Here is a 57312-nt window from a genome sequence, read left to right on the forward strand (position 1 = left end):
CCCACCGTCAGCAAGCTGCTGAAGCAGTTCGCCCGGGCAGGCCTGGTCAGTTCCCAGCGCGGTGCCAAGGGTGGCTACAGCCTGGCACGCCCGGCCGAGCAGATCACGGCGGTCCACATCATCGACGCCATCGAGGGGCCGGTCGCCATCACCCAATGCAGCATGACCCACAGCCGCTGCGGCATCGAGGCGGTGTGCGGCATCGGCCACAACTGGCAGCGCATCAGCCTCGCGATCCGTGACGCCCTGAAGGGCGTGACCCTGGCGCAGCTCGCCCGGCCCGTGGCGCTGCCGCCGCGGCTCGACTTCAGCGGCGTGCTCGACGCGCCGCGCCGCCGGGAGCAGTGAGCGTGGCCACCGACAACAAGGACGTGGACAACCTGCTGCGCGGTGAGTACCGCCATGGCTTCGTCACCGACATCGAATCCGACACCGTCCCGCCGGGCCTCGACGAGGACGTGATCCGGCTCATCTCCCGCAAGAAGCAGGAGCCGGCCTTCATGCTGGAGTGGCGCCTCAAGGCCTACCGCCACTGGCTCACCATGAAGGAACCCCGCTGGGCTCACGTGAAGCATCCGCCCATCGACTTCCAGGACATCTCCTACTACTCCGCGCCCAAGTCGAAGAAGGACGGCCCCAAGAGCCTGGCGGACGTGGACCCGAAGCTGCTGGAGACCTACGAGAAGCTGGGCGTGCCGCTGCACGAGCGCGCCGCGCTCGCCGGGGTCGCCGTGGACGCGGTGTTCGACTCGGTGTCCGTGGCCACCACCTTCCGGGAGAAGCTGGCCGAGGCCGGCGTGATCTTCTGCTCCTTCTCCGAGGCGGTGCAGAAGCATCCGGCGCTGGTGGAGCAGTATCTGGGTTCAGTGGTGCCCTACTCCGACAACTTCTACGCCACCCTGAACTCCGCGGTGTTCTCCGACGGCTCCTTCGTGTACGTGCCCAAGGGCGTGCGCAGCCCCATGGAGCTCAGCACCTACTTCCGCATCAATGCCTCCAAGACCGGCCAGTTCGAGCGCACCCTCATCGTCGCCGACGAGGGCGCCTACGTGAGCTACCTGGAAGGCTGCACCGCGCCCATGCGCGACGAGAACCAGCTGCATGCGGCGGTGGTGGAACTGGTGGCGCTCAAGGATGCCCAGATCAAGTACTCCACGGTGCAGAACTGGTACCCCGGTGACGCCGAGGGCAAGGGCGGCATCTACAACTTCGTGACCAAGCGCGGCGAGTGCCGTGGGGAACGCTCACGCATCTCCTGGACCCAGGTGGAGACAGGTTCCGCCATCACCTGGAAGTATCCGAGCTGCGTGCTCAAGGGTGACGGCTCGGTGGGTGAGTTCTATTCGGTGGCGGTGGCGAACCACTACCAGCAGGCGGACACCGGCACCAAGATGCTGCACATCGGCAAGGGCACCCGCAGCACCATCGTGTCGAAGGGCATCTCAGCCGGCCACGGCCAGAACAGCTACCGGGGCCTGGTGAAGGTCGCCGCCGGCGCCGAGGACGCGCGCAACCACACCCAGTGCGACTCGCTGCTGATGGGCGACCAGTGCGGCGCCCACACCTTCCCCTACATGGAGGCCAAGAACCCCACCGCCCAGGTGGAGCACGAGGCCACCACATCCAAGATCAGCGACGACCAGCTTTTCTACTGCCGCAGCCGCGGCATCTCGGCGGAAGACGCGGTCAACATGATCGTGAACGGCTTCTGCAAGGACGTGTTCAAGGAACTGCCCATGGAGTTCGCGGTGGAGGCCCAGCGCCTGCTCGCGGTCACTCTCGAAGGTGCAGTCGGCTAAAAAGGCGAAAAAGAGATGCTTGAGATCAAGAACCTGCACGCACGCGTTGACGGCAAGGACATCCTCAAGGGCCTCAGCCTCGAGGTGAAGGCTGGCGAGGTCTGCGCGATCATGGGTCCCAACGGCTCCGGCAAGAGCACCCTCGCCCACATCCTGGCGGGCCGGGAAGGCTACGAAGTCACCTCAGGCAGCGTGAGCTTCGAGGGCAAGGACCTCCTGGCACTGGCGCCTGAGGAACGCGCCCGTGAAGGCGTGTTCCTGGCCTTCCAGTACCCGGTGGAAGTCCCCGGGGTGAACAACGTGTACCTGCTCAAGGCCGCCTTCAACGCCATCCGCAAGCAGCGCGGCGAGGAAGAGCTGGATGCCATGGATTTCCTGGCGCTGGTGAAGGCCAAGATGCAGTTCATGGAGATGGACCCGGCCTTCCTCAACCGCGCGGTGAACGAAGGCTTCTCCGGCGGCGAGAAGAAGCGCAACGAGATCCTGCAGATGCTGGTGCTGGAGCCGAAGCTCGCGCTGCTGGATGAGACCGACTCCGGCCTCGACATCGACGCCCTCAAGGTCGTCGCCAAGGGCGTCAACAAGCTGCGCGACCCCAAGCGCGCCATCGTCATGGTCACCCACTACCAGCGCCTCCTGGACCACGTGGTGCCGGACAAGGTGCACGTGCTGGCCAGTGGCCGGGTGGTGAAGTCCGGCGGCAAGGAGCTCGCGCTGGAACTCGAGAAGCGCGGCTACGACTGGCTGAAGGACGCGGCGGCCTGAATATGAGTGCTCTCGCCCCCTACCTCGAAGGCTACGCGGCTTATCCCAAGACCCGGCCCTGGCTGCAGGCGCTCAAGCAGCAGGCGCTGCAGCGGGCCGAAGCCCGCGGCTTCCCGCAAGCGCGGGACGAGGCGTGGAAATACACGTCCCTCGCCACGCTGGAGCAACGCGGCTTCAGGCCCGCATCCAGCACCGTGACGCTCGACGCCGGCGCGCTCGCGCCGCTGCTGGTGCCGGGACTGGACTGCCCACGGGCGGTGTTCGTGAACGGCCGCTATGCCGCCGGCCTCTCGCATCTGCCCAAGGGCGTACGCGTGGTCGCAGCGCGTGATGCAGACGAGTCTCTTGCAGCCCTGTTGGCGGTCCCGCCGGACTGGGAGGACGACACCTTCCTGAACCTGAACACGGCCCTGTTCCAGGAGGCGCTGCTGGTAGACGTCTCCGGTGAGCTCACCGAGCCGCTGGAGTTCCTGCATGTGAGCGCGCCGGAGACGGCTGCGGCCTCCCACCACTCCCGCTGTACGGTGAAGCTCGGCGCCAACGCCCACGCCATGCTCATCGAGCGCTACACGGGACTGGACGGGGCCAAAAACCTCACCAACAGCGTGGTGCAGATCGAGCTGGGGTCCGGCGCGAAGCTCACACATCTACGCCTGCAGGAAGAGACCTTCCAGGGTTTCCATCTGGGGCGCGTGCTGGTGAGCCAGGCGGCGGATAGCTGCTATGTATCCCACAACCTCCAGCACGGTGCCGCCTGGGCACGCCTCGACCTGGCGGTGGCGCTCAAGGCGGCCGGGGCCAGCGCCGAGCTCAACGGCCTCTATGCGACGGGCGGCCGCCGCCACCTGGACAACCACACCCGGGTGGATCACCTCGCGCCCCACACCGCGAGCCGCGAACTCTACCGCGGCATCCTGGACGGCCAGGGCCGCGCGGTGTTCAACGGCAAGGTGGTGGTGGCGCCGCATGCCGCCAAGACCGATGCGAGCCAGGCGAATCACAACCTTCTGCTGTCGCGCGGCGCGGAGATCGACACCAAGCCTGAACTCGAGATCTATGCCGACGACGTGAAGTGCAGCCATGGCGCGACCATCGGCCAGCTGGACGAGCAGCAGCTCTTCTACCTGCGCTCCCGCGGCCTGGACGCCGAGACCGCGCGCAGCCTGCTCATCGGCGCCTTCGCCGAGCGGCTGCTCACCCTCTTGCCCTTGCCCGCCCTCGCTGCCCACGCGCGCCGCCGATTGGGTGCCGCCGTGAGCCGCATCAACCTGCCGGAGCCCGCATGAGCACCTTGCGCAAAGCCCTGGATACCGCCGCCGGCTTCGATCCGCTGCGCTGGCGCAGAGACTTCCCGATCCTGGGCGAGAAGGTGCACAGCAAGCCGCTGGTGTACCTCGACAACGCCGCCACCTCGCAGAAACCGCAGGCGGTCATCGACGCGATATCGCGTTATTACGAGCACCACAACGCCAACGTGCACCGCGGCGTGCATACCCTGAGCGAGCTCGCCACAGCAGATTACGAGGGCGCCCGCGAGAAAGTACGCGCATTCATCAACGCTCGCTCCGTGAAGGAAGTGGTCTACACACGCGGCACCACCGAGGCCATCAACCTGGTGGCCCAAAGCTTCCTCCGGCCCAGGCTCAAGCCGGGCGACGAGATACTTCTCACCCAGATGGAGCACCACTCCAACATCGTGCCCTGGCAGCTGCTGGCCGGGCAGACCGGCGCAGTGCTGAAGGTGGTGCCGATCACCGATGCCGGCGAGCTGGAGCCCGGCATGTTCCAGGAGCTCCTCGGCGAGCGCACCCGCATCGCCGTGTTCGGCCACGTGTCCAACGCTTTGGGCACTGTCAACCCCGTGAAGGAGATGACCGCCCAGGCCCATGCCCATGGCGTGCCCGTGCTGGTGGACGGCGCCCAGGCGGTGCCGCACATGGCAGTGGACGTGCGGGACCTGGACTGCGACTTCTATGCCTTCTCCGGCCACAAGATGTTCGCCCCCACGGGCATCGGCATCCTCTACGGCAAGGAGGCGCTACTGGAGGCCATGCCGCCGTGGCAGGGCGGCGGCGAGATGATCCGCATCGTGCGCTTCGGCCAGACCACCTATAACGACCTGCCCCACAAGTTCGAGGCAGGCACCCCGGACATCGGCGGTGCCGTGGGCTTGGGCGCCGCAGTGGACTACCTGAACCAGGCGGGCATGGGCGCCATCCAGGACTACGAGCGGGGCCTGCTCGCCTACGCCACCGACCGCATCGGTTCCGTGCAGGGCGTCAGACTCGTGGGCACCGCGCGGCACAAGGCCGGCGTGGTGTCGTTCGTGATGCAGGGAGTGCATCCTCATGACCTCGGCACCATCGTGGACCAGGAAGGCGTCGCCATCCGCACCGGGCACCATTGCGCCATGCCGGTGATGGAGCGCTTCGGCCTGCCGGCCACGGCCCGCGCCTCCCTCGCCTTCTACAACACCCGCGAGGACATCGACACGCTGGCGGCGGCCCTGGACAAGGCGCGGGGGATACTCGGCTGATGGACGCGGGCCTCAAGGACCTCTACCGCGACGTGATCGTGGACCACAACCGGTCCCCCCGGAACTTCCGCAAGATCCCGGACGCGGACCGCGCGCTGGAGGGTTTCAATCCCCTCTGCGGCGACAAGCTCACGCTCTACCTCAAGCTGGACGGCGGGACCATCAAAGACCTCAGCTTCGAGGGCAGCGGCTGCGCCATCTCCGTGGCCTCCGCCTCGCTCATGACCGAGCGCCTCAAGGGCAAGACCCGCGCCGAGGCGGAGAGTCTGTTCGGCACCATGCACGAGCTCCTGACCAAAGCCGATGCCCCGGCGGACGAATCCCTGGGCAAGCTCGCCGCGCTCTCGGGCGTGCGCGAGTTCCCGTCCCGCGTGAAGTGCGCGAGCCTGTGCTGGCACACGCTCATGGCCGCCTTGAAGGGCGATGCCGGCAACTCGATATCGACGGAATGACCATGTACGACCGCGAACCCATCAAGCTCCTGCGTTCCTGTGAGGCGGTGATGATCCCCGCCGGCACCCGCGTGGTGGTGCCCGAGGGCACCGAGGTGAACGTGGCCCAGTCCCTGGGCGGCAGCTTCACCGTATACGTGGACGGCAACCTGCTGCGCATCGCCGGCAAGGACGCGGACGCCCTCGGCCTCGAGGTCCAGGAAGCACCCAGGCTGCCGGAGAATCCCAGCGACGCGGACGTGGAGAAGCTGGTCTGGGACCAGCTCAAGACCTGCTACGACCCGGAGATCCCCATCAACATCGTGGACCTGGGCCTGGTCTACGAGTGCAAGCTGCAGCCCGCCGATGAGGGCAAGAAGAAAGTGGGCGTGAAGATGACGCTCACCGCCCCCGGCTGCGGCATGGGCGGCATCCTGGTGCAGGACGTGAAGGACAAGCTGGAGCAGGTGCCTACCGTGCAGGCGGCGGACGTTGAGCTCGTATTCGACCCGCCCTGGAGCCGCGAGATGATGTCCGAGGAAGCCAAGTTGCAGACGGGGATGTATTACTGATGGCCGAGTGGATCGACGTCGCGCCCATGGACAGCTTCCCGGCGGGCACCCACAAGATCGCGGACGCGGACGGGGTGCGCATCGCGGTGTTCAACATCGAGGGGAAGCTCTACGCCATCGAGGACGTCTGCACCCACGACGGCGGCATCCTCACGGGCGGCCCGGTGCAGGGCTGCATCATCACCTGCCCGCGCCACGGCGCCACCTTCGACATCCGCAGCGGCGAAGCCCTCACCGCTCCCGCCTACGAGCCCACTTCCACCTTCCCGGTGCGAATCCAGGATGGGATGGTGCAAGTCAAAGACGAACGCTGGGACTAGCCTGCCGCATATAACCTGCTGCGCTCGGCATGACGTCGTTGGGCTCGGCTCGCAATCCTCACGTACTTAAGAGTACGCTCCGGTGTGCTCGCCTTCGCCCGGCTAGTCCTGCCTTCGCTCGCGACGGTTATCTGCGGCAGGTCTGACAATCAAATATCAGTGGGAAGGTCGGATTCGCCGAAGTGATCGAGGTAGTCGGCATGCGCCGCCTTGATCACCTCATAGGCTTTGTCGTGCTTATACACCGCCTGGATGTCCACCTTGTGGGCCTGGCCCGGCACCCACTTGTAGGTGCTGAAGTAGTGCACCAGCCGCTCCACCATCACATGGGGCAGGTCCTCCAGCTCCCGGGCATGGCCCCAGAGGTTGTCGCTGGCCAGCACGGCGATGATCTTGTCGTCCGCCTCACCGCCGTCGATCATGCGCAGGCCGCCGATGACGCGGGCGTGCATCAGCACCTCAGACCGGGCGATGGGCCGCTCGGAGAACACGCAGATGTCCAGGGGATCCTTGTCGCCCGGGATGCCCTCGCCCGCCAGCCGCCCCACCCGCTCGCCGCAGTAGGTACGCGGCACGAACCCGTACAGCGCCGGCATGTGCGCGGAACTGCGTTGGGGGCGGTCCACCCGCAGGTAGCCCGTGGCCTTGTCCACCTCGTACTTCACCACGTCGAAGGGCGTGATCTCGATGTAGGCGTTGACCACGGCGGGGGCGTCTTCACCCAGCTCCAGGCCGTGCCAGGGGTGGGGACGCCACTGGTTATAGGGCTTCATAGGAAAGACCGACGTTCGGAAACCGGGGGCGCGCATTGTAGCGGCTGGACCCCTGCCATTCCAGGCTTCAGCGGCGGCCCGGATCGTCCTTGCGGGTGTATTCCCCTTCCAGGGTCACACCGCGCCGGCCCTCCGGGCGGTCCTGCGCAGGCGCCTCACGCACCCAGCGCCGGCGCAGCCACCAGAAGCGCAGGGACAGCCCGATGCCCAGCAGCACCGCCGCGCCGAGCACCACCAGGAACAGCACCGTGCCCAGGAAGAACGCGACGGTGAACGCGGCCAGGAGCGCCAGCGCCGCCAGGAGGCGCGCGAAGGGACCGCGGCTTCGCGGCAGCTGTTGCATCACAGGAGTTCCTTGGCGATGCGCGCGGCGGCCTGCGCCACGTCGATACTGCCCATGTCACTCTCCTCCGCGCCCTCCGGGGGCATGAACGCCAGGCGCTTGCTTTCGCCGTTGACGGTCTGCCAACGCAGCGCGGTGGAGGAACGCCGGCGCGGATAGAACGCAGCGGTGGGCCGGCCCAGCGCCGCCGCGAGGTGCAGCGGCCCGGTGGAACCGCTCACGAACAGGTCCGCGAAGGCGAGGTGCTTGGCGAAGGGCAGCAGACCGTCCTTCGACACCAGCAGCGTGTGCGGCGCATCCAGGAGGCTCGAGAGACGCCGCGCCTGTGCCTCCTCCGCGGGGCCCGCGGTGAGCACCAGGTGGCGCTTGCGGCCGGCCAGGTCCCGCGCCAGGTGGCCGTACTGCCCGAGGGAGAGGTTGTCGGCGGAGCCGCCGTGCCCCGCGTGCAGGAACACGAGCTGCTTGCCGGCGGCGATCTTGTGCTTCTTCAGGAAGTCACGTTTGAGCTTCTGCACCTCGGCGGATTTGAACTCGAGATAAGGCGCTGTCACGGGCCTGGGCTTCGCGACACCCCGTTCCAGCAGGTATGCCGCCGCGAGGTCGAGGTTGTACTCATACTCGGGCTTCTCGGAACGGGAACGCCGCTGCCGGATGCGCCGGTTGTAGAAGATCTGGGCGAGCTTGGTGGCGGGCGCGTACCGCAGCGGGATGCCGGCGAGCCACACGCCGAAGCCGGTATCGAAGCGTGAGAACAAGGTCACCACTGCGTCGAATCGCATGGGCTTCAAGGCCCGTGCCAGGGCGAAGCCGTTGCGCCAGGCGCCCTTGAGCCGGGGGTCCCGCACCACCTCGTCCACATAGGGACAAGCTTCTGCCAGCGGCGCGGTATAGGCCGGTACCAGCACCGCGATGTGGGCCTTGGGCAGGTTCTTGCGCAGGAGCGCCAGGGCCGGCCAGGCCAGCATGAAGTCCCCCAGCTTGTCGTTGCGGATCACCAGGATGCGTGGGCCGGCGGATGCGGGCATGGAGGGCGGCCTTGAGAGCGCGGGCTGCGCCGCGGGAATCTTAACCAAGGGGGCGGCAGGGGTCTAATGCCTCCGTCTGCCCCTTGCCGCTCAGGACAAATCCAGGACCCATATGGGGTATTTACCTAATATAAAAAAAGTCGCCCCCGGTCCAGACTTTGCCTCGGGTCGTGCACCCCTCACGATCCAAACGGCTGATGTTCCCCGTCGGCCGCACAAGCCGGGATGCAACGTCACGGCTCGCAATTCGGGTGGTCCTCCCTACCGCCCGCGTTGACTGAAGCGCCTCGAAAGAGGCGCTTCTTTTTGGTGGGGACAATACCCGGATTCAGGTCGTTTCCCGCCGGTATTCAGGGGATCACCCGCTTCCCTGCAACGGCAGGGCTCAACTATTCTCGACCCTGGACGCCATGGATGGTGTCCGCCTTCCAGGATGTCCAGCCTGACCCAGGCGGACCCGGAAAAAAGAAAGTGGACCTGCGCATCTCATCGACTCCGACGCGAGCCCCGTTCAAGGCCCTCATCGCCACCGATGATGCAGCCCTCACCACGGTCGAGCACTCCGCCCTCAAGCAGTTGCATTTCGACGCCGTCACCGTGCATGACGACGGCGAGATGCTGCACAGCATCCACGCCGAGCGCCCCGACCTCGTGATCCTGGACGCGGACCTGCCCGCAGGCGGAGGCCTGGAGGCCTGCCGCCGCCTAAGGGAGGATCCCAGCACCGCCTCCATCCCCATCATCATGGTGACCGGCGAGGACGACAGCTCCGAGAGGATCGAGGCGCTGGAGACCGGCGCCGACGACTGCGTGACCAAGCCCCTGCAGGTGGACATGCTGGTGGCCCACATCAAGGCATTGGCGCGGCGCGCACTGCAGGCGGTGACCCCCGGCCACCGGTTGCGGGCCGGCCCCATCGACATGGACCTGGACCGCTGGACGGTGCAGGTCTCCGGTGCGCCCATCGAGCTCACCAAGAAGGAATTCCGGCTGCTGCAGGTGCTCCTGGAGGCCAAGGGGCGGGCCCTGACCCGTGACTTCCTGCTGCAGGAGGCCTGGTCCCACGGCACCATCCACGGCCTCGACACCCGCACCGTGGACGTGCATATCGGCCGCCTGCGACGCAAGCTTGGCAAAGCCGGCCACTACATCATCACCGTGCGCAACGTCGGCTTCCGCTTCGACATCCTTCCGGAGTGGTTCACCACCCGCTCCTGAGCCGCCACCCGTGGGGTCTTTACATGTATACAAATAGGGTGATTACCCTATTCGTTTCAGGTCCCCTCCCCGCTAAGGTTTAACCTAATTCCAGGGACAGGCGCGGGCGGAGCGCCTAACTAAATCCGAAGAAGAAACAGTGAGCTGCGGACAGAATCCACTGCGATGGATCAGGCCCGCGGATCCTGCCGCCTCACGCAGGCTGCTTTTACATATGCACGCGCGGGGCCTCAGCTTTGATATTTAGTACCATGAAACCCGCCATCAAGGCCGGCCGCACCCCAAGGTGGCCAGTCAGCGCCATGCGGCAGTCACGCGGCCTTACCAGCTTCGGGCTTTCGCCTGCGGACCTGTCCCAGGGAACTATGAACGGCATGAGCCGTCCCGACAGATCTCCCCCGTTACAGAGGGAAGAACGAGGAGCGAACCATGACTGATAAAGGCAAGAGCCGCGACCGGAGCCTGCAGACGGACCCTGGCGCCGGCGGCGACGAATCCCACGCCGAAGTACTGCGAGAGCTGGTGGCGCATCTGCGCCAGAACCGCACCCAGCTGCGCGAGGTATGGGCTAGCCGCATCATGAGCGCCCGCTTCCTCACCGCCATGACCAATGAGGAAATCATGGCGGAGGCGAGCTCGGTGTACGACAACTACCTGGGCGCCCTGGAGACCGGCTCGATCGAGGCCCTCGAAGCCTACGCCCGCGACCTGTCGGAACGAATCATCCCTCGAGGCGTGGAGACGCACGAAGTGGTGGGTATCGTGCTCCTGCTGCGCGACGTGCTGGCCCGCTCCCTCTTCTCCAAATACGGCCAGAACCAGCAGCTGTTGACACGGGTGCTGGACGCCTACGAGCCTGCGGCGAACCGCATCGCCACCACGGTGGCGGTGGGCTTCGTGCAGGAGCGCGAGCGCATCATCCGCCAGCAACAGGAAGCCATCCGTGAGCTGTCCACCCCCGTGCTGGCGGTGCGTGAACGGCTGCTGATTCTCCCCATCATCGGCATCCTCGACCCGCAACGCGCCCGCCAGCTGACGGAACAGCTGCTGCGCGGCATCCGCGTGAACCGCGCACGAGTGGTCGTGATGGACCTGACCGGTGTGCCGGCGGTGGACGCCGCGGTGGCAAACCACCTGGTGCAGACCGTGGAAGCGGCCCGACTGGTCGGCGCCGATGTGATCGTCACCGGCCTCGCGCCGGAACTGGCCCAGACGCTGGTCACCATCGGCGTGGACCTCGGCAAGATGGCCACGGTGGGCGACCTGCAGGGCGGCATCGAAGAGGCCGAGAAGCTGCTGGGCTACAAGGTGGTGCCGATCCTCGACAAGAGCCCGGAATAAGGACACGCCCAAGTGGAAGTCCCTATCCTAAAACAGCGCAATTACCTGATTGCGTCAGTGCAAGCGGTGCTGACCGACCAGGACCTGGTCAACCTGCGCGACCGCCTGGTGGCACAGGTGGGCCGTTACCGCTCCGTCGGCGTGATCCTCGACGTGACTGGACTCGACGTGATGGACTCGTTCTCCGTGCGCACGCTGCGGGACATGGCCCACATGATCCGCCTGCGCGGCGCCGACACGGTCATCGTCGGCATCCAGCCGGAAGTCGCCTTCTCGATGGTGCAGTTGGGACTCAGCCTGGAAGGCGTGCCCACTGCGCTCGACCTCGAAGAAGGCCTCGCCTATCTGGACGCGCGGCCCAAGCGCACCAGCGTGGGCAGCACCCCGCCCGGACCTAGATGAATAAGGTCGGGCCTTCTCCTCAGAACGGAAGCAGCGAGGCGACAGGGTCTTTGGAAGACAGGGTAGTCATTCCCATCAGGACGGTGATGGATATCGTCACCGCCCGCCAGCATGGGCGCGAACTCGCGTTGCAATCCGGCTTCTCGGAGACGGAGTCGACGCTGATCGCGACCATCATCTCCGAGCTCGCGCGCAACATCGTGCTGTACGCGCAGACCGGCGAGATCGTGCTGCAGAAGAGCGGCGGCACCGACAAGCCGCGCGGCGTGGTGATCGTCAGCCGCGACAACGGACCGGGCATCCCCGACGTGCAGCGCGCCCTCGTAGGCGGCTACTCCACCTCCGGCGGCCTCGGCATGGGCCTCTCCGGCGTGCGCCGCATGGTGGACGAGTTCTACATAGACACCGGCGTCGGCAAGGGCACCACCGTCACCGCCAAGAAATGGCTCCAATGAACCGGAGCATCATAGAGTCGGGCGCAGCCTCCTTCACCCTGCCCGGGCAGGCGGAATCGGGCGACCGCCACGCGGTGGTCGAGGTCAAGAGCGGCGCGGTCGCGACGGTGGTTGACGGTCTGGGCCACGGCAGCGAAGCCGCGGCGGCCGCCGAGCTCGCCATCGAGAGCGTGCAGCGGCACGCCGACGGCGAGCCGCTCACCGCCCTGCTCAAGCACTGCCACACCGCGCTCAAGGGCAGCCGCGGCGCGGTCATGAACGTGGCGGCCTTCGATGCACGCGAAGGCACGCTCACCTGGCTCGGCATCGGCAACGTGGAGGGCCGGCTCCTGCTCAAGAGCGCACACAACGGCTACGTGCGCCAGAACCTCCTGCTGCGCCCGGGCGTGGTCGGGCAACGCCTGCCCTCGCTGCAGGCCGCAGTCACGAGGGTGCAGCCGGGTGACATGGTGATCTTCGCCACCGACGGCATCGCTCCTGACTTCGCAGAGCAGGTGCGATTGGATGCGCCGGTGGACGAGATCGCCGAGCGCATCATCACCCGCTATTGCAAGAAGACCGATGACGCCCTGGTACTGGTCGTCCGGTACCTGGGCTGACGCGCGATGCGCGCCTTCTCACCGGACCTGCATGAGATGTACCGCAAAGCCCTAGACCGATATCTGACCCAAGGCGGCGAAGCCCCGCTGCTGGAGGCCTACGAACTCGGCCGCCAGGCACTGGGCTCGGGGGTCGGCGTGCTCGGCCTCATCAACATCCACCATTCCGCACTCGCCGCGCTGCTGGACCACCCCGGCGGCGACGTGCGCCAGAAGCTCGATGACTCGCACCGCTTCCTGATGGAGAGCATGTCGCCCTTCGAGATGATGCAGATCGGCAACCAGGAATCCAACGCCGCGCTGCGCCGGCTCAACGGCATCCTCGAGGAGGAAGCCAAGCGCATCGCCCATACCCTGCACGACGAGGCGGCTCAGATGCTCGCCTCGGCTTACCTCGAATTGGCGGAGATCGAACGCCTGGCGCCGCCGCAGGCCGTGCGCGAGCACGTGGAGCACATCTCCGCCCATCTCGATGAGGTCTCGGACCAGCTCCGGCGCCTGTCGCATGAGCTTCGGCCGCCCATCCTCGACCAGCTCGGCCTGATGCCGGCGCTGACATTCCTCAGTGACGGCTTCCGCAAGCGCGCAGGCCTGGAGATAGACATCGAAAACGAGATCGCTGAACACGGCCGCCTGCCGCAACCGGTGGAGACCGCGCTGTACCGCACGGTACAGGAGGCGCTCAACAACGTGGTCAAGCACGCCCAAGCCCGCCGTGTCGGGATCCGGGTATGGATCGCGGATCATCTCGTCTATTGCAGCATCAAGGATGACGGCAAGGGCTTCGCGGCTCCCGCCAGCAGTGAGACCGGTTCGCACGGCCTCGGTCTGCTGGGGATCCGCGAGCGCATCAGTAGCCTGCACGGGGCCTTCGAAGTCGAGTCGAAGCCCGGCGCCGGCACGGAGCTAAGGATAGGCATACCACTAGGAAGCAACCTATGATGTCGAACATCGTATTGGCAGACGATCACCCCATGTTCCGGCAGGGCCTCAAGGCGCTGCTCGAACGGGAAGGCTACGACGTGGTGGCGGAGGCAGCCAACGGCCATGAGGCAGTGCGGCATGCACGGCAGCTGAATCCGCGCCTCGCGGTGCTGGACCTCGGCATGCCGCTGCTGAACGGCATCGATGCCGCCCGTGAGATCCACAAGCAGGCGCCCAAAACGGAAGTGGTGCTGCTCACCATGTACGAGGAGGATGCCTACGTGCTGGAAGCGCTGCGCGCCGGCATCCGCGGCTACGTGCTGAAGGCGCAGGCCGCCTCGGACCTGCTGAGCGCCATCAAGGAGGTGTTGCGCGGCGCGGTATACCTCTCCCCCGGCATCTCCAAGGCGGTCGTGGACGCCTACGTCGGCAAGTCAGAGCTGCCGGCTGACCCGCTCACAGACCGCGAACGGCAGGTGCTGCAGCTCGTGGCCGAAGGCAAGACCACCAAGCAGGTAGCGGAAGTGCTCGGCCTCAGCGTGAAGACCGCCGACTCGCACCGTACCCGCATCATGCAGAAGCTCGAGATCCACGAGACCGCGAGCCTGGTGCGTTACGCGATCCGCCGCGGCTTCATCAAGGCATGAGGGCGGCGCCGGCGTGTAGTCGCCGGCCTACGCGGGATTAAGGTGATTACCCCTCGAATTGGGGGTACTTACTTGATTTCGCCCTTAGAGGTTTCACTGCATAGTCTGCGCATCGTGGTTTTTGTAGGTCCTGCGCGGTGCGCAGCGGCCGAGAACCACAACGACCTAGAGAGCAGCCATGCAGCGGATATTGCTGGCAGATGACCATCCCATGTTCCGGCAGGGCCTCAAGGCGCTGCTGGAGCGTGAAGGCTTCGATGTGGTGGGCGAAGCGGCCGACGGCCATGAGGCGGTGCGCCTGGCGCGCCAGCTCGGCCCCTCCATCGCGGTGCTCGACCTCGGCATGCCGCTCCTCAACGGCATCGATGCCGCCCGCCAGATCCTCAAGCAGACCGCGGGCATCCAGGTGATCGTGCTAACCATGTACGAGGAAGAAGCGTACGTGCTGGAGGCGTTGCGCGCCGGCATCCGCGGCTACGTGCTCAAGGGCCAAGCGGCCGCCGACCTGGTGGGCGCCATCAAGGAAGTGCTGCGCGGCTCGGTCTACCTCTCCCCGGGCATCTCCAAGACCGTGGTGGATGCCTACGTCGGCAAATCCGAGCTGCCGGCCGATCCGCTCACGGACCGTGAGCGCCAAGTACTGCAGCTCGTGGCCGAGGGCAAGACCACCAAGGAAGTGGCGCAAGTCCTCGGCCTCAGCGTCAAGACCGCCGACTCGCACCGTACCCGCATCATGCAGAAGCTCGACATCCACGACACCGCGAGCCTGGTGCGTTACGCCGTGCGGCGGGGGTTCATCAAGGCCTGACGACCGCCGTGCACCCCCTGACTGGACCCGCACATACCCCCTTCCCCGCCTCCCGCCCCGAGGGCACCCCGGTGCGCGTGCTCCTGGCGGACGACCACAAGATCTTCCGGCAGAGCCTCAGCATGCTGCTGCAGCAGGAGGGCTTCGAGGTGGCGGGCGAGGCAGCGGATGGCCCCGAGGCCCTGGACCTCGCCGAGACGCGCCATCCGGACGTCGCGATCCTCGACTATGACATGCCCGCCATGGATGGCATCAGCGTGGCGCGCGAACTGCAGCGCGCGACCCCCGGCATCCAGACCGTGCTGCTCACCACCGACGAGGACAACGCCAGCGCCGTGGAGGCGCTGCGCGCCGGCATGCACGGCTATGTGTACAAGTCACAGACCGCGGCGGAGCTCATCAGCACCATCCGCGAGGTGGCGCGCGGCGCCATCCACTTCAATACCCGGCTCACTCCTGGCGCCCTGTCCTCGCTGGTCTCGCATGCCGAGACCCCGCCGGAACCGCTCACGGAGCGCGAGCGCGAAGTCCTGCTCCTGATCGCGCGTGGCAACACCACGCGCATGATCGCCAAGGAGCTGGGCTTGAGCGTGAAGACCGTGGAGTCCCACCGCAGCCGCATCATGCACAAGCTTCACGTGCACCGGGCGGCGGAACTCATCCGCTACGCCATCCGCCGGCAGCTCATTCCGCCCTGACCCGAACCCTGATTCCTCCATCCCCGGATTGATTCTGAAGCGCCGCCATGAAGCGGCCGCAAGTGCATGTGACATAGCTCACGTTTCCACTGCTGTTTACGCCCCGTTGCCACTCGCTTTAAGGCCCCGTTACTCCCCGCAGGTATATATCCCATACCGGTAAGGTAGGGACCTTAAGGGTTTAACCCCTGCATCCCCAGTGACTTATCGGTCCGTCTACCGATATGTACTGAGGTTATGCAGCATGTCCTGTCGCCGCTTACTGGCCTTCCTGTTCTTCTGTCTCATCTCCCGCCTTGCCTTCGCCGCCACAGCTCCCGGCGGCTTCCTGGAGAACGACGAGACCGCCACCCCCCGCGCCCTCATGACCCAGGCCCAGGCCAGCGCGATCCTGCCTGAGCGAGGCGCCTTCGATTTCCCGGCCCCCTACGGCACCCGTGGCGTGCGGGTGACCAATGCCTCCGACTGCGGCGGCCAGGACTGCGTGGACATGATCTATTCCTACTGGCGCAACATGAGCAACAGCGCCGGCAGCAACACTCTCTATGTATTCATCGGTCTGGACCGCAACCGCGGTGGTCAGGGTCCGACCCTGTTCAGCTACGACAAGACCAGCGAGGCGCTCACCCAGGTGGGCCCGTTGTTCCCCGCCTCCAGCCCCTACAGCTGGAACAGCGCCGAGGGCTGGTACTTCAGCTACGGCATGGCCACCAAGATTTACCTGCCGAGCGGCTCGAAGCTGCTGCGGTACGACGTGCTGAGCCACGCCATGGAGACGGTGTTCGACTCCACCACCCAGTATCCAAACACCGTCATCCGCCAGGCCAACTCCAGCAACGACGACGACGTCCACTCCGCCACCCTGCAGGATGCCTCCAGCCGCCAGACCTTGGGTTGCATCGCATACAAGTCCAGCACCCGCCAGTTCTTCTATTACCCGGCCCAGGGCAAGTTCGACGAGTGCCAGATCGACAAGAGTGGCCGCTACCTGCTGATCAAGGAGAAGCTGCCTACCGATACCTGCACGAGCTGCGATGAGGACAACGTGTTCGTGGACCTGCAGACCGGCGTGCAGCAGGTGCTGATGGACCAAAGCGGCGCCGGCGGCCACTCCGACATGGGTTACGGCACCTACCTCGCGGTGGACAACTGGAACAACTACGCCAACGCATGGCGGACCTGGAACCTGGGCCAGACCACCCTCGCGGGCGGCCTCACCTACCACGACAACGACTGGAGCGCATTCTCCCCGTCCCACGTGAGCTTCGAGAACGCAAGCCCGGATCTGCCCATCGCACAGCAATATGCCTGCGGCAGCGGTGCCAGCCGTTCCACGGCGTTGCGGGCCAACGAGGTGATCTGCTTCATGCTGGACAGCTCGGTACCCCATGCCTCCGCCCAGGTGTTGGTGGTGGCACCGGTGATGACGAGCCTGGACGCGACCGGCGGCAATGCCACCTGCCCGAGCTGCACCGACTATGGCAAGGACCCGAAGGGGAACATCGACCCCACGGGACAGTATTTCTTCTGGGTCAGCAACATGGGCGGCAGCCGCATGGATGCCTTCATGGTACGCATCCCATCCCAGCTCCTGACCGGTACGGGCAGCAGCGGCGACAGCACCGCTCCTAGCATCGGCCTCACCGCGCCCTACGCCGGCGCCGCCCTCTCCGGCAGCGTGAACGTATCCGCCAACGCGTCCGACAATGTCGCCGTGGCCGGCGTGCAGTTCAAGCTGGATGGCGCGAACCTGGGCGCAGAACTGACCCAGACCCCCTATACCCTGACCTGGGATACCACCAAGGTCGCTGCGGGCACCCATACCTTGAGCGCCGTGGCGCGGGATGCGGCTGGCAACGTCTCCACCGCCGGCAACGTGACCGTGACTACCTTCATCTACGTTCCGCCGCCGGTCATCTCCTCCGTGAGCGCCAGCGTCACCGGCAGCAGTTCCGTCACCCTGAGCTGGAGCACCGACCAGCCGGCGAACTCCCAGGTGGCCTACGGCACCACGACCGCCTACGGCAGCACGTCGGTCCTCGATACCGCTCTCGCCACCGCCCATGCCTTGGTCCTGACGGGCCTTGTCCCGGGCACGCTCTACCACTACCAGGTGATCTCGCGGGACTCCACCGGCCAGGCCAGCGTCTCCGCAGACCAGGTGTTCACTACCCAGGCGGGCGCGACGGTGACGCTGCCGGCCGTGCTCGCTGATTGGCGGCTGGACGCGGGCAACGGCTTGCAGGCCGTTGACAGCTCCGGCCACGGCTACAGCGCCACGCTCCACAACCAGCCCTCGTGGGGGCTCGGCGTGGCCGGCGACGGCCTGAGCTTCGACGGCATCGACCAGTACGCGAGCGTGACCAGTAGCAGCGCACTCAACGCCTACCCTCTGACCGTGTCCGCCTGGTTCAAGGCCGGCAGCGACACGGGCCAGCACGGCATCGTCAGCAAGTACGCCTATGGCTCCATGCGGGGCTACCAAGTGCTCATGAGCGGCGGCAAACTCTGCGCCTGGTATTACCGGGATAGCGCTGACCATGTCGGCAACACGGCCTGCAGCCTAAGGGCAGCGGGCTATGCCGATGGGACTTGGCATATGGTCACCTTCACGGTAAACGTCTACGGTGGCAAGCTCTACGTGGACGGCGCCCTGAAATCGAAGCTCGGCTGGACCGGACGGCCTGGTGCCGCCTCCACCAGCCAGGCCCTGAACTTCGCCCGCTACCCGGGCGCGAGCCGGCCCTATCTCGCCGCCACCCTGGATGAGGTGCGGCTCTATGCCAAGGCCCTGAGCGCCGCCCAGGTGGCTGCCCTCTACGCCTCGTTCCCGCGCGAGCAGCCCACCGCGTGGACAGATCTGCGCAACGTCACCACCGATGGCGGCTCGCTGCAGAAGACCGCGGGCTGCGACGGCTGCGAAGACGCCAGCGCCGCCTCGCAGCAGCAGCTCGCCCAGGGCAGCGATGGCCACCTGCAGTTCACGGTGGCCGAGACGAATACCCTTCGCAGCGTGGGCCTGGCAGCGGTAGGCTCTGGCCCGGGCGTGGCGAACATGGACTACGCGCTGCGCCTGCAGAACGGCATCGCGGAGGTACGCGAGAAGGGCCTATACCGCAAGGATGTGACCTTCGCTTCCGGCGACGTGTTCCGCCTGGAACTGCGCGCTGGAAGTGTGGATTACTACAAGAACGGCATCTTGTTCTACACGAGCACGGTCGCCGCCAGCCAGCCGCTGCAGGCGGCGGCCTCGGTGAACACCCTGGGGGGTACCATAAGCGACGCGCTGATCCAGGGCCAGTGAGATAAAAAAACGGCCGCCGGGGTGACCGGCGGCTGCAACACTGGTGTCGTATCGTCGTCGTTGTTGTCAGTTGTTCATGGCGCTGCCGTGCCGGCCTGGGCCGCGAGGCCCGGAAGGGTCTGCAGGTGCGGCGCGCGGGCCTGGTACTGCTCCAGCGCCAGCCACTTGCGGTACCAGTCCACCGTCTCCTTGAGGCCTTCCTTGAACGGCACTCCGGGCTCGTAGCCCAGGTACTGCTGCGCCTTGGCGATGTCCGCCTGGGAATGCTTCACGTCCCCCACCCGTTCCGGCTCGAACTGCGGAGCGATGCGGTCGCCCAGGAGGTCCTCCAGCATGTCGATTAGCTCGAGCAGGCTGCGGCGCTCGCCGCAAGCCACGTTGAACACTTGGCCTGCGGCCTCGGGAGCGCTGGCCGCCGCGATGGTGGCCTGTACCGCGTTGGTGACGTAGGTGAAGTCGCGGGACTGGGTGCCGTCCCCGTAGATGACCGGCGCCCCGCCGTTGAGGGCAGTGTCGATGAAACGCGGGATCACGGCGGCGTACTCGGAGTTCGGGTCCTGCCGCGGGCCGAACACGTTGAAGTAGCGCACGCAGGCGGTCTCCAGGCCATAAGCCTCCCAGTACACCCGGCAGTAATGTTCGCCGGTGAGCTTGGACACGGCATAGGGCGAAGCCGGCGCGGGCTTGGCATCCTCGCGCTTGGGCAGCGCCACGGCATTGCCATAGGCTGAGGACGACGCGGCGTACACCACGCGCTTCACCTTGGCCTTGCGGGCCGCATCCAGCACCGTGAGGGTGCCCGTCTCATTGACCGCGTGGGTAGCCAGGGGATCCTTCAGCGAGCGGCCCACGGAAGCCAGCGCCGCCAGGTGGAAGACGAAGTCCACGCCTTGCACCGCCTGGCGCACCTGCTCGGCGTCGCGCACGTCGCCCTCGATGAACTCGATGGGCAGGCTCTCGATGTTCTCGCGCTTGCCGGTGGACAGGTTGTCGAGCACCCAGACATCGTGTCCCTGGTGCAGCAAGCCGCGGGTCAGGTGCGAACCGATGAAGCCGGCGCCCCCGGTAACCAGACATTTCATGACAATCACCTCTTTATTGGATACGTGGAATAGGCTGCGCGGCAGCAAGGCCCGCGCGGCTTGGAATCGGTTCAGCGGCAGGGATGCCGCTCATGCGTCACGGGGATGGGCCCGGTTGTAGTCGTCCTCGAGGCGCACGATATCCTCCTCGCTGAGGAGGTCACCCTGCTGGACCTCGACGATGGACATGGGCTCGTCACCCGGGTTTCCCAGGCGGTGCACCGTTCCCACCGGGATGGTCACGGTGTCGCGCGGCGCGAGTTCTATCTCGCGCTCACCCACCACGGCGCTGGCGCGTCCCGAGACACAGATCCACAGCTCGCTGCGGTGGCGGTGGTATTGCAGGCTCAGGCGGTGGCCGGGGCTCACCTCGATGAGCTTCACCTTCATGCCCTCGCCCTCGTAGAGGACGCTCCAGCTGCCCCAGGGCCGCTGCTCTGCCTTCACGACGGGGCCGGCGAAGGCCGAGGGGAGCCGGCGGATGCCGGGCACTGAGGTCAGGTACTTGTCCATGTACGACTTGCTCTCCTGTTGCAGTGTCATTCGACGGTCACCGACTTGGCGAGATTGCGGGGCTTGTCCACGTCGGTGCCGCGCTTCAGGGCCGTGTGGTAGGCCAGGAGCTGCACCGGGATGGCATGCACGATGGGTGAGAGGATGCCGGCATGGCGCGGGGTGCGGATCACGTGCACTCCCGGGCTCTCGGCAAACTGGCTGTCCTGGTCCGCGAACACGAAGAGCTCGCCGCCGCGGGCGCGCACTTCCTGCATGTTGGACTTCACCTTCTCCAGCAGGGCGTCGTTCGGCGCGATCACCACCACCGGCATGTCCGAGTCCACCAGGGCCAGCGGCCCATGCTTGAGTTCTCCGGCCGGATAGGCCTCGGCATGGATGTAGGAGATCTCCTTGAGCTTGAGCGCGCCTTCCAGGGCGATGGGGTAATGCACGCCTCGCCCAAGGAACAGCGCGTGGTCCCGCTGGGCGAAGCGCCCGGCCCATTCCTTGATCTGGGGCTCGAGATTGAGGGCGTGCTGCACGCACTCGCCGAGATGGCGCAGGCTGGTGATGAAACCCATCTCACGCCCCACCGGCAGGCGGCCCTGCAGCCGCGCCAGGGTCACGGCGAAGCCGAACAACGCCACCAGCTGGGTGGTGAAAGCCTTGGTGGAGGCGACGCCGATCTCGGCGCCGGCGCGGGTGTAGAACACCAGGCGCGAGGCGCGCGGGATCGCGCTCTCCGGCACGTTGCAGATGGAGAGGGTCTTGTCGTGGCCGACGGCTACCGCGTGCTTCAGAGCCTCCAGGGTGTCCAGGGTCTCGCCCGACTGGGAGATGGTGATGACGAGCTGCCTGGGATTCGCCACCGAGTCGCGGTAGCGGTACTCGCTGGCGATCTCCACCGACACCGGCACGCCGGCGATGGCTTCTATCCAGTAGCGAGCGGTGAGCCCGGCGTAATAGCTGGTGCCGGCCGCCAGGATCAGGACCGAGTCCACGTCCCGGAACACCTCCTCCGCGTCCATGCCGAACAGCCGCGGCACGAAGCCCTGTTCAACGAACGGCGAGAGGGTGTCCCGCAGCATCTGAGGCTGCTCGTGGATCTCCTTCTGCATGTAGTGCTGATGGGCGCCGAGGTCCAGCGACGCCAGGGAAACATCGCTGACGCGCGGCGTCCGCTCCACCGGCCGGCCTTCCCGGTCGGTCACACGCACCTTGAGGTCACGCAGCTCCACCACGTCGCCGTCCTCCAGGTACAGCACGCGGCGGGTGGCCGAGAGCACCGCCGAGACATCGGAGGCGAGGAAGTTCTCCCCCTCCCCCAGCCCGACCAGCAGCGGGCATCCCATGCGGGCGCCGGTCACGACGTCCGGGGACTTGAGGGAGAGCACGCCGATGGCATAGGCGCCGGTCAGCTCCCGCGCCGCCTCCTGGGTGGCGCGGAACAGGTCGCCATGCTTCTGCAGGTGGTGATGGATGAGGTGTGCGATCACCTCGGTGTCGGTCTGGGACTCGAAGGCGTAGCCGAGCTGCTTGAGGCGGGCTCGCTGCTCCTCATGGTTCTCGATGATGCCGTTGTGCACCACCGCGATCTCGTCACGCGAGACGTGGGGGTGGGCATTGGGCTCGGTGACGCCGCCGTGGGTGGCCCAGCGGGTGTGGCCGATTCCGGTGGTGCCGGCAAGCCGGCCGGCGCGCGCCTTGCCCTGCATCTCCGCCACGCGGCCTACGCTGCGCACGCGCCTGATGCTGCCGTTGACCACCGCGATGCCCGCTGAGTCATAGCCGCGGTACTCGAGCCTCTGCAGGCCTTCGATCAGGATCGGGACGATGTCGCGTCCACCAACCGCTGCGACGATTCCACACATTTGTCTGTCTCCAGGTTGCAGTTCAACCGGCAGTGCGTTCCCAAGTCACCTGCTGGCGGCCGTTGAGCAGGTGGACCAGCGCCATCACCGTGGCCCAGTTGAGCAGGCAGAAGGCGTAAGGGACGTTGAGGAAGAAAGGTTTACGGGCGGCGTGCCGCGTGAGGTAGCCGAGCAGCGCGGCGGCATAGAACAGCACCTGGGCCACGAAGAGGCCGCGGTAGGCCACCTGGTCCTGGGCCAGCAGCAGGTTCGCGCCGAAGGCCAGCGCGAGCCACAGGGGGCTCAGCAGCCGGCACAGCTTGTGGGACACGGTCTGCCACCACAGCCGGTTCTGGAACGGATTCAACAGCCAGGGCCTGAGGAAGAACAGCTGGAAGTTACCGGCGATGGTCCGCAGCTTGCGGGTGAACTCATGGCGCGCATCCGGCGCCACCCAGTCGTAAGCCCGGGCGCGCGGCTCGAACAGCACCCGGTAGCCCTGCCGCGCCACCTGCATGGGTATCAGCACATCGTCCAGGATCAGGGCCTCGGGGATGGGTCGGAACAGCTCGCGGCGCAGCGCGTAGATGGCACCGGTGGCGCCCACGGTGGAGTCCACCCGGCTCTCGTAGAGGCGCATGAACTTCTCATAGCGCCAGTAGAAATCCACGCCTTTGCCCACCTCGGAGCGCCCTGCACGGCCGTCCAGGAGCACCAGTTCACCGCTCACGGCTCCCACTTTCGGGTCCACGAAGCGGGCGGCGAGCGCCCTGAGCGCACCGGTCTCGAAGCGCTGGCGGGCGTCCGCCAGCACCACGATCTCGCCCGTGGCCATGGGCACCACGTCGTTCAGCACCGCGCTCTTGCCGCGCCGCTGCCGGAACTCGACCACGCGCACCTGCTCCGATGCATAGACGCGGGCCCGTTCCACGGTGCTGTCGGTGGAGCCGTCGGAGGCCACGATCACCTCTACCCGGTCCCAGGGATAATCCAGGTCGAGGAAGTTCTCGAGCCGCTGGCGGATGCGGCGCGCCTCGTTGTACGCCACCACCACCAGGGTGATGCGCGGCTGCAGCCAGCCCTCCGCCGGGATACGGCGCGGCAGTGCCGCCAGCAGGCGGATGAGCAGCGGATAGCCCAGATACGTGTAGAGCAGCAGGGCCACGGACGCCCAGAACCACAGGGAGAGGTACGCCATGTCCATCAGTGCCCCTGGGCCGCCACGCAGGATGGGACCGAATCCCCGAGATGGGGGTCGTAGGCATCGAGGGAGGCGCAGAGCTGATCCACGTCCACTCCGATGTCGCCGCCGTCATCGGCTCCGGCCTTGTATGCGCTGCCGGGCGCCAGGCGGTAGTCCCGCGCGCCCATGCGTGCGAAGCCGACGCCCCCCAGGTCCTTGGGGAAAAAGTTGCCGGACGGGTACTGCTGCGGGGCGGCGCCCACGATCACGTTGCGGCGCAGCTTGGCGCCCGGGAAGTAGGCCGAGATGGTGGACACACCGACACCCTTGTTGGTGCCGATGATGCCGTAGCGGTTATGGGGCGCGATGTTGTCCGTATAGCTGAAACCGGAGACGGCGCGGCCGTCGCTGAACACGATGGTGCCGGTCTGCAGCGAGGTGTTGTGGCTGAAAGCTACGTCGCGGCTGCCATCGCCCATCATGAGCAGCACGCCGGGGCCCCAAGGTCCGCCTACGTCCTCGAACAGGTTGTTGGAGACCTGGATGCGCTGGGTCTGGCGGCTCGGATGGTTATTGTCGTAGCCCAGGATGTTGATGCCGTTGGCCACGTGGCGCACCACGTTGTCCTTGAAGGTCACGTCCTGCACCACCGACCAGGGGGCGCTGCCGTCCTGGTCGCGCACCGTGAACAGGATGGAGAATCCGTCCTGGGACTGGGCCCAGTTGTATTCGAGCAGGTTGCCTTCCACCAGCACCCGCTGGGCATTCTTGAGCTCGAAGATGTTCTTCACGCTCCAGGGGGTGCCCTGGTAGGCGGGATCGTCCTTCTTCCAGGCCAATGGCTTGGAGAAGTGGTTGCCGCGCACCTCGATGTCCGAGGGCACCAGGTTCGGGATGGTGGGGTCGGTGCCGCCGAACAGCACGTTCTCGCCGGCGGCCTCCAGGTAGTCATCCACGATCATGAACGGCCCGGTACCGTTCCAGGCCGAGAGCGCCTGGCTGTCCTCTCCTACCTGCTTGAAGTCGGAGAGATAGGAGTCGATGACCGCCACGTAGCGGCCGTTCATGGCCACGCCACGGCGTGCGCCCACCTGCGGGTCGCCGTGCAGGTAGCAGCGGTCTACGATGATGTGATGCGCCAAGGTCTCGATGGACTTGTCGCCGTTGCCGATCACGAAGAGGTTCGCCAGGAAGGCGGCCTTGGGCGCGGCAGGCGCGCCACCGCCCAGGCTGAAGCCATGCAGCCAGCTCAGCGCCTTGCTGACGCTGGCGGGGCCGGGCCTGAGCTCCAGTCCGATGAGCCGGTAGTGATGCGCGCCTTGGGCGGTGCGCAGCACCGGCCCGCTGCTGGCCTCCAGCTTGGGCATGAGAGCGGCATCGTCCGGAGACACGCGCACGCCAGGCGCGAGGCGGCCGTCCGCCACCGCGCTCGATTCCACGACGATCCAGCCGGCGGTGTCGGCGGGCTTGAGCGGCAACGTGAAGCTGCCACTGAAGACCGCGCCGGCCTCCAGCACCACGGTGTCACCCGGCTGGGCCTTGTCCAGCGCTGCCTGCAGGTCGCCACCGGCTTTCACGTCGATGCGCTTGCCGGTGGGGCGCACATAGCGCGCGTCCACGTAGCCCTGCGGGAGCTCGGGGGTCTGGCGTCCAGCCGGCTGCGGCGGGGCGGCGGCGACCGCCGCCTCGCTGTGGCAGCCCGGGACGATCAGGAGTGGGCCGGCGACCCCTGAGGCGAGTAGGCCGGCGTATAGGAACCTGACGATGAAGGTTGTTTGCATGGCTCTTCCACCTTTGTCTGGACACGGGACACACGCGCGATGCCGCGCGTGAGGTCTATGACGGGCAGTTCCGGCGCGGCGGCCAGCACCTGGCTGGTCTCTTCGCCGGCATTGCCCACCACCAGCAGTTCGGCGTGGTTGAGGAGATCGGCAGCCTCGGTGCACATGAGCGAGGAGATATGCGGTATCTCCTCCTCGATGTAGCGCCGGTTGGCGCCGGTGAGACGCGCCACCGCGACGTTGTGGTCGAGGATCCGCACCTCTAGGCCCTTGCCGATGAGGTTCTCGACCAGCGTCACCATCGGGCTCTCGCGCAGGTCATCGGTGCCGGGCTTGAAGGACAGGCCGAGTACGCCGATACGGCGCTTGTGGGTGGCCAGTACCGTGTCCACGGCTCGGCGGATCTGCGCGCCGTTGGACTCGAGGATGCGGCTGATCAGCGGCAGCTCCACGTCGGCGCTGCGGGCCGCATAGGTCAGGGCACGGATGTCCTTGGGCAGGCAGGAACCGCCGAAGGCGAAACCGGGTTTGAGGTAAGCCTCTGAGACGTTGAGCTTGCGGTCCATGCGGAAGATGCGCATGACTTCCTGCGGTTCCACGCCGAAGGCCTCGCAAGCGTCGCCCACTTCATTCGCGAAGCACACCTTCAAGGCGTGGAAGGTGTTGGCGGTGTACTTGATCATCTCGGCGGTGCGGATGCTGGTGCTGACGAACGGCGCATCCACGTTTGCGTAGAGTTCGCGCACCTTGGCCGCGGTGGCTTCGTCCTGGCAACCCACCAGGGTGAACGGCGGCTGCAGGAAGTCCTGCAGCGCGCTGCCCTCGCGGATGAACTCCGGGTTCACCGCCACGCTCAGGAAGGAACGGTCACGGCGCTGGATGCCGGCGCGGATGGCGGGGAACACCACTTCCTCCACCGTACCCGGCAGCACGGTGCTGCGCACCACCACCGTGAACGGTTTCTCCCGATGGTGGAGCTCTCGGCCGATCTCTGAGCTGAGTTGGCGCAGGATGTCCACGTTGAGCTGGCCGTTGGCGTAGCCCGGCGTGCCGACGCAGATGAGCGCCATGTCCGAGTTGGCGATGCCCTCGGCCGCCGAGGTGGTGGCACGCAGGCGCCCATTCGCCACCGTGAAGGCCAGCAGGGCCTCCAGGCCGGGCTCCACGATGGGCGAGAGGCCGCCGTTGACCATCGCCACCTTCTCTGGATTGACGTCCACGCCGATGACCTGGTGGCCTGCCTCCGCGAAGCGTGCGGCGCTCACGCAGCCCACGTAACCCAGTCCGAATATGCTGATACGCATGTCTCTGAAACTCCTCTATTGGATTCTTTCGCCCTGTTCCCGTTCCAGCCGCGCGAAGCGCTCCGCGATGAGCGGGTAGCCCGCTCCCAGCAGCGCCTTCACGGGCTTCTTCACGTTCCACTTCAGCCACGCCGGGTACAGCGCGCCCGGCTCCCGGGCCGCGAGCCGCGCGGCGAGGTCGGTGGGGTCGCCGCGCCGCACCGTGTAGCGTCCCCGTACCGTGCAGCCGGCGATGCGGCGCGCGCGGGTCTCGGGTTCCGAGGTGAACAGCGTGGTGATGCCCGCCTCCGCCGCCGCCTGTGCGGCGCGCGGCGCGAAGTAGCCGCCCGGCAAAGAGCCCGCGGTGACGTCGGCACCCAGGATGTCCTGCAGCGCGGCCCGGCTGTCACGCCACTCACGGCGCATGCGCTCCGGGGTGCAGGCCGTGAAGCGCGCCGGATGGCTGACAGAATGGCTGCCGATCACATGGCCGCGCGCGTGCAGCTCACGCAACTGCTGCCGGTCCAGGAATCCCGGCCGCCCTATCCAATCGCTGGTGACGAAGCAGTGGCCACGCCAGCCCCGCGTCTCCAGCCGCTCCGCCACCTGTGTGAAATAGGAGCGCCCACCGTCGTCGAAGGTCAACGCCAGGGGCAGCGGGTTCGCCGCAGGCTCGGGCCGCGTCACCAGGAGCGGCGGCGCATGCAGCACCTCGGCGAGGCAGGCGAGCTGGCGCTCGAACTCAGTGAGCGTCAGCTTGTAGCGTCCGGCACCCTCTCCCGCGAAACCGCTCTCGGCCGGATCCGTGACGTAGACATCGTGGTACAGGAGCGTGAGCAACGCGGTCATCGCCCCGCCTCACGCGGCATACCCTGGCGGGCGGCGTGCTTCCAGCGGAAATAAGCGCTGAGCCAGGGCTGACCCCAAGTGGCGGATTTGCGCTCGACCACGGGCAGGGGCTGCAGGTAGCCTCGCCAGGCGGCGCGCAACTTCTCGGCTACCGCGTCCAGGTTCTCCAGCACCACCCGGTACTGCATCACCGCGTGGGATTCCTTGAGCTCGTCGAATCCGTAGGAGGCCTGCAGCAGGATGGGGCCGGTATCCACGCCCGGGTCCACCTTGAGCAGGGTCATGCCGACCCGCTGCACGTCCCGGTTCGCGAGGGCCCAGAAGCAGCCGTGGGCATTGCGGTACTCGGGGCAGATGCCCGGGTGCAGCGCATAGGTGCCATGGCTGGGTACGCCGAACACCTCAGGCTTCAGCAGAGTCTTGCAGCGTGCGATCATGACGTGCGGCCGCACCCAGCGTAGGAACGCGCGCACCGCGGGGCCGTTGGGGTCGTGGGTCACCAGTGTCATCACACCGGACGGATCCACCGGGTAGCGCGCCTTCAGCCGCTGCACCTCGTCGTCGATCCAGGCCGCATCGCGGCGCCCCCACATCAGGCGGTAATAGAAGCGGAAGGCCAGCACGTCCAGGAAGCGCAGCAGGCCGACGCGGCGGATCTCGCGCCGGACCCGCTGCCAGGCGCGGCTGCGCCGCTCCTTGAGGCGGATCACTCCGACGAGGTCCATGCTGCTGGCGACCCAGGCCGTCAGGCCCTCGGTGTCGATGCGGTCCCCCTCGTGGCACATCAGCACCACGCGGGGCACGCCGGGACGGTGATGGAGCACCTCAGCCACGGGCGGCCTCGCAGTGGGAGCCGAACACCCGAGCCACCTGGGGCCACGCGTAGCGCTCATGGGTTAGCCGCTGCCCGGCCTCGCCCAGCGCATGGCGCTGGACCGGATCCCTGAGCAGTTGGACCACAGCGGTGGCGAAGGCCTGGGGGTCGTCGGCCCGGAGGTAGTGCTCGCCGGGAGCGAGCGGCAACCCTTCCACGCCGACGGTGGTGGAGACCACCGCCTTACCCATGGAGAGGGCCTCGAATATCTTGAGGCGGGTGCCCCCGCCGATGCGCAGCGGGACCACGTAGACAGCCGCCGCGTCTATATAAGGGCGCACGTCGTCGACGGTCCCTGTGACCTTGACCCCCGCCGCCTCGGCGGCACGGCGCAGCTCGCCGCTGGGATTGCGTCCTACCACGGTGACGTTGACCCGCGGCACCTCGCGGCGCACCGTCGGCAGGATGTCGCCGATGAAGTGACGGATGGCATCCTCATTGGGATGCCAGTCCATGGAGCCGGTGAATACGATCTCCGCCGGCGCCTCGGGCGTGCCGTTGGCCTTGAAGTACCCGGTGTCGACGCCGGTGGGCACGTCGAAGATGGCCGCACCGCGGGCGTCAGCGCTGTGGAGTGCCCTGTCCTCGGGCGATACCGCCACCGTGAGGCGGGCCTTGCGGCAGACTGTGGCTTCGTAGCGGCGCATCTTGCGCCACTCGATGCCGAGCAGTGCGCGCTTGAGGGGATTCGCCTGCACGGCGGCGAGCCGTTTCAAGATCATGTACTCGACGTTATGGGAGAAGAAAACCACCGGGACGGGCCCATCCAGCGGCACGTTCGGCGTGGCGACCGCGAAATCGGCGACGCAAAGGTCGATCTCGCCTGCCGCCATGAGACGCTCCACCTCGGCCCGCAAGGCCGGTACACGGTGCTTGTAGATGTCCACCGGCATGGAGGAGAACCAGGAACCCAGCAGCGTCAGGGGGAATCGCGGGTTGTGCCACTTGGGCGCCGCGAAGGGGAAGGAACGCACGCGTTTGCAGTGGGGCAGCTGGCGGGCAAGAGCCTCGTTGTCCTCACCCGGCAGGTGCGTGGTGAAGACGCTGAGTTCGTGCTCGTGAGCGAGCTCCGACAGGATATTGAGGCTGCGCAAGCGGCCGCCTGTATTGGGCGGCCACAAGCCGCCGACTTTCACCCAAAGGATTCGCATAGAGCCTTCTCGATTCCATCGAGCCGGACCACATCGCAGTCCGCGCCATCCCTGTCTCTACATAATTCGCCGGACCCACCGGCGTCGTGTGAAGCACTGTCGCATCCACACCCTGCAGGAGGTATCCGGTGATACCCGCAATCTCCTGCGGATAAACCCGCAGTTGGACGTTAGGTGTTCAGGCGGCGATGCCGATCTCGGCGGACTTGAACATGCCCTCGTCGAGGATCGCCTCGGGTGCCTCACCTTCCAGGAAGACCCGCTGCCACAACTCGAGGTTAAGCAGCATCCACAGGCGGTCGCCGTGGTCCCAGGCGCCGTTGCGGTGCTCATTTACCAGATGCCTGATATAAGTCGCATCGAACAGTCCGCGCCCAAGCGCGCGCGGCCCCAGCACCAGCTCGTCCACGAGCGGCGCATAGCGGCCGCGCAACCAGCGCCCCACCGGCACCGGAAAACCCATCTTGCGGCGGCCGAGGATCTCCTTCGGCAGGATGTCTTTCACCGCCGCGCGTAGCACCGCCTTGGTCTGCCAACCCTGCAGCTTGTGGCGGCCAGGGATGGCGGCTGCGTACTCCACGAACTCATGGTCCAGGAATGGCACGCGGCTCTCGAGGGAAGCGGCCATGCTCATCTGGTCCTGCTTCATGAGCAGCTCGACCATGTAGGTCTGCATGTCAGCATGGCTCATGCGCTCGAGGGTGCCTCCCGGCGCCGCATCGTAGTGGCCAAGACAGCCTGCGTAGGGGTCGCGGCCGCCCTTGGCCTGCGGCGTCAGCAGCCGCTGCATGGCCTCCGGAAACACCGCGAAGTTCTCGTAGAACAAGCCGCGTACGCCCGGGGTGGGCCCCAGGAAGCTGCGCTCTGCATAGCGGCGCACGGCCCGCGGGCAATGCCGCAGGAAGCTGCGGATGCCGTGCTGCAGGCGCTCAGGCACCGCCGCCCAGTAGGGACGGCCGAGCCGCTCATTCCAGGCGGTGACCCGGTAACGGTTGTAGCCCAGGAACAGCTCGTCGGCGCCCTCGCCCGTCAGCACCACCTTGACGTGCTGCTTCGCCAGTTGCGAGAGGTAAAACAGGCAGATGCTCGAAGGGAAGGCGATGGGCTCGTCCTCGTGCCAGATCATGCGCGGCAGCGCCCGCATGAAGTCAGCGGATGAGAGCAGCATGTCCCGGTGCTCGGCACCCACCGCTTTCGCCACCACACGGGCATGATCCAGCTCGTTGTATCCGTGCTCAGAGAAGCCGATGGAGAAGCTCTGGATGGGGCCGTCGACCATGGGCGCCATCAGCGCCGCGAGCGCGCTGGAATCCAGGCCGCCGGACAGGAACAGGCCCAGGGGCACGTCGCTGACGAGATGGCTGCGGACTGCATCCTGCAGCCGCTCCTTCAGGCTCTGGACGTGATCGTCGAAGGATACTTCCGCGCCGCCGATCTCCTCAGGCAGGCGCCAGTAGCGCGAAACCTTGATGCCCTGCTCCGGGGTCCAACTCAGGGCATGGCCCGGCAGGAGCTTGCGCACGCCCTGGAAGAAGGTCTCCTCTCCCGCCACGAAACGGGTGGCCAGGTATTCGGGCAGCACCGCCTCGTTGAACTCCGGCGCCAGCGCCCCGGCGGTGAGGATGGCCTTGATCTCGGAGGCGAACACCAGCTCGCCCGCGCAGGGCGCGTAATACAGTGGCTTGATGCCGAGGCGGTCGCGGGCCAGGAACAGCTTCTGGCGCCGGATGTCCCAGATGGCGAAGGCGAACATCCCGCGCAGGTGCTTGACGCAGTCCTCGCCATAGACCTCGTAGGCCTTGAGGATCACCTCGGTGTCGGATTGGGTACAGAAGGTGCAGCCCCGGGCCTCCAGCTTCGCCTTGAGCTCGCGGTAGTTGTAGATCTCGCCGTTGTAGCTGATCCAGGCGTGCTGGGTGCCGGCCATGGGCTGGCTGCCGGTGCCGAGATCGATGATGGACAGGCGGTTATGGGCGAGACCCACGCGACCGCGGATCACGATGCCGCTGCCATCCGGCCCCCGGTGCTGCAGCACCTCCCGCATGCGCTCCAGGCGCGCGTATTCCACCGGCGCGCCGTCGAGCTTGAGGATGCCGGCGATGCCGCACATCAGCGCGTCTCCACGTGGTTGAGGGGAGCGATCCCCGAACCGTCGGCCCGTTCCACGGTGACCTGCTGGCCGTTGACCCGCACGATCTCACGTCCGCCGCCGAAGATCAGCTTGGTGCTGCCGCCGGACTGCACAGCCGTCACCTCGGGCCGCTGGGTCTCCCCCGGCGCGTGGGGCACCAGCAGCGTGACTATGCGCAGCGGCAACTGCGTGGATGCGGAATAGACGAGTTGGGGCGCCGGCGCGCGCAGGCCATAGTCCGGTGAGACCCAGCCCCGGATCGGTTCTATCTCGCCCTCGTGCACTGCCGCCTGCAGTGGGGCGGTTGAGAAGGCGCGCAGGAACAGGCCGGGATCGCCGGTGCGTCCGCTGCGGGCCCAGCCGTCACCACCCAGCACCAGAGGCATGGGCGCGAACTGGAACTGCAGGTCCACCGTATGCACTTCCGCGCCTTCCAGGTCGTCCACCACCACCCAGTAGTGGGGTTTGACGAACAGCACGCGGCGGCGATGCCGTACCGGATCGCTGAGGCGTCGGTAGGCATCATGCTCCGCGTCCACGTAGTCGAAACCCGGCGTTGATATCCAGTTGCGCAGCTTCGCCGCAGGGCGGCTGTGCCAGGCGAACGGACCCACCGGCACCGCCTGGCTCTTGTGGTCCACCACCACGGTGTTGTGGGCGGCGCTGCCGCGGAAATGATCGCGCCAGTGGGCGTTGCCCGTGTAGCAATAGGTGCCGGGGTCCACGAGCTGAGCTTTGCCGTAGGCACTGCACTGGAGGGCAAGCAGGTCCGCGTGGCCGTGACCGCCGCTCACGCGGCAACCTAGGGGTCCCACGTCAAACAGCAGCTGGTGGGCATCATGCTCCCAGCCGGTCTGCAACACCGCCTGCCCGCCTTCGGCGAAGAGGCGCGAGGGTGGCATTCCGGGTGGCGCTGGTTCCAGCGCGTCGAAGGCTTCCCAGCCGGCGCGACCCAGAAGCCAAGCCACTTCCGGCGTGATGCCTTTGGCGGCCCAGGCGTAGTCTGCACGGCCGAAGAAGGCCGCCGCCAGCGATAGCACGTCGCGGCAGTCGTCGGCGGCGCGCTGCGCGAGGGGCAGCAGCCGGCCGCCGTCGGAGTCGCCCACCTGGGGCATGCTGCCGTCGGGACGGCAGAACGCGAGCAGGCTGTCGAGCATCTTCTGTACCCGTTCCGCCGCCGAAGCCGGCAGTTCGATGCCGTTGCGCCGGGCGAGGATGAGGAAGTGCAGGTAGATCTCGATGGTATAGCGCTGGTAGCAGGTGGACTGCTCGAAGTACACGCCGTCCGCGTGCACCTGGCGAGTGAGCTGCTCCAGCAGGATGTCCTGGCCCAGGCGGCGCCAGCGGGCGGCACGCGGAAGCTCAGGGAACAGCACGCCGGCATAGAACAGGCCGAGCGCCTCGCCGGTGAGGTGGGTATTGGGCGAGAAATAATGGGAGAGGTATCTCTCCACATGGGAGGCATGGGCACGCAGCCAGCCGAGCATCTCGGCATGCAGGCCAGGCGTGAGGGGCGGCGCGCCGCGGAACAGTTCCATCGCCCAGCACCAACTGATCAGCCGGTATGCGACCTCCAGGCTGCTGGCCCAGTTGATGCCCATGCCGGGCGGGTTCGCCCGCATCCAGTCGCGCACGCTCTCGGCGAACACCAGTGCATAGCGCTCCTCGCCGCTCAGGCGCCAGGCCTGGGCCAGGTGCACCAGCCACTGGTGGCGATTGAGCTCCCAGGTGACCTTGCTGTCGCCGACCTTGTCCGGGTCCAGGGGGTTGATGCGGCTCCAGTGCACCAGCGGGGCACGGCAACCAGAGACCGCGTCCCGATGCCAGTCGAGAGGTTCGCTCAGGAACAGGGCACGGTGTCCCAGCAGGCTGAAGCTGCGCTGGCACAGGGCCTCGCCCGCGGCGAGGCTGCGCTCACGGGTGCCGGGGAGGCGTGCGGCGAAGAAATCCGCGAGGCCGGGTTCCGCCGGACCGGCGAAGAACTGCCCGGCGTGTGCCGGCTTGCGCTGCGCGCTGTCCTGGCTCCAGGCCGGCAAGGGGCGTGGCGCGAGGTGATCGAATAGTCCGAGGCTGCGTACGCCCTCTTTCTCTACCGCCACGCGGTCGAAGGTGCGCCACACTTCCTGCCAGCCGCGGCTCGCGATGTCCGACAGTTCGGCGCGCATCAGGTTCTCGAACTTCATTCCAGGTCCCTCCGGTAGACGTCGGCCCAGTCTCCGGCGATGCGGGACCAGGTGTAGAGTTCCGCCTCGGCGCGGCCGGCCCGCGCGAGCTCCAGCGCCCGCTCCGGACGCTCCAAGAGCCCGTTGACGGCGCCGGCAATCGCCGGCGGATCGTGGGGCGGCACCAGCACGCCCGCTTCGCCGTGGCGCAGCATGGCGGCGATGTCGCCGGTGCCTGTGCTGATGACCGGCAAGCCTGAGGCGAAAGCCTCCAGTACCGACACCGGTTGGTTGTCCACCACCGCCGCGTTGATGAAGATGTCCGCCTCCGCGTATAGGGCTGGTATCGCGGCGGGCTCGACGCGGCCGGCGAAGCGGATGCCTTCCACGCCGAGGGAGGCGACGAGCGCCTTGAGGCGCGCCTCCTCGCTGCCATAACCCGCCACCGTGAGGGTCGCATCCGGGTGCCGCGCCTTCACCTGGGGGAAGGCCAGGATCACGTCCTCCACCCGGTAGTGAGGCTCGAGGTTGCGGACCGACAGCAGCCGGGGTTTGAGCGGTGAACGCTCGCGATAAGCAAAGCGCTGGGTGTCCACCACGTTCTTCACGACGCGGGTGTGGTAGCCGTAGTGCGCGAACACGTCGTGCAGGTACTCGGAAGGCACCACGATCTCATCGGCTAGGTGTAACCAGGGATGCACCAGCGCACCCCAGCGGGACAGGTGATCCTCCGCCTCGCCGCTGTGGTAGTGCAGCACCGCGCGCTTGCGGAACAGCTTGGCCGCCAGCAGCGCCGGCACCGGCGCCAGCAGGAACGACCAGTAGGAAGCGGAGAAGACGTGGGCTACGTCGCTACGGCGCAACGAGGCGAGGCTCGGCAGATACAGGAGCTGGTTGAAGAAGGTGCGCGCGTAGCGCAGCTTGCGCAGCCAGCGCATGGAAGACGGGAACTGAGGATTGATGGGCAGGAAGCGCACGGCATAGCCGTTCCTGCGCAGGCCCTGGACCAGGGCCTCCGCTTGCACGCCCTGCCCGCCCAGGATCTCCAGGCCCGCCGCCACCAGGGTGACGCTGGGCGTCTGCTGGGGCGGCACTGAACCGATGTCATGTATGGCGCTCATGGTGACCTCAGAGGCGATAGCGGTAGCGCAGCATCAGCGGCAGCACCAGGAGGTACAGCCCCTTCTGCAGGCCGAAGCCGAATTGGCCGCGCCAGACCTCATCGGTGGAGATCTTCTGCACCGGGCGCATGCGGGCGTCGTTGCCAGCCACCTGGTGGCCCTGCTTCATGAGATGGCTGGTGCTCTCCTCGAAGCCGATGCGCTCGGTGCCGAGCAACTCCGCGAGCTGGCCCAGGGTGCCGTCCAGGTCAGCGGTGTAGTCCTCGTAGCGCAGGAACAGGTTCGGCCCGGGAATCTTGGGGCGCACCCGCTCGCAGCAGTAGTTGATGGTGGCCCAGGTGCCAGCGAACCTAAGGTTGTTGCGGCGCTTGGACTTGCGCAGGGAGTACGCCACGCCGCGCACGTCCCGCACCAGATGCAACATGCGCACGTCAAGGCCCGGGACCCGCGACAGAGCCAGGGCGCGGGCCGGGTTCTTGGAAGAGTCCACGATCACGCTGGCGCCGGACAGATCGGAGATCGCGATGAACAGCGCCTGGGTGTACTCGGCATAGCGGGCGAACTGCGGCCGATCGAAGGAAAGCTCGTCGAAGGGCCGCAGCAGCGAACGCAGCCGCTCGTAGCGCCGCTGCAGCGAGCGGTATTCGCGCTCGGTGAAGTCAGGCACCGCTGCGCTCCAGCGCGCCACCACGTCGCGCCAGAAGCCGCAGTTCTGGGCGCGGGAGCCGCAGGCGCAGAATTCGTCCGGCGAGGCGATGGACTGCAACAGGTTGCCGAGTTCTCCGCAGGAGAAGGTCCCGGGGTAGGCGCCGATGAGCCGGTCCAGCAGCGTCGAGCCGCTGCGGCCATCGCCCGCGATGTAGGCTACCGTGAGCGGCTTGCGGCGGTCCTGCACGGCGCGCAGGGCGCTGCCCCGCGGCTCGGGCTCCGGCTGCCGCCCGAGGTCATCGAAGGCCAGTTGCGTGTTCGCCATACGGAAATCCCGGTATAGCCTAGATATGAATCCCATGCTCATGCGCGCGCCTCCGTGGGCGCACCCAGCGTCACCGCCGGCAGGCGCAGTTCCGGCCGCGGCTTGTGCGCGTCCAGGAACTTGCGGCACCAGAGCTCGAAGGAGATCAGGGTCCAGAGCTGGAGGTTGAGGTCGCGGCCGCGCTCGTGCATGTCCAGGAGCTGGGAGATGTAGCCGCGGTCGAAGACGTGGCTGCGGGCCCCGCCATCCAGCAGCAGTTCCCGGGCGAAGCCCGAGAGTCGGCCGCGGAACCAGGCGCCCAGCGGGACCGCGAAGCCCTGCTTGCGGCGGTCGATGATCTCGTCCGGCAGGATGCCGCGCATGGCGCGCTTGAAGATGCTCTTGGTCTCGCCGTTGCGCATGCGGTACTCAGGCGGGATGGTAGCCGCGAATTCCACCAGCTTATGGTCGAGCAGCGGCACCCGCGCCTCGAGCGAGTGAGCCATGCTCATGCGGTCCACCTTGGTGAGGATGTCCAGCGGCAGGTAGCTCTTGAGGTCCCAGTGCTGCAGGGTGGAGAGCCAATCGCCATCCAGGCGCTTGAGGAAAGCGCGCGCCTCACGCGAGGGATCGTGGTTGTCCACGAGCTCCGCCGCCTCGGGCCTGAACAGGCGCAGCTTCTGCTCGCGCTTGAACAGCGAGGTGGAGTCGAGGTAGCGGTCCGTGCCGGTCAGCGCGAGGTGTCGCAGGAAGTTACGCCCCTTGGCGCCCTCAGGCATGGAGGCTCCGATACGGCCGAGGATGCGGCGTAGCGGGGCCGGCGCGTACTCATAGAGCCGTTCACGCTCCTCCACCCGGTAGCGGTCGTACCCTGCGAACAGCTCGTCACCGCCGTCGCCGGACAGCACGACCTTGACCTCTTGGGCGGCGAGCTTGGACACCATGTATGTGGGGATCGCCGAGGAGTCGCCGAAGGGCTCGTCCAGGTGCCAGACGATGTCGTCTATCACCTGCCCGACGTCCGGATTGAGGATGAGCTGGGTGTGTTCGGTGCCGAACTGCTCGGCGACGCGCCGGGCCGCCGGAGTCTCGTCGTAGGCGGTTTCTTCGAAGCCGATGGAGAAGGTCTTGACCGGGCGCTCGCTGCGGCGCGCCATGAACGCCACCACCGAGCTGGAGTCGAGGCCGCCGCTCAGGAACGCGCCCACCGGTACGTCGCTGACCAGGTGCAGATCCACGGACTCCTCCAGGAGTTCGCGCAGGCGCTCGGCGAAGTACTTCTCGCCATGCACGTAGTCAGGCTCGAAGCTCACATCCCAGTAGCGCACCAGGCGCTGGGCGCCATCGGCGTGCAGGGTGAGGGTGTGGCCCGGCGGCAGCTTGTGCACGCCGGCGATGATGCTCTCCCGGCCCGGGGTGCACAGGCTGGTGAACAGGTGGTTGACCGAGCCCCAATTGAGTTCCCGCGGGATGTCCGGAAGCGCCAGCAGCGACTTCAGTTCCGAGCCGAAGAACACCCGCCCACCGCTCTCGCCGTAGTACAGGGGCTTGATGCCGAGCCGGTCGCGGGCCAGGAGCAGGCTCTGGCAGCGCGCGTCCCACAAGGCGAAGGCGAACATGCCGCGCAGCTTGTCCACGCAGCCGGCACCGTATTCCTCATACAGGTGCACTATCGTCTCGGTGTCGGTGGCGGTGTAGAAGCGGTGGCCGCGGCCCTCCAGCTCCTTGCGCAGCTCGCGGTAGTTGTAGATCTCGCCGTTCATCACCACCCAGACGCTGCCGTCCTCGTTGCGCACCGGCTGGTGGCCGGTAGCGAGATCGATGATGCTGAGGCGGCGCATGCCGAGGCCCACGCGGCCCTGCACGTGGTAGCCCGCGTCGTCCGGGCCGCGATGCCGGATGGCATCGCACATGGCCTGGACCTCGGCCTGCTGCACGCCCCGGGGGCCGGGGCTGAAGATTCCTGCTATACCGCACATGCGTGGGGATGCTCCTGTCGAGGCGGGCCCTAAGCCCGTCTCATTCCATGTGGTTGGCGCAGTGCGCCGCGAAGTCGAAGATGCCGTTGACCTGGCAGTCCATCACCGCCGGCGAGAACTGGCCGAACGCATCCAGGCAGGCGTTCTCCCAGAGGAGCCGCCGCGGGATTGTGAGAGAGGGATGATCCGTGTTGCGATGCAGGCAGGTGGTATAGGCGAAGCGGTAGCCCGCACCTGCCACGGAGCGCACCGCCAGGGCGTCGAAGCGTCCGTCCGGGTAAGCGAAGTGGCGCACCTCGGCGCCCAGGCGCCGCTCCAACTCGAGCCGCGATCCCTGCACCTCCTCCTTGATCTTCTCGGCCGACTCGTTGGTGAGAAGCGCGTGGCTGCGGGTATGTGAACCCACCTTGACGCCGGCCCGCTGCATCTCGATCAGCATGTCCCAGTCCATGGACACGTACCCGGCGCCCTCGCCTCCCGCGCCACCGAGCTTCTCCCGCAGGACTTTCATGAGGCGGATGAGCTGAGCCTGGGTCAGGGAGGCCAACAGCGCTCGGGTGGCGTGCAAGGGTTCATCCAGCGCTCCAGCCACTCCCTGGATGCTGAAGGCGGTGATGCGGGCCTCGCCCAGGGACTGCACCAGCTCCTGGCGCGGCTCGCCCCAGGCCTTGAGCGCCCGCTTCATCAGGAGATAGAGCTCGTCATGGATCTGCAGCTCACCGGTGCCGACCAGGTCCGTGACCACGAACACTACCGCCGGGATGCCCTTGCGCTTTAGCAGCGGGAAGGCGTTCTCATACACGTCGCGGTAGCCGTCGTCGAACGTCACCACCGCCACCGGCTTGCCGGTAGGCTTGGCACCGTACAGCCAGGCGTCCATACCGTCCGGATCGGCGAACTCGAAACGCCGGCCGATCCAGTCGAGCTGCTTCTCCAGGGTGCTGGTGCTGATGAGCATGGGCGCGATGTAGCCACGGGAATCGCGGTCGAAGTCCTCCACCACGCGGTGGTAACCGACCACCAGAGGCAAGGCGACCTTGCGGGAGCGCGCGCCGATGAGCGCGGTCACCCCGGTACGCTGCAGCGTGGCCGCCGCAGCCGCCTTGACCATGTTACGGATCATGTTCCTTCCTCCAGGACGGCAGTCATCAGGCCCGCCGGTTGCCGCTCGTCCAGGCGGCGGGCAGTTGCAGGTATTGCAGAACGGTGCGGCGTTCGGCCCCACTCAGGGGGCCGAACCGCCACGTGAGCCCAACGTAGGAGACGGCGTATGCCGCCCCCAGGATCAAGAGCGAAGGCAACGGCGACAGCGCCAGCAGGGGCTTCAGTGCCAGGCACGGCGCCATGGAGGCGGCGACGATAGCGACGACGCGACCCAGGTCCTTCCACGGCAGGAGGCTCGTGTAGCTGCAGCCCATCAGCTTCCTTATGCGCATCAGACCCACCGCTTTGGCGGTGAGGGTGGCCAGCAGCGTCACCAGCACCGCGCCCATGAGTCCGAAATGAGCCAGGAACGCGGTGATGGTGAGCGCCACCACGGCGAGGCGGATGACGTTGAGCAGGATCAGGAAGCGGGTGTCTGCATGCACACGCAGCACGCTGTCGGTCATGATGGCCATGAACAGCATGCTCAAGGTCCAGACCATGAACAGCGGCGCGGCGGCGGCGTAACTGGCGGTGAACAGCAGCACGATGAGCTTGTCAGCGCAGACCATGAGTCCGCCCACCAGGAACGCGAACACGAGGGTCAGCTTGCGGGTGGTATCCAGCCACAGCTCCAGGGCCGCGGCACGACGCCCATCCCGCAAGTCTTCGCTCATACGCACCATCATCACGCTACTCGTGGAAGTCATCATGAAATCCACCAGGGGCACCTGCAGGCAGCCCACTGAATACACCGCGAACACGGCAGCGTCGAAATGGTTGGAGACCACGTACATGTGCAGGTCCCGCTGCACCGCCTCTATACCCACCGCCAGGGCGAACGGCAGTGCATAGGCGAGCTGACGCTTCATCAGATTGGCGTCGAAGGCCGGCTGGCGCGGGAACTCGCGCCTTAGATACAGCGAGGCGGTGCAGAGCCTGAGCGCAGCAAAGGTGACCGCGCCGGCGAATACCGCCGCCAGGCTATGGAACAGTAGTCCCGGCAGCACAAACAGGCTCGCCCGAGCCAGGTCCGAGAGCGCGTAGGCGCCGAAGGCGAAGCCGTGATGCTTGCGGGTGATCATCACGATCTCGAACACCGCCGCCATCAGCATCAGCAGGAGGTAGATGCCCACCTGCGGGATATAGGCCGCGAGCGCCGGGTTGTGGAACCACGCGGCGATGGCGTGGGATCCGGCCCACAGCGCCATGAGGCACGCCAGCCCCGCCGCCCCCAGCGCCAACAGCGAGTTGGACACGTAGCGCCCGCGCGCCGTGGGATCCATGGGCAGGAAGTAATAGAGGCTTTCGGCCATGCCGAGCTGCGCGATGCCGTAGAGGGTGGTATAGATCAGGAACAGCTGCTTGTAGGTGCCGAACTCCGCCTGGTCGAAAAGGCGGACCAGCACCACCGGGATCGCGAAGGCGGCCACGAAACCCAGCGCCCGCCCCGACATGAGCATGAAGGCGGGCTTGAACACCGAGCCGCCCGCCGTCGGGGGCGTCATGCCTTGACCTCCTGCAGTGGCATCGGGCCGCGCCGCACCAGGCGCTTCAGGTTCTGCTTGAGATTCAGGGCACGGCGACACAGCGTGCCACGCACGCTCGGTGGGAAGCAGTGGACACGCACCAGGTCCCGACTGCTGCGGGTCCAAAGCGCCTTATAACTCTCGACGCCGTGCAGCATGTCGAATTCGGCCACGCCCTCGGCGATGGCCTCCTGTACGACCAATGCGAGGGTCGATAGTCCGACGCTGTGGTCGTTGTAGGCAGGGTCGTAGCCGGCCTGGTAGTAATAGAAGGCATCGCCGTAACGGAACGAATAGGTGGAGGCCACTGCCGTGCCGTCCAGCCGCAGCACGTACAGCCGCAGCCAGCCCCGTTCCAGCGCCAGGCGGCTGAACTCGCGGTGGAAGGAAAGCACCGCGGGACCGGTGAGAGCCGTGGAACGCTCGTCCCCCGACCAGCGCAACCGATGCAGTCCGAAGAACGTCTCGATGTCGTCCTGGCGCTCCGTCTCGGTGGCGCTGCGCCGGAACTCGACCGTGCGGAAATCCTCCGCCAGGAGCTTGAGTCTCCGGCGCACGTTACGCCGGTGCGCGCCGCTCACCCCCGCCATGTAGGACTGCCAGCTTTGGCCGGCGAGCGGAATATAGGGGCAGTTGTCGGTGATCTTCTGCTCCGCCTGCCACCCGGCTTGTCCGAGCAATGAGACCAGGGTGGCGATGCGGCGCGAAGCCGGCTTGACGCGGGACAACTCGATCACGAGTCCCCGTTCCTGCAGGTAATCCGCCAGGGCCTGCAGCACGCCCTGCTCCTCATGCGGCTGCACGATGATATCTAGGTAGTCCGAGCCAACGTCCCCGCCGCCCATGAACTCCAGGGTCCGGAACGGCAGCAGCCGCTGCAGCTGCGGCGGCCTGAGCGCCAGCGGCGCTATGGCGAGCAGCTGGTCGCCGCGGCGCACCACCAGAAGGTGCAGGCGCCGGCCGGCCGAGAGGTGCTTCCACCAGGTGGCAAGCCATTCCCAGGTGAGGAACAGGCAGTCCGCCCCGCTATTGCGGAGCAGCGTGTCCCATTCGAAGCGCAGCAGTCCCAGCATGTCCGCGTCCTCCACGCGCTCCACCTTGAGCGCGGGTCGCTCGCCGTGGGCGTTGAGCTTGACGCGCGGCACAGTGCGGGTGATGGTCTGGGGGTAGGCTGTGTCTTCCATGTGTCTCTCCCTCTGTCTCTAGGCGTGGCTCACGAGCGCCCGCTCGGGCGCAGCAAGACACGCAACGGCCATCGGGCTCAGGCGCGTGTGCGCGGCGACGAAGCGTACGATGCCGGCCAGTGAATGAAACGCATCCATGTCCATGCTCTCGAAGGTGAGGTCGAAGCCGAACTCCGCCTCGATGCTCAGCAGGAGGCCGGCGAACTCCAACGAATCCATCAACCCGGATGCGAACAGGTCAGTATCCGGGGCCGGCGCGGGTTCGCCCAGCGCGTCCTCGAACAGCAGGTTGACCTTATGCAGCAGTGATTCTTGGGTGTACATCGGGGCTCCTGTGCTCGCCGGCCTGCAGCTCGAACAACAGCCGGTCGAAGGGTTCGCCCTCCCCGTCCCGGCCATGGCGCTGGCGGCCGATGGGCCGGAAGTTGAGCTTCTTGAGGATGCGTAGCGAAGCCTGGTTGGACTCCAGTGCCCAGGCGTTCACGCACTCCAGGCCGTGCACGTCGAACCCCAAGGTCAGCATCGCGGAAGTGGAGCGGTACAAGTAGCCCTTGCCCGTATACCGTCGATCGCCGAGGAGCGCCCACAGCACCGCGGCGCGGAAATCCCGGTTCACACTGCTCAGCGCCACCAATCCGATCGGTCCGCCATCATCATCTGCTGTGAAGGCGCGGATGATGTGCGCGTCGTTCTTGGTCATGATCCTGAGCGCCATGGCGCCTATCGGCTTCTCGCCGCCGCCCAGGTCCAGCCACTTGCGGTTGTGCTTCTCGGAGAGCCAGCGGGCGCCCAGCTCTATCAGGGAATCGTCATCCAGGGGTATCAGTTCCACCTTGCGTCCATGCCTTTATTAGCGTGCGCCCCGCAGCCGTGCCGGAGGCGTCTTGCGACAGTTCTCGCCACGCGCTCCAGTCGCCATACGGGGCGCGCTCCGCCGGCTCCATGCCAGCAGCGTAAGTCTTGATGGGGGAGATCGCCGTCGCCGTAGCCGAATAGAGCCGGCCATCCTGGCCCCGCCGCAGCCTCTCGCCGGTGCGGTATACGCGCCCTATCCTGTCTAAGCGCGGAAATGCGCTGGCACTGGCTTCGGACTCGCCCCAATAACCGGAACTCAGGCCCGGCCCTTTGATGTACAGGTCGCCGGTCTCGCCGGGGCGCACCTCCTGAAAGTTGTGGTCCAGCAGCAGGAGCTCGCCAGTACCGCAGGCGATACCGTAGGGCTGCGCCTCATCCGGCTCCGGAAAGGTGACCACGGTGTGGTAGCTGCCGGCGATCCCCGCCTCCACCGGGCCACGAAAGCCGGTGAACTCCACGTGTGGCAGGTGCCGCATCCAATAGTCGAGGGACCCTGTGGGCAGCGATTCGCCATGCCACTGCACTCGCCTCAGGTCCGGGAAGTCCCAAGGTCGCACCACGTCCAGGCGAGCCATGTGGTCCAGCACGTCCGTCAGCGAAGACCAGTGGGTGATACCGGAACTGCGCGTCCACTCCGCCAGGCGCTTGGGCAGGAGCGCATGCTCGGCCGGCACCAGGTGCAGCTCTGCGCCGGCGGCGAAGCTGCCGAAGCTGTCGTACAGCGAGAGCGGATGGGACAGTGGAGCGTGGCTGGCGAGCCGGTCTCCGGCGTCCAGGCGGAAGCGCCGCTGCGCCCACTCCACGAAGGAGATCACGTTGGCATGGGTGAGCGACACGCCATGGGGCGCATCGCCGCCGGTGAAGCGGATCTCCGCCGTATCCTGGGCGCGGTGAGCGCCCGCGAGCGGGGTACCGGGCAGTGCGCCGATGTCAGAGAAGCGGAAGCCCGCCGGCAACCCCTGCAGGTCCGCCGGGATCCCCAACCAGCCCAGGCGCAGGCTGGGGATGCCCGGATCGGCCAGGAGCTCTCGCACCAGCGGCGCCAGGCTTCCCGCCGCCAGCAAGCAGTGGCTGCCTACATGGCCCACGATGTGCGCCAAGGTGGCGGCGGAAGCGGACGGCTCCAGCGGCACATGGATGCAGTCAGCCTTGTAGATGCCGAGCTGGCACACCAGCGCCAGCGGCGACTTGGGGAGCAGTACACAGACCCGGTCACCACGGGCACAGCCCCGTTCCTTGAGGGCGCGGGCCAGCTGATTGGAGAGGGTCTCGAGTTCGCCGTAGCTCAGGTGCTCGTCCTGCAGCACCACCGCCGTCGCGTCGCCACGGCGGGCAGCCTCGCCCGTCACCCAGTGATGGAGCATCTCGGTCATGTCGGTCTCGGTAGATAGATCGTCAGGCGGTGCGGCGCATGCCCTTGCCCGCCAGGATGCCGCGGTAAAGGTCTTCGGTGCGGCGTACCACCGCCTCGAATGAGAACTCGTTGACGGCGCGCATGCGGGCCTGCCGGCCCAGCCGCTCCGCCAACAGTGAATCGTCCAGGATGGCGCGCACCGCATTGGCCACCGCCTGGGCATCACCGGAGGGCGCCAGCAAGCCGTGGCGTCGGTCGGTGATGAGCTCTGGAGTGCCTCCCACGCGGGTCGCCACCACCGGAACGCCTGCGGCCATGGATTCCAGCAACGTGTTGGAGATGCCTTCGCTTTGGGAGGTCAGCACCGACACCGCGGCCGAGGCGAGTACCTGGGGTACGTCCCTGCGCATGCCGGTAAAACGGAAGCACCCCGCGAGCCCCAGGCTCGTGACCTTGTCCATGAGTTCCTTGCGGTATTCATGGTGCACGCGGATCGCGCCGTTGTCGTCGCGGGTGAAAGCCTCACCCACGGCGAGGAAGCAAGCCTCGGGGCGTACAGGGTGGATGCGAGCCGCCGCCTCGATGAAGCATTCGATACCTTTCTTGGGGTTGAGCCTGGCCAGCATCACAACCAGTGGAGCCTTGGCCGGCAGGTTAAATTCGCGGCGCAGCTCGGCGCCGTCGCCGCGCGGCCCGAAGCGGGAGGTATCAACGCCGTTGCGTATCACCACAACCTTGCGCTCGTCATAGCCTTCGCTCACCAGCCAGTCGCGGATCGCACCTGCATTGACCACCACCCGGTCGGCGAGCTTGCAGACCCAGCGCTGCATCATGAGCTGGAACGGGGTGTTGTAGATACCCATGTCCCGAATCGAGGCCACCACGGCCGGCACCCCGGCGAGCCTGGCGGCAGGGACACCGAACATGTTGCCGTAGAAGTTGTAGCTGTGGACGACCTGCACGCCGTCACGGCGCAATGCGCGTGCGAAGCGGAACTGCTGGCGAAGGGCGTTGGGCTCATAGAAGCTGCTTAGCGGGTACTCCGTCACCGCGATGCCCTGCTGGCCCTCGACGTCGTCGAGCAGCGCGCCCCAACGGGTGAAGCAGGCGAAGCTCAGGTCGAAAGCGCGGCGGTCCATGCGCTTCGTGAGGTTCACCACCTGCTTCTCGGTACCACCCACGCCGAACATGGCCAGGAATTTCACCAGACGGATGCGTTCGGCCGTCTCGGCCACGGTCTCTTCCCGGAGCGGCCAAGTCTGGGTGCGGCTCATGCCGGCATCTCTTTCGCAACATTGCGGCGGGCCGTTATGGCGATCCCTGCCACCGCGAGGCCCGCCATGTAGTAGAAGTAGAACTGGTAGGCATCGGGGTAGAACAGCGCAGCCAACATGAAGCCGACGAGGCTCACGCTAATGCCCTCCAGCAGCGCATGCAGCTCGATGCCGCCGGGTTCGGTGGCTGCCTGCCGGCGCGCCCGACCGAGGTCGCGCATGATGGCGCGCAGCAGCAGCAGGAACAGCGCTACACCCGGCACGCCGAGGTCGACGGCGTATTCCAGGTACACGTCGTGCACCTTGGTCCAGGTCTCGCCGCGCGCCTCGTTGAGCGCCAGGATATCCATGCCGATGCCGGCACCCATGAGCGGGTGCTCCACCACGTAGCCTGCCGCAGTGAGATAGTCACGGTAGCGGGTCTGGGCGGAATTGGTCTTGTCCGCCTGGATGTTGGTGATGGTGCTGAGACGCTCCAGGTAGGAGGACGGCAGCATCGCCGCTGCCATCATGGCTCCCGCGATGACCAGCAGCGCGAGGCCGTGCATGCGTCTCCGGAACAGGATGCAGAGGTAGATGAAGCCGGTCATGCCTAGCACCAGGAAGCCCGCACGGGAGAAGCTGGCGACGATGGCGATGCCGTCCAGCGCGATCAGCCCCACCAGCAGCAGGCGAGGGACCAGGCTGCGGGTGGACAGGAACAGCGCGATGCTGAGGGGCAGGATCAGGTTCAGCATCAGCGCCAGGTCGTTGGGGTTTGCGGTGAGCGAGCCGTTATAACCCATGATCCGGTCCAGACCCTCGGAGAGCGCCTCCGCGCGGCCGCCGCCCGAGACATAGTTCTTGATGGCCGCCAGGGAGAGCGGCGCCGCCAGCAGGCTCAGGGTCCAGGCCAGGGTCTTGAGACGCGGCAAGCTGTCCACCACCCCGGCCAGCAGCGCGAACACCACCAGCGCCTTGAAGTAGATGCCGAAGAAGAACTTGACGCTGCCGCCGGGCCAGAGAGACATGGGTACGGTCAGCGCCGCCCATGCCGCCAGCATCAACGCGAGGCGCATGGGAGGCGTGAGGTCCACGAGCCGCTCATGCCGGGACAGCCGGTCCGACACGTAAGCCCCGCCCGCCACCAGCGCGCAGAGCAACGGCAGGTGCAACGCGCCCAAGGCCGGGATGAAGGACTGCGGCGCCAGCAGCAAGAGGCAGGTGAAAGCCACCAGTGCGCCGAAGGCCACCACCCCGCCGCGGGAGGCGAACTGCTCGCCGCCCGCGACCGCTGGGCTGGTGGCTGCCGCCGCGGCAGGCCGCCACCAGCCGGTGACCTCTGTCCTCACAGCCGGATCACCTCGGCCTTGGGATTGAGGATCCCCCAAGTCGCGTTGCGGGTATCCACCACCAGCGACGCCGAGCTGGCGATGCGCTTGTAGTCGAACTCGCTGTGATCGGTGAGGATCACCACGCAATCGGCATCACGATAGGCCTTCTCGTCCGCCACCACAGCGTCGAGCTGGGTGCCATTGAAAGCGACCTTCGGCACATGGGGGTCCGCGTAGCACACGTCGGCACCGCGCTCCTGCAGCTGGTGTATGACCTCAAGCGCCGGCGACTCGCGGACATCACCCACGTTCGGCTTGTAGGCCACGCCCAGCGCCAGCACCTTGGCGCCATTGAGGGAGCGCTGCCGCTTGTTGAGCGCATCGGAGAGCATCTGCACCACGCGCGTGGGCATGGACTGGTTGATCTCCTCGGCCAGGTGGATGAAGCGGGCATCATAGCCGTTGAGCTTCATCTTCCAGGCGAGGTAGGCCGAGTCGATGCCGATGCAGTGGCCGCCCACGCCCGGGCCCGGGTGGAACGGCATGAAGCCGAAGGGCTTGGTGGCGGCCGCGTCTATCACCTCGCGGGTATTGACACCCAGGCGGTGGCACATCAGCGCCAGCTCGTTGGCGAGCGCGATGTTGACGTTGCGGAACACGTTCTCGTAGAGCTTGGCCATCTCGGCCACGCGCGGGCTGGAGACCTCCAGCACGTTCGGCACGACCTGACGGTACAGCGAGGCCGCGAGGCGCGAGCACTCGTTGGTGACGCCGCCCACGACCTTCGGGATGTCGCGCACCTTGAACTTGGGGTTGGCCGGGTCGATACGCTCCGGCGAGAACGCCAGGAAGAAGTCCACGCCCGCCACGCCGCCGTGGTCCGAGAACAGCGGCAGCAGGATCTCCTCGGTGGTGCCGGGATAGGTGGTGGATTCAAGCACGACCAGCTGGCCCGGATGCAGGTGCTGGGCAACCTCCTCGGAGGCCGCCATGACGTAGGAGATGTCCGGATCCTTGGTCTTGCGCAGCGGCGTGGGCACGCAGATGATGGCCACGTCCGAATCCGCCAGCACCGCGAAGTCACGGGTCGCGGTGTAATGGCCGGATTCGCGCAGCTTCTGCAGTTCCTCGTGCGGCACGTCCGGGATGGGCGAACGGCCCTGGTTGAGGGAGTCAACCTTCTCCGGGCTGGAATCCAGGCCCGTCACCTTGTAGCCGGCATGGGCGAAGGCGATCGCCAGCGGCAGGCCGACATAGCCCTGGCCGATGACGGTCACCCGCGCGGTGCGGTTCTGGATGCGTTCACTCAAAGCATTGGCGTTCATTAGGTTTCCTCTAAAGCCAGGTTCAGGAGTGCCTTGGCCAGCTTGCACGGCTCATGGCGGACCATCGGTCCATCACCGAGCAGGTCGCATTTGAGCGCGCGGCAGCCCAAGGCCTTGATGAAAACAGAGTCTGCGGTGATCGGTTCGGAACCCTCGGCGGCATAGCGTCGCAGCTGCTCCCCCGAGGGCCGCGTGCTGTTGAACAGCACCGCGTGGATGGGGAGCTCAGGGGCATGGTCACGCAGCGCGTTGACCACGTCGGCGGCACCGTAGCCGTCGGTCTCACCGGGCTCGGTCATGAGGTTCATGACCACCACCACCTTGGCCCCGGAATCGGCGATGGCCTCCGCGATGCCTTTCACCAGCAGCACCGGTATAAGGCTGGTGTAGAGGCTGCCGGGACCGAGGACCACCAGGTGCGAGCCGGCGATGGCGTGTACCGCCTGGGGCAGCGCCTGTATGTGGCGCGGCACCAGGGAGACCCGCTTGATGCGCCGGCCGGCAGCGGTGATGCAGGACTCGCCCATGCTGCAGCTGCCGTCGGCGAACTCCGCCAATAGCTGCACGTCGTCCAGGGTGGCTGGCAGCACGCGGCCGCGGATATCGAGCAGGCGGCCAGCCCGCTCCACCGCTCGGCCGAAGTCTTTCTCCAGCAGGGCCAGCGCCGTCAGCATCAGGTTACCGAGGCTATGGCCGCCGAGCTTCGAGTCGAAGCGGAAGTTGAACAGCTCCTGCAGCGTGGGGTCCGCGTCCGAGAGCGCGAGCAGGCAGTTGCGGATGTCGCCCGGCGCGAGGATGTTGTAGCCGCGGCGTAGCGCGCCCGAGCTGCCACCGTCGTCCGCCACCGTCACGATGGCGGTGAGCCGGTCCTGGTCCGAGGCATCGCGCATCCCTACCGGGAAGTGCATCACCCTCAGGCCCTGCAACAAGGCCGCGAGGCCGGTACCGCCGCCGAGCGCCGTGATACGCAGCGGCGTGCTGCGCGCCTCCAGGAACTCTGCGTCGCCGAGGCGGTTGCCGACGGCGTAGTCGAGCGTCGATTCCAGCATCATGGACGGGTATCGCCGCTCACGGCGCCCCCAGGCTGCTGCCGGAATCCAGCCGCACGCCGGACCCACCCACGGGCGGTTGCGGCGGATGAGCCTCCAGCGCCTCCGCCAGACCCGGCAGCAGTGGCTGACTGGGCTCGAAGGCGGGCTCCTCCTCCAGCACCGGCAGAGGGCCGCGCGCCTGGCTGCGGTGGCCGAGCAGCACCACCTTCACGGTCTCCAGCAGGATTTTGAGATCCATGAGCAGCGAGTAATGCTTGATGTAGTACAGGTCATAACGCAGTTTCTCTATCTCTTCGTCCAGGCCGTTCGCGTACTTGTAGCGGACCTGTGCCCAGCCGGTGATGCCGGGCCTGATGGACGAGCGCAGCGAGTAATACGGTATGGTCTCGCCGCATTCCGGCGTGTTGCGTGACACCAGGATGAACAGGCGGCGGTTGCTGTCCGGGTGCGGCCGCGGCCCCACCAGGTTCATGTCGCCGCGCAGCACATTGATGAACTGCGGCAGCTCGTCGAGCCGGAACTTCCGCAGCCATTTCCCGGTGCGGGTGATGCGACTTTCGTTGTCCGCGGCCCACTCGCTGTGGGCGCCGTGCGCGGCGCGCATGCTGCGGAACTTGAGCAGCTTGAAGCGCCGGCCGCCCAGACCCACCCGCTCCTGCACGAACAGCACGGGGCCGGGTGACTCGAGACGCACAGCCAGGGCCAGCAAGCCCATCAGAGGAAGGAACAGGATGAGCCCAAGCACCGCCGCCAGCAGGCTGTAGGCGCGGGCGCATGCGAGCGCGGCGCGCGAAGGACGGAAACGCTCCGAGAAAAGCACCGCCTTGGCGGTGAGGGATTCGATGGCGAGCTTGCCGGTGATGCGCTCGTAGGCATCCATGCCGGTCTCGACGCTGACGCGTCCATCCGCTTCCAGCTCCAGCAGCAGGTCGGCGTTGAGCCGGCCGTACTGCTCCTCCATCGCCACGATCACCCGTTGCGGACGTTCGTCGGCGAGGATGGACTGCAGGTCCTGGAGTGAACCCAGGTGCCGGCAACCGAACTCGGGTTCCGCCTCGGGATGCTCGCTGATCACGCCAAGCAGCGTGGCGCGCCCGCCGGGCAGCGCCAGCAGCTCCGCCGTCAGCTTGGCTGCCAGCGGGCCCGTGCCGAGGATGACGATCCGTTCAGCCATCACCCGGGATGCCCTGTACCGAGACTCGCGGCGTGCGGCGCGCGATGTTGTCGCGCATCGGCTTGCCGTAGCGGTAGTAGCCGTAGTAGCTGCGCGGCATCAGGTCGCCGCGGTTGAAGACCAATCCCAGGAGTTTGTCCGGGCCGATCAGGTCGAGGGCCTCCTCGAGCATGGGCCGCGGCGTACGGTGGGCGGAGACCACCATCAGGAAGCTTTCCACCAGCCGCGCGATGACGCGGCAATCCGACACCGGCACCACCGGCGGCGCATCCAGTACCACATAGGTGTAATGGCGGGTCGCCTCGGCGATCAGCGTCTCCAGGCGCGGTGAGCGCAGGAGCTCATAGGGCGCGGAAGTGCGGGTACCGGTCAGCACCACCGAGAGGTTGGTGCCGCCCAGGGGACGGGTCACGTCCTGCAGCGAGAGGCCGTCGAGGATCGCGTCGGTGAGACCGAGGCCGCCGGGGGTACCGAGGTTGAGATGGGCCTTGAGGCTGACGGACTCGCGGCGCAGGTCCACGTCTATGAGGATCACCTTGGAGTCGCGCGCCTGAGCCAGCGCGGCAGCCAGGTTGGTCGCGGTGAGGGATTTGCCGTCCCCAGCCGCTGGGCTGCACACGCCGATGACCATGCTCTTGCCGGGCTTGCGCTTCTCCTCCAGCACGTAGCGCAGCTTGCGGTACTGCTCGGCCTCATAGGAATCCGGCTCGGTCACGCTCACCAGGTGCTGGTCCACCTGCCGGGTGTTGATCTCCTGCAGGTGGCGGCGCTCCTTCTGCTCCAGCTTGGGCTCGGTCTTCTGTTCGGCCCGCACCTGGGGCGGCGCGGCCCGGCCAGTGGTGACCTTGATGGTGTGCTCGTTGGGTGTCGTCATGGGCGTATCTCCTGAGTTCCTTGTGGGCGGCGCGTCACTGCGCCCGGTGACGCGACAGCATCCAGACCAGGTCCTGGTTGCCGTGACCCAGGAAGGATGAGAACTGCGTGAGCAGGATCAGCGCCACCACCACCGAAGCCACCGCGAAGCCGAAGCGCAGCCGGCCGCGCCAGACGTCGGCGGGCGTCACGATGAGGGGGATGTTCGCCAGCACCGGCAGGCGGGTATAGGCGCGCAGCTCCTCGACGCTATGGAACGAGAGGTCGAACTGCTCCATTAGGAACACCACGCCCGCCGTCAGTCCCAAGCAGAGCATGAGGCTGACGAGGAGGAGCTTGAGCCGGCCCGGCCCCGAGGCATCGGTCGGCGGCACTGCGGTCTCCAGCACCCGGTACTGCCCCGCCACGCCGCCCGGCAGGGGCGTCTCCTCGTAGCGCTTGAGCAGCGAGGAATATACGTCGCGGGTCTCGCCGTAGCCCTGCATCAGCGCAGCCAGCTGCTGGGTGCGTAGCGGCGCGTTCTCGAGGCGGGCCTGGTACTCGGAGATCTGCTGACGCAGGCGGCCATCCTCGGCGCGGAACGAACTGACGTCCTCGTCGATGGAATCCTGTTGGGGCTTCGCGGTGCTTCCCTGTGCCGCCTGCTGGCGCTTCAAGGCGGCGATCTGGGCCTTGAGCTGGATCACGTCCGGATAGGCATCGGTGTAGCGGGTACGCAGGCTGGCGAGCTGCTGTTCCAGCTGGGGCAGGTCCGCATCATAGGAATCTGCCGGCGAGCCGGATATGGGGCGCTGCAGGGCCTGGCCCATGGCCTCGTTGTTCTCATGCAGCTGCGTGCTGAGCTGCTGCAGCATCGCGAGGTTCGCGGTCTGCTGCTCCGGCAGGTCGGCCATGTGGGCGCTGCGGAAGGCATTGATCTTGGCTTCCTGGGCGTCCAGCTTCTTCTTCACGTCCGACATCTGCGCTTCCAGAGCCTTGAGCGTGGCGGAGGACTGGGAGGCGCGCATCCGGTTGTTCTCGTCCACATAAGAGGTGGCCAGGGCGTTGGTCACCTTCGCCACCGTCTGCGGGTCCCAGCCCTGGTAGCTCAGGGTGAAGGCGAAGGTCGGATCCTGGCCCCACTGCTGCTGGCCGGACTTGCGCTCGAGGTGGATGTCCTGGCGCATCTGCGTGAGCAAGGCCTCGTCGGAGGCGCTGCGGCGCAGCTCGGGATAGAGGTCGAACTTGGTGACCATCTTCAGCAGCCGGTCACGGCTCATGACCTGCTCGCTCACGGAGTCGAGCTTGCTGTCGGAACCGTTCTGGTTCGGCCCGGAGGTGTCTTGCGCCAGCGCCTGCGGGTTGACCAGTACCGTGGCCTGGGCACTGTAGATGTCCGGCAATGCGGAGATGAAGCTCGCAGCGGCGGCGAAAGTGATCACGAACACCGCGATCGCGAGCCAGCGGCGGCGTTTCCACAGTCGGCCGAGGGTGCCGAGAGGGCTGTCGTTCTGGGTGGATTGCTGTACCTGCATGGTGTCTGGCTCCGGTGTCAGGGAACGGTGATGATGTCGCCGGGGCGGACGTAGAAGGGCTGGGCGCTGTTGCTGTACACCGCGTCATCGTAGTCGAACAGGATGCGGCGCTTGGAGCCGTCCTGGTCACGAAGCACCACGATGCGCGACGGTGAGGCGAACTCGGTGAGCCCGCCGGCCTGAGCCAGCACGTCCAGTACGGTGGCCTGTCCCTTGAGCTCGTAGCGCCCCGGGGTCTTGACCTCGCCCAGCACCGAGACCGCGTAGCTGTGCACCTCTTGCACCACCACCGAGACTTCCGGTTCCGACATGTACTGCTTGAGCTTGTCGGTGAGGGTCTTCTGCAGCTGCTGCGGTGTCTGGCCGCTGGCCTGCACGTCGTTCACCAGCGGGAACGAGATCATGCCGTCAGGCCGCACGGTGATGACGCGGTCCAGGCCCTGATCCTTCCACACAGAGACGTGCAGCACGTCGCCGGGGCCGATCAGGTACTTGTCCACGCGGCAGTTGTCGCCGTGGCATTGGGCGTTATCCGCCATCGTGGGCTGGTCTGCACAGGCCGCGAGGCCGAGCAGCAGCACCCCGGCCGCCATACAAGCAAGTTCTTGGAGTTTCATGTCTTGACCCTTCGATCTAAGGGGTGGGGGAATCGTCGTCCGGATAGGGAGTCGGCACGAGGTCCGACGAGGGAGGCAGGTTCTCGTTGCGGCGCGGCGTGGGCCACAGGGTCTCGAACGGAGTGCGGCGCCGCTCGTCGAACACGCGCCCGCCGGCGGAGGGAGCGGAGAATACGAGACCTATATATAGAACGTTGTCCCGGATCTCTTGGTCGCCGCCGCCCAGGAGGCCGCGCTGCAGGCTGTACTGGTAGGAACCCACCAGCGAGGTGATGCGCCCGAGCCGGTAGGCCATGCTGAGGTTGAAGCGGAGCACCTCCGCCTTGGTGCTGCCGATGGTGTCGCTGGCATAGGACGGCGCCACCTGGATCTCCACATCCTGTCCCAGGCCCGAGTCGTAATTCGCGCTGAGGCTGCGGGTCTCCACCACCCCTACCTGCCCCACCACCACGGTCTGGCTGCGTGCGGCATCCACGGTGAAGTAGCCGTCGTCCAGCACGCGCCTCAAGCCCGCCCTCACCTCGGCATTGACGCTGCCCTCGGTGTCGCGCGGCCCGGCGGCGAAAGAGAAGCTGGTCTGGGGAGTGAGCGCGTGGGTCCAATCGAATGTGAGCACCCGCGAGTCCACCTGCTCGCGGTTATCGCCGAAGTCGTAGCGGCTGGCCGCGAGGTCCACACCGAGGATGTTGCGGGGATCCAGGGTGTGGTCCAGGCCCAGCATGGCGGTATCCACGTTGGTGTCCGCGCCTTGCGCCACGGTCTCGTGGCTGTAGCTGTACCCTGCCCGCCCGGTATAGGTCTCGCCGAAGAGATAGGACAGGGACGGGTTGACGTTGAAGAACGTCGCGTGGGCCCGCCCTACGAGACTGGTCTGGGGCGATATCTCCGAAGGCGTCTCGGTGCTGGTGTAATCGCTGTCTAGCGCGAGGCCCAGGCGCGGTGTGGCGCGCCAGCCCATGTCCAGCGCCGCGTTGCGGCGCACGGCATTGCCGTTTAAGCCGGGATGCTTGTTGTAGCGTTCAGCGTCGAAGGTGTAGAAGCCATCCAGGTTGAAATCCGCGGAGTCATAGCCCGCTTCCAGCGCGGGGCTCACCCTCAGGATCTCGTCGTCCTCCCGCGCCACCGGCGCGGAGAAGATGTTGTCGTCATAGACGGCGCCGACAGCGAGAGATGGCGTGAGGTAGCCGGTGGTGTCCGCTGGCGCGGGCACGGGAAGGCCGCAAGCCAGGAGCGCGCAGGCGAAGAGTAGGCGGGCGACGGCGACCCGGAAGCCGGAATATTCGCGCGTCATACCGCCGCCACCAGCGTGCAATCTATCTCCACCGCCAGGCTGCGGCGCAGCAGTTCGATGGACAGCACCAGCAGTCCCCGCTTGGATTCTTCTTTCACGAATACACCCTCGACGTTCGCCAATGGGCCGCTCACGATGCGGACCGTCTGCCCGACCTTGAGGTAGGGGTGAGGCATCCGCGGCATGTCGGACATGTTCACGCGGCGGATGGATTCGATCTCGCGGTCCGGCACGGTCGCGAGCTTGTCCCAGCGCTCGCCCAGGATCCGCACCAGGCCGCGTGCCTTGCAGATCTCGATGTAGCTGGACTTGTCTATCGCGTGATGGACGAAAAGGTACCCGGGGAACAGCGGCGCCCGGTAGAGGCAGCGCGTGTGCTTGCGGCGGGACCATTTGTCCACGGTGGGCAGCAGCACCTCGAAGCCGCTCGCCGCCAGTTGCTGGTACACGGATTGCTCGCAGTTGCTCTTGGTCCAGAGCACGTGCCACTGCGGCCCCAGGCCGGCTATCCCGTCCGCCCAGGCTTTCTCCTGTCGCTCACTGGCTGAATACGACAAAGCTCCGCCCCTTCGGTTCTCTCCTGAGGAGAACCATGAAGTCATCCCACGTTGCTGGTCTTGCTGCGACGCTCACTCGCGTCCCGGAGCGAGGTTTTCGTGCTCCGGCGCATCTCGATCCCACATCCTCGCCGCGGACCATTACCCCATTTACGGGATGAGTATCCAATCGGGGAAACACCCACTTTGTCATGGTAGAAAACCTTCACTGACGTATCCGTTACACGACGTTCAAACATGCCGAGCGTTCATCCGCATCAGCGCTGCTTGACGTTCATAACGCGACATCATGGCGGGCAGTATCTCGGGCAGCGGCATGTCGTTCCGTGAGCAGGCGACGAGCTGACTTAGGTGCGCATGCCAGCCCGCGCCGATCTTCGAGATCAGCTTCGGCGGAAGGCCGGAATGCACGAGTCTCAGCTTCGTGCCCGCTTCGCGCTCCATGAGCGTGAAACTGACTGAGGTGACGGCTGTGCCGAAGTGGGGCTTCTGCACGTCGCGTGAGGCGTCCATCCACGAGTAGGCGAGCAAGCGATAAGGCTCGTAGCGCGCCACCAGGCCATGCACCAGTGCGCCGCAGCTGGAGCGCACCGGCGCGTCCGCCTTCAGGAAACGCAGCTTCACGCCGCCGCCGGTACGCGGTTCGATCGAACCTTCCGCAAGCCAGGCACGCAGGCCTTCCGGCCGGGTCAGGTAATACCAGGCACGGTCAGCCGGCCCGCTCAGCTCGCAATCGAGGCTGATGGTATGGATGTCGATGATGAGGCCGAGGTTGATCATGGCGATCCCTCCGTGGATGTTGTGATGCCGCATCCTGCGGCGTTATCCGATGTGTCGTTTAACTGTTACGCAGCGCAGCATCGCAAGCGCGGCTGTTTCAGACCATCGGGTATTACCCCCAAACCGTCGTGGTAATTCACGCAGGTTAAATCGTCGCAAGCATCTGAGGTGCTATACGTGCCACGAATGCGGGTTTTACCGGATTCGGTCCTGCACTGCGACGGACTATGGTCTTTACACGACCTTCTCCCGGATGGGGAATGAACATGGATCAGCAGCCAGGGATCACGGCGCCCCCGAGCGTGCGCAAACCTCACCCCGCGTTGCTCGCGGAGGAACCCGACACGATCCCGCTGCGGGACGCCAGCGCGCCGGCCTGCTTGGGTGCACCGCCCTACCCCCGCTTCCCCTTGCCCCCATCGCTCGGCGCCGAGTGGGATGCGCTGGCCATGCGCCTTTCGGCCGTGCCTTACCTGCAGCTAGGTTGGGCGGAAGCCTGGTGCCGTGCCTTCAGCACCGGCGAACCCGAGTTGCGCACCCTCTGGCGCGGCGGGCGGCTCGCGGGCGTGATGCCGATGGTGCGGCAGCGCAAGCGGCTCGAGTCGGCCGCCAACGAGCACACGCCGGGCTTCGGCCTGCTGGCGGAGGACCGGGCCGCGGGCCTCGCCCTCGCACGCGGGCTATTCGAAGACCGGCCACTGCACATCTCGCTCGCCTCTCTCGATCCTGCCGGTGAGACGCTGGCGGTGTGCCGGCAGGCCGCGGAGGAAGCGGGGTACCGCATCTTCATCCGCCCGGGCGAGCGGTCCCTGTACCTGGAGACCGATGACGGCTGGGACGGGTACCAGGCCGGGCTCGGCCGCAACCTGCTGCGCAACCTCAAGCGCGCACGGCGGCAGCTCGGCCAGGAGGGCGAGGTCACGATGGAGGTGGTCACGGGCGGCGAACAGCTCGACGAGCGCCTGCGGGAGGCGTTCCTGGTGGAGGCCTTGAGCTGGAAAGGCGATGCCGGCACCGCGATCCAGTCGCACCCCCGTACGCACCGCTTCTATACCGCGGTGGGCCGCTGGGCTGCCGAGCGAGGCAAGCTCCGCCTCTACCTGCTGCGCACCGGTCGGCGGCCGCTCGCCATGTACTTCGCGCTGCTGGACCAGGGCGTGTGCTATCTGCACAAGGGCGGCTACGATCCGGCCTTCGGACGCCATTCCCCAGGCAAGCTGCTGATGCACGACGTGCTGAAGGATTGCTTCGAGAGCGGCGTCACGCGCGTCGAGTTCAACGGCGACGCGGAGCCGTACAAGTTCTGCTGGGCGGGTTCGGTGCGTGAGTATCAGCGGCTGGAAGCCTTCGCCCCCACGATGGCTGGCCAGCTCGCATGGGCGGCTTTCACCTACAGCCGGCCGGTGGCGAACCACCTGCGTCTGGGACTGGGACTCGAGTAGGGTTAGGACAGGCGGGCGGCCGCCCGCCCGCGCAAATCAGCGGATGGGCTTGGGTCGCAGGGTGCCGCGCACGGTCACCGGGTTCATCTGGCCGTCCTCGCGCCGTTCGTGCTTGGTCATGTACATGAGCTGGTCGGTCCGGGTGATGAGCAGCGGCACGCTCTCGTGGCTGTCCGCCTCGC

At 66.8% G+C, this 57312-nt stretch carries 54 protein-coding genes (2 of these 54 running past the window's edge); 19 read left to right on the top strand and 35 right to left on the bottom strand.

Going from position 1 to position 57312, the window contains the following annotated elements; genetic code table 11:
- The 8 genes in view from VF651_05470 to VF651_05505 are tightly spaced (at most 15 nt apart) and all read left to right on the top strand, a layout consistent with a single transcriptional unit that may run on beyond the window.
- On the top strand, positions 1-348 hold the 3' portion of the coding sequence (locus VF651_05470) for an SUF system Fe-S cluster assembly regulator (GenBank protein HEX7965147.1). Its footprint begins 117 nt before the window's first position; 348 of the gene's 465 nt are visible here — the last part of the coding sequence; the start codon falls outside the window, past its left edge; the stop codon is at positions 346-348.
- 2 nt (positions 349-350) lie between these two features.
- Positions 351-1799, top strand: a complete 1449-nt coding sequence (gene sufB, locus VF651_05475; GenBank protein HEX7965148.1) for a Fe-S cluster assembly protein SufB — start codon at positions 351-353, stop codon at positions 1797-1799.
- A 15-nt stretch (positions 1800-1814) separates the two neighbouring features.
- On the top strand, positions 1815-2564 hold the full coding sequence (gene sufC / locus VF651_05480) for a Fe-S cluster assembly ATPase SufC (GenBank protein ID HEX7965149.1): 750 nt from the start codon (positions 1815-1817) through the stop codon (positions 2562-2564).
- A 2-nt stretch (positions 2565-2566) separates the two neighbouring features.
- Positions 2567-3850, top strand: a complete 1284-nt coding sequence (sufD, locus tag VF651_05485) for a Fe-S cluster assembly protein SufD (protein HEX7965150.1) — start codon at positions 2567-2569, stop codon at positions 3848-3850.
- Entirely contained in the window at positions 3847-5100 is a 1254-nt protein-coding gene (locus VF651_05490; GenBank protein ID HEX7965151.1) for a cysteine desulfurase, read from the top strand. Before sufD ends, VF651_05490 begins: the two co-directional genes overlap by 4 nt.
- Positions 5100-5552, top strand: a complete 453-nt coding sequence (locus VF651_05495) for an SUF system NifU family Fe-S cluster assembly protein (GenBank protein ID HEX7965152.1) — start codon at positions 5100-5102, stop codon at positions 5550-5552. Before VF651_05490 ends, VF651_05495 begins: the two co-directional genes overlap by 1 nt.
- A 2-nt stretch (positions 5553-5554) precedes the next feature.
- On the top strand, positions 5555-6103 hold the full coding sequence (gene sufT / locus VF651_05500) for a putative Fe-S cluster assembly protein SufT (protein HEX7965153.1): 549 nt from the start codon (positions 5555-5557) through the stop codon (positions 6101-6103).
- Positions 6103-6423 (top strand): non-heme iron oxygenase ferredoxin subunit, encoded by a 321-nt coding sequence (locus VF651_05505; protein HEX7965154.1) that lies wholly within the window; start codon positions 6103-6105, stop codon positions 6421-6423. The genes sufT and VF651_05505 overlap by 1 nt, the downstream gene beginning before the upstream one ends.
- Positions 6424-6572: 149 nt before the next feature.
- Here VF651_05505 and VF651_05510 read toward each other — a convergent pair whose 3' ends face one another.
- From VF651_05510 to VF651_05520, 3 genes are all read right to left on the bottom strand, one after another.
- Positions 6573-7196, bottom strand: coding sequence for an inorganic pyrophosphatase (locus tag VF651_05510; GenBank protein HEX7965155.1), 624 nt, complete (start codon positions 7194-7196; stop codon positions 6573-6575).
- Positions 7197-7263: 67 nt separating this feature from the next.
- A complete protein-coding gene (locus tag VF651_05515) occupies positions 7264-7539 on the bottom strand; it encodes a hypothetical protein (protein HEX7965156.1) in 276 nt (91 codons plus the stop codon).
- Positions 7539-8564, bottom strand: coding sequence for a glycosyltransferase family 9 protein (locus VF651_05520; GenBank protein ID HEX7965157.1), 1026 nt, complete (start codon positions 8562-8564; stop codon positions 7539-7541). Before VF651_05520 ends, VF651_05515 begins: the two co-directional genes overlap by 1 nt.
- A gap of 471 nt (positions 8565-9035) precedes the next feature.
- On the opposite strand from VF651_05520, the gene VF651_05525 reads away from it, so the two are divergent.
- The 10 genes from VF651_05525 (at position 9036) to VF651_05570 (ending at position 18960) form a co-directional block, all read left to right on the top strand.
- Positions 9036-9782 carry a response regulator transcription factor gene (locus VF651_05525; protein ID HEX7965158.1) on the top strand — a complete coding sequence of 249 codons (747 nt, stop codon included), beginning with the start codon at positions 9036-9038 and terminating at the stop codon, positions 9780-9782.
- A 429-nt stretch (positions 9783-10211) separates the two neighbouring features.
- On the top strand, positions 10212-11123 hold the full coding sequence (locus tag VF651_05530) for an STAS domain-containing protein (protein HEX7965159.1): 912 nt from the start codon (positions 10212-10214) through the stop codon (positions 11121-11123).
- Positions 11124-11135: 12 nt separating this feature from the next.
- The gene (locus VF651_05535; GenBank protein ID HEX7965160.1) at positions 11136-11525 is read left to right on the top strand and encodes an STAS domain-containing protein; all 390 of its coding nucleotides are present in this window, start codon (positions 11136-11138) and stop codon (positions 11523-11525) included.
- An 86-nt stretch (positions 11526-11611) separates the two neighbouring features.
- Positions 11612-11980: an ATP-binding protein gene (locus VF651_05540; GenBank protein HEX7965161.1), complete on the top strand. Its 369-nt coding sequence runs from the start codon at positions 11612-11614 to the stop codon at positions 11978-11980.
- Positions 11977-12579, top strand: coding sequence for a SpoIIE family protein phosphatase (locus VF651_05545; protein ID HEX7965162.1), 603 nt, complete (start codon positions 11977-11979; stop codon positions 12577-12579). Before VF651_05540 ends, VF651_05545 begins: the two co-directional genes overlap by 4 nt.
- A 6-nt stretch (positions 12580-12585) precedes the next feature.
- Entirely contained in the window at positions 12586-13521 is a 936-nt protein-coding gene (locus tag VF651_05550; GenBank protein ID HEX7965163.1) for an ATP-binding protein, read from the top strand.
- Positions 13521-14150, top strand: coding sequence for a response regulator transcription factor (locus VF651_05555; GenBank protein ID HEX7965164.1), 630 nt, complete (start codon positions 13521-13523; stop codon positions 14148-14150). The genes VF651_05550 and VF651_05555 overlap by 1 nt, the downstream gene beginning before the upstream one ends.
- Positions 14151-14328: 178 nt before the next feature.
- Positions 14329-14958, top strand: coding sequence for a response regulator transcription factor (locus tag VF651_05560; GenBank protein ID HEX7965165.1), 630 nt, complete (start codon positions 14329-14331; stop codon positions 14956-14958).
- A gap of 8 nt (positions 14959-14966) precedes the next feature.
- A complete protein-coding gene (locus tag VF651_05565; GenBank protein HEX7965166.1) occupies positions 14967-15656 on the top strand; it encodes a response regulator transcription factor in 690 nt (229 codons plus the stop codon).
- A gap of 244 nt (positions 15657-15900) precedes the next feature.
- Positions 15901-18960 (top strand): LamG-like jellyroll fold domain-containing protein, encoded by a 3060-nt coding sequence (locus tag VF651_05570; GenBank protein ID HEX7965167.1) that lies wholly within the window; start codon positions 15901-15903, stop codon positions 18958-18960.
- 74 nt (positions 18961-19034) lie between these two features.
- On the opposite strand, the gene VF651_05575 is transcribed toward VF651_05570, so the two are convergent.
- The 31 genes from VF651_05575 to VF651_05725 all read right to left on the bottom strand — a co-directional run bounded on the left by VF651_05575 (position 19035) and on the right by VF651_05725 (position 55688).
- Entirely contained in the window at positions 19035-20042 is a 1008-nt protein-coding gene (locus VF651_05575) for an SDR family oxidoreductase (protein HEX7965168.1), read from the bottom strand.
- A 90-nt stretch (positions 20043-20132) separates the two neighbouring features.
- On the bottom strand, positions 20133-20555 hold the full coding sequence (locus VF651_05580) for a phosphomannose isomerase type II C-terminal cupin domain (protein ID HEX7965169.1): 423 nt from the start codon (positions 20553-20555) through the stop codon (positions 20133-20135).
- Between the two features lie 26 nt (positions 20556-20581).
- Complete coding sequence (gene glmS, locus VF651_05585; GenBank protein HEX7965170.1) at positions 20582-22408, bottom strand: glutamine--fructose-6-phosphate transaminase (isomerizing); 1827 nt, start codon at positions 22406-22408, stop codon at positions 20582-20584.
- 22 nt (positions 22409-22430) lie between these two features.
- Positions 22431-23585 (bottom strand): glycosyltransferase family 2 protein, encoded by a 1155-nt coding sequence (locus tag VF651_05590; GenBank protein ID HEX7965171.1) that lies wholly within the window; start codon positions 23583-23585, stop codon positions 22431-22433.
- A 5-nt stretch (positions 23586-23590) separates the two neighbouring features.
- Positions 23591-25351, bottom strand: coding sequence for a hypothetical protein (locus tag VF651_05595; GenBank protein HEX7965172.1), 1761 nt, complete (start codon positions 25349-25351; stop codon positions 23591-23593).
- Positions 25279-26655 carry a nucleotide sugar dehydrogenase gene (locus tag VF651_05600; protein ID HEX7965173.1) on the bottom strand — a complete coding sequence of 459 codons (1377 nt, stop codon included), beginning with the start codon at positions 26653-26655 and terminating at the stop codon, positions 25279-25281. Before VF651_05600 ends, VF651_05595 begins: the two co-directional genes overlap by 73 nt.
- A 15-nt stretch (positions 26656-26670) precedes the next feature.
- Positions 26671-27483, bottom strand: a complete 813-nt coding sequence (locus VF651_05605; protein HEX7965174.1) for a polysaccharide deacetylase family protein — start codon at positions 27481-27483, stop codon at positions 26671-26673.
- The gene (locus tag VF651_05610; protein ID HEX7965175.1) at positions 27480-28316 is read right to left on the bottom strand and encodes a formyltransferase family protein; all 837 of its coding nucleotides are present in this window, start codon (positions 28314-28316) and stop codon (positions 27480-27482) included. Before VF651_05610 ends, VF651_05605 begins: the two co-directional genes overlap by 4 nt.
- On the bottom strand, positions 28309-29451 hold the full coding sequence (locus tag VF651_05615) for a glycosyltransferase (GenBank protein ID HEX7965176.1): 1143 nt from the start codon (positions 29449-29451) through the stop codon (positions 28309-28311). Before VF651_05615 ends, VF651_05610 begins: the two co-directional genes overlap by 8 nt.
- Positions 29452-29686: 235 nt before the next feature.
- Positions 29687-31618, bottom strand: a complete 1932-nt coding sequence (gene asnB, locus VF651_05620) for an asparagine synthase (glutamine-hydrolyzing) (GenBank protein ID HEX7965177.1) — start codon at positions 31616-31618, stop codon at positions 29687-29689.
- On the bottom strand, positions 31618-33822 hold the full coding sequence (locus VF651_05625) for an alginate lyase family protein (protein HEX7965178.1): 2205 nt from the start codon (positions 33820-33822) through the stop codon (positions 31618-31620). Before VF651_05625 ends, asnB (VF651_05620) begins: the two co-directional genes overlap by 1 nt.
- Positions 33819-34922: a glycosyltransferase family 4 protein gene (locus VF651_05630; GenBank protein ID HEX7965179.1), complete on the bottom strand. Its 1104-nt coding sequence runs from the start codon at positions 34920-34922 to the stop codon at positions 33819-33821. The genes VF651_05625 and VF651_05630 overlap by 4 nt, the downstream gene beginning before the upstream one ends.
- Positions 34923-34929: 7 nt before the next feature.
- Complete coding sequence (locus tag VF651_05635; protein HEX7965180.1) at positions 34930-35895, bottom strand: sulfotransferase; 966 nt, start codon at positions 35893-35895, stop codon at positions 34930-34932.
- A gap of 38 nt (positions 35896-35933) precedes the next feature.
- The gene (asnB, locus tag VF651_05640) at positions 35934-37853 is read right to left on the bottom strand and encodes an asparagine synthase (glutamine-hydrolyzing) (GenBank protein HEX7965181.1); all 1920 of its coding nucleotides are present in this window, start codon (positions 37851-37853) and stop codon (positions 35934-35936) included.
- 40 nt (positions 37854-37893) lie between these two features.
- Positions 37894-38976: a polysaccharide deacetylase family protein gene (locus VF651_05645; protein ID HEX7965182.1), complete on the bottom strand. Its 1083-nt coding sequence runs from the start codon at positions 38974-38976 to the stop codon at positions 37894-37896.
- Positions 38977-39001: 25 nt separating this feature from the next.
- Positions 39002-40504: a polysaccharide biosynthesis C-terminal domain-containing protein gene (locus VF651_05650; protein ID HEX7965183.1), complete on the bottom strand. Its 1503-nt coding sequence runs from the start codon at positions 40502-40504 to the stop codon at positions 39002-39004.
- Entirely contained in the window at positions 40501-41709 is a 1209-nt protein-coding gene (locus tag VF651_05655) for a GNAT family N-acetyltransferase (GenBank protein ID HEX7965184.1), read from the bottom strand. The genes VF651_05650 and VF651_05655 overlap by 4 nt, the downstream gene beginning before the upstream one ends.
- 18 nt (positions 41710-41727) lie before the next feature.
- On the bottom strand, positions 41728-42033 hold the full coding sequence (locus VF651_05660) for an acyl carrier protein (protein HEX7965185.1): 306 nt from the start codon (positions 42031-42033) through the stop codon (positions 41728-41730).
- Positions 42005-42541, bottom strand: a complete 537-nt coding sequence (locus tag VF651_05665) for a GNAT family protein (GenBank protein ID HEX7965186.1) — start codon at positions 42539-42541, stop codon at positions 42005-42007. Before VF651_05665 ends, VF651_05660 begins: the two co-directional genes overlap by 29 nt.
- Complete coding sequence (locus tag VF651_05670) at positions 42519-43937, bottom strand: AMP-binding protein (protein HEX7965187.1); 1419 nt, start codon at positions 43935-43937, stop codon at positions 42519-42521. Before VF651_05670 ends, VF651_05665 begins: the two co-directional genes overlap by 23 nt.
- Positions 43938-43959: 22 nt before the next feature.
- Entirely contained in the window at positions 43960-45192 is a 1233-nt protein-coding gene (locus VF651_05675) for a glycosyltransferase (protein HEX7965188.1), read from the bottom strand.
- Positions 45189-46523 (bottom strand): O-antigen ligase family protein, encoded by a 1335-nt coding sequence (locus tag VF651_05680; GenBank protein HEX7965189.1) that lies wholly within the window; start codon positions 46521-46523, stop codon positions 45189-45191. The genes VF651_05675 and VF651_05680 overlap by 4 nt, the downstream gene beginning before the upstream one ends.
- Positions 46520-47830 (bottom strand): nucleotide sugar dehydrogenase, encoded by a 1311-nt coding sequence (locus VF651_05685; protein ID HEX7965190.1) that lies wholly within the window; start codon positions 47828-47830, stop codon positions 46520-46522. Before VF651_05685 ends, VF651_05680 begins: the two co-directional genes overlap by 4 nt.
- Positions 47830-48882, bottom strand: coding sequence for a uridine diphosphate-N-acetylglucosamine-binding protein YvcK (yvcK, locus tag VF651_05690; protein ID HEX7965191.1), 1053 nt, complete (start codon positions 48880-48882; stop codon positions 47830-47832). The genes VF651_05685 and yvcK overlap by 1 nt, the downstream gene beginning before the upstream one ends.
- Before the next feature lie 16 nt (positions 48883-48898).
- The gene (locus VF651_05695) at positions 48899-50056 is read right to left on the bottom strand and encodes a sugar transferase (GenBank protein ID HEX7965192.1); all 1158 of its coding nucleotides are present in this window, start codon (positions 50054-50056) and stop codon (positions 48899-48901) included.
- The gene (locus tag VF651_05700; GenBank protein ID HEX7965193.1) at positions 50049-50930 is read right to left on the bottom strand and encodes a CpsD/CapB family tyrosine-protein kinase; all 882 of its coding nucleotides are present in this window, start codon (positions 50928-50930) and stop codon (positions 50049-50051) included. The genes VF651_05695 and VF651_05700 overlap by 8 nt, the downstream gene beginning before the upstream one ends.
- 34 nt (positions 50931-50964) lie before the next feature.
- Positions 50965-52443 (bottom strand): Wzz/FepE/Etk N-terminal domain-containing protein, encoded by a 1479-nt coding sequence (locus VF651_05705; protein HEX7965194.1) that lies wholly within the window; start codon positions 52441-52443, stop codon positions 50965-50967.
- Between the two features lie 17 nt (positions 52444-52460).
- Entirely contained in the window at positions 52461-53060 is a 600-nt protein-coding gene (locus VF651_05710) for a polysaccharide biosynthesis/export family protein (protein HEX7965195.1), read from the bottom strand.
- A gap of 16 nt (positions 53061-53076) precedes the next feature.
- Positions 53077-54351 (bottom strand): hypothetical protein, encoded by a 1275-nt coding sequence (locus VF651_05715; GenBank protein HEX7965196.1) that lies wholly within the window; start codon positions 54349-54351, stop codon positions 53077-53079.
- The gene (locus VF651_05720; protein ID HEX7965197.1) at positions 54348-54908 is read right to left on the bottom strand and encodes a transcription termination/antitermination NusG family protein; all 561 of its coding nucleotides are present in this window, start codon (positions 54906-54908) and stop codon (positions 54348-54350) included. Before VF651_05720 ends, VF651_05715 begins: the two co-directional genes overlap by 4 nt.
- Before the next feature lie 231 nt (positions 54909-55139).
- A complete protein-coding gene (locus VF651_05725; GenBank protein ID HEX7965198.1) occupies positions 55140-55688 on the bottom strand; it encodes an SRPBCC domain-containing protein in 549 nt (182 codons plus the stop codon).
- 266 nt (positions 55689-55954) lie between these two features.
- Here VF651_05725 and VF651_05730 point away from each other — a divergent pair, with 266 nt between their 5' ends.
- The gene (locus VF651_05730; protein ID HEX7965199.1) at positions 55955-57130 is read left to right on the top strand and encodes a GNAT family N-acetyltransferase; all 1176 of its coding nucleotides are present in this window, start codon (positions 55955-55957) and stop codon (positions 57128-57130) included.
- A 36-nt stretch (positions 57131-57166) separates the two neighbouring features.
- On the opposite strand, the gene VF651_05735 is transcribed toward VF651_05730, so the two are convergent.
- Positions 57167-57312 carry the final stretch of a sensor domain-containing diguanylate cyclase gene (locus VF651_05735; protein HEX7965200.1) on the bottom strand. 937 nt of this gene lie beyond the right edge of the window, so 146 of the gene's 1083 nt are visible here — the last part of the coding sequence; the start codon falls outside the window, past its right edge; its stop codon occupies positions 57167-57169.

It is taken from the genome of Gammaproteobacteria bacterium (genome assembly GCA_036383255.1).
Taxonomy (GTDB): Bacteria; Pseudomonadota; Gammaproteobacteria; order Natronospirales; family REEB76; genus DASUBN01.

What these genes read in the sequence shown, in the direction of transcription:
- VF651_05675 (HEX7965188.1), bottom strand. Translation starts at nt 45,192, where the DNA reads ATGAGCCGCACCCAGACTTGGCCGCTCCGGGAAGAGACCGTGGCCGAG.
- VF651_05730 (HEX7965199.1), top strand. Translation starts at nt 55,955, where the DNA reads ATGGATCAGCAGCCAGGGATCACGGCGCCCCCGAGCGTGCGCAAACCT.
- VF651_05670 (HEX7965187.1), bottom strand. Translation starts at nt 43,937, where the DNA reads ATGACCGAGATGCTCCATCACTGGGTGACGGGCGAGGCTGCCCGCCGT.
- asnB (HEX7965181.1), bottom strand. Translation starts at nt 37,853, where the DNA reads ATGTGCGGTATAGCAGGAATCTTCAGCCCCGGCCCCCGGGGCGTGCAG.
- VF651_05695 (HEX7965192.1), bottom strand. Translation starts at nt 50,056, where the DNA reads ATGGCTGAACGGATCGTCATCCTCGGCACGGGCCCGCTGGCAGCCAAG.
- VF651_05495 (HEX7965152.1), top strand. Translation starts at nt 5,100, where the DNA reads ATGGACGCGGGCCTCAAGGACCTCTACCGCGACGTGATCGTGGACCAC.
- VF651_05560 (HEX7965165.1), top strand. Translation starts at nt 14,329, where the DNA reads ATGCAGCGGATATTGCTGGCAGATGACCATCCCATGTTCCGGCAGGGC.
- VF651_05660 (HEX7965185.1), bottom strand. Translation starts at nt 42,033, where the DNA reads ATGTACACCCAAGAATCACTGCTGCATAAGGTCAACCTGCTGTTCGAG.
- VF651_05725 (HEX7965198.1), bottom strand. Translation starts at nt 55,688, where the DNA reads ATGATCAACCTCGGCCTCATCATCGACATCCATACCATCAGCCTCGAT.
- glmS (HEX7965170.1), bottom strand. Translation starts at nt 22,408, where the DNA reads ATGTGTGGAATCGTCGCAGCGGTTGGTGGACGCGACATCGTCCCGATC.
- VF651_05635 (HEX7965180.1), bottom strand. Translation starts at nt 35,895, where the DNA reads ATGGCGAACACGCAACTGGCCTTCGATGACCTCGGGCGGCAGCCGGAG.
- VF651_05555 (HEX7965164.1), top strand. Translation starts at nt 13,521, where the DNA reads ATGTCGAACATCGTATTGGCAGACGATCACCCCATGTTCCGGCAGGGC.
- VF651_05705 (HEX7965194.1), bottom strand. Translation starts at nt 52,443, where the DNA reads ATGCAGGTACAGCAATCCACCCAGAACGACAGCCCTCTCGGCACCCTC.
- VF651_05550 (HEX7965163.1), top strand. Translation starts at nt 12,586, where the DNA reads ATGCGCGCCTTCTCACCGGACCTGCATGAGATGTACCGCAAAGCCCTA.
- asnB (HEX7965177.1), bottom strand. Translation starts at nt 31,618, where the DNA reads ATGTGCGGCATCGCCGGCATCCTCAAGCTCGACGGCGCGCCGGTGGAA.
- VF651_05655 (HEX7965184.1), bottom strand. Translation starts at nt 41,709, where the DNA reads ATGGAAGACACAGCCTACCCCCAGACCATCACCCGCACTGTGCCGCGC.
- VF651_05510 (HEX7965155.1), bottom strand. Translation starts at nt 7,196, where the DNA reads ATGAAGCCCTATAACCAGTGGCGTCCCCACCCCTGGCACGGCCTGGAG.
- sufC (HEX7965149.1), top strand. Translation starts at nt 1,815, where the DNA reads ATGCTTGAGATCAAGAACCTGCACGCACGCGTTGACGGCAAGGACATC.
- yvcK (HEX7965191.1), bottom strand. Translation starts at nt 48,882, where the DNA reads ATGATGCTGGAATCGACGCTCGACTACGCCGTCGGCAACCGCCTCGGC.
- VF651_05605 (HEX7965174.1), bottom strand. Translation starts at nt 27,483, where the DNA reads ATGACCGCGTTGCTCACGCTCCTGTACCACGATGTCTACGTCACGGAT.
- VF651_05580 (HEX7965169.1), bottom strand. Translation starts at nt 20,555, where the DNA reads ATGGACAAGTACCTGACCTCAGTGCCCGGCATCCGCCGGCTCCCCTCG.
- VF651_05570 (HEX7965167.1), top strand. Translation starts at nt 15,901, where the DNA reads ATGTCCTGTCGCCGCTTACTGGCCTTCCTGTTCTTCTGTCTCATCTCC.
- VF651_05540 (HEX7965161.1), top strand. Translation starts at nt 11,612, where the DNA reads ATGGATATCGTCACCGCCCGCCAGCATGGGCGCGAACTCGCGTTGCAA.
- sufT (HEX7965153.1), top strand. Translation starts at nt 5,555, where the DNA reads ATGTACGACCGCGAACCCATCAAGCTCCTGCGTTCCTGTGAGGCGGTG.
- VF651_05700 (HEX7965193.1), bottom strand. Translation starts at nt 50,930, where the DNA reads ATGACGACACCCAACGAGCACACCATCAAGGTCACCACTGGCCGGGCC.
- VF651_05715 (HEX7965196.1), bottom strand. Translation starts at nt 54,351, where the DNA reads ATGACGCGCGAATATTCCGGCTTCCGGGTCGCCGTCGCCCGCCTACTC.
- VF651_05575 (HEX7965168.1), bottom strand. Translation starts at nt 20,042, where the DNA reads ATGAAATGTCTGGTTACCGGGGGCGCCGGCTTCATCGGTTCGCACCTG.
- VF651_05630 (HEX7965179.1), bottom strand. Translation starts at nt 34,922, where the DNA reads ATGAGCGCCATACATGACATCGGTTCAGTGCCGCCCCAGCAGACGCCC.
- VF651_05520 (HEX7965157.1), bottom strand. Translation starts at nt 8,564, where the DNA reads ATGCCCGCATCCGCCGGCCCACGCATCCTGGTGATCCGCAACGACAAG.
- sufD (HEX7965150.1), top strand. Translation starts at nt 2,567, where the DNA reads ATGAGTGCTCTCGCCCCCTACCTCGAAGGCTACGCGGCTTATCCCAAG.
- VF651_05625 (HEX7965178.1), bottom strand. Translation starts at nt 33,822, where the DNA reads ATGAAGTTCGAGAACCTGATGCGCGCCGAACTGTCGGACATCGCGAGC.
- VF651_05530 (HEX7965159.1), top strand. Translation starts at nt 10,212, where the DNA reads ATGACTGATAAAGGCAAGAGCCGCGACCGGAGCCTGCAGACGGACCCT.
- VF651_05505 (HEX7965154.1), top strand. Translation starts at nt 6,103, where the DNA reads ATGGCCGAGTGGATCGACGTCGCGCCCATGGACAGCTTCCCGGCGGGC.
- VF651_05600 (HEX7965173.1), bottom strand. Translation starts at nt 26,655, where the DNA reads ATGCGTATCAGCATATTCGGACTGGGTTACGTGGGCTGCGTGAGCGCC.
- VF651_05645 (HEX7965182.1), bottom strand. Translation starts at nt 38,976, where the DNA reads ATGATCCGTAACATGGTCAAGGCGGCTGCGGCGGCCACGCTGCAGCGT.
- VF651_05650 (HEX7965183.1), bottom strand. Translation starts at nt 40,504, where the DNA reads ATGACGCCCCCGACGGCGGGCGGCTCGGTGTTCAAGCCCGCCTTCATG.
- VF651_05515 (HEX7965156.1), bottom strand. Translation starts at nt 7,539, where the DNA reads ATGCAACAGCTGCCGCGAAGCCGCGGTCCCTTCGCGCGCCTCCTGGCG.
- VF651_05590 (HEX7965171.1), bottom strand. Translation starts at nt 23,585, where the DNA reads ATGGCGTACCTCTCCCTGTGGTTCTGGGCGTCCGTGGCCCTGCTGCTC.
- VF651_05490 (HEX7965151.1), top strand. Translation starts at nt 3,847, where the DNA reads ATGAGCACCTTGCGCAAAGCCCTGGATACCGCCGCCGGCTTCGATCCG.
- VF651_05545 (HEX7965162.1), top strand. Translation starts at nt 11,977, where the DNA reads ATGAACCGGAGCATCATAGAGTCGGGCGCAGCCTCCTTCACCCTGCCC.
- VF651_05685 (HEX7965190.1), bottom strand. Translation starts at nt 47,830, where the DNA reads ATGAACGCCAATGCTTTGAGTGAACGCATCCAGAACCGCACCGCGCGG.
- VF651_05710 (HEX7965195.1), bottom strand. Translation starts at nt 53,060, where the DNA reads ATGAAACTCCAAGAACTTGCTTGTATGGCGGCCGGGGTGCTGCTGCTC.
- VF651_05595 (HEX7965172.1), bottom strand. Translation starts at nt 25,351, where the DNA reads ATGCAAACAACCTTCATCGTCAGGTTCCTATACGCCGGCCTACTCGCC.